Source organism: Pyruvatibacter mobilis (genome assembly GCF_012848855.1).
Taxonomy (GTDB): Bacteria; Pseudomonadota; Alphaproteobacteria; order CGMCC-115125; family CGMCC-115125; genus Pyruvatibacter; species Pyruvatibacter mobilis.
Genome location: NZ_CP051630.1, coordinates 1,937,250 through 1,992,963, shown reverse-complemented (window position 1 = coordinate 1,992,963; position 55,714 = coordinate 1,937,250). Strand labels below are relative to the sequence as shown.

Sequence of the window (55,714 nt, the reverse complement as noted above, 5' to 3'; positions counted from 1 at the left end):
GGCTCCGGCTGGATCGGCCAGGAGATGAGCCATCAGCACACGGAGAAAACAGAAGCACATCCCGAGCGCGTGATGCCCGGCCCCGCCTGGTCGCCTCTGGATGGCCTGCTGGTCGCTCGCGGCATTCCCCGCACCATCCCCGTCATGCGGTTTAATCCCGCCGAAATGAAAATGACCGTAAAGGGAGAGGAACGGGCCAACGAGAACCGTGTTTCCATCTGGCGCGACGGCGTGGCCTGCCCCTTCGAGCAGGCGGGCGCCTACCGGCTCAATGCCAATGGCGAAGCCGAAGACGTGAACGAGACCTTCTTCACCCGCAAGGACGGCAGGGAAGTCAGCCTTGAAGCCGATTACATGATGCCGTTCTTCTCCCGCGTGGCTGACGCCATCCGCGAGGTCAATCCGGACTGGATGGTCTTTGCCGAGCTCGACCCGCAGCGTGAATCAACCGAGGAAGGCTTCCCCGAAGGCGGGCCCGACAACACCGTCAATGCCAGCCACTGGTATGACGTGGTGACGCTCGTCACCAAGACCTTCCTCTACCCGACCTCGGTCAATCCCTTCACCGGCCGCACCATCGAAGGCCCGCAGGCCATCGAGGACCACTACACAAAACAGCTCGGCCGCACGAAGGACGCCGCCGAAACCCTCAATGGCGGCAAGGGCGCGCCGACCCTAATCGGCGAGTTCGGCATCCCCTATGATCTCGACAACGCCGCCGCCTACAAGGCCTGGGCTTCGGGCGACCGCAGCGAGAAACCGTGGGAGAAACACGTGATCGCGCTGGACCTGATGTACAACGCCCTCGACCGGCTGCTTCTCTCCTCCACCCACTGGAACTACACGGTCTCCAACAGCAACGATCAGATGATCGGCGATGCGTGGAACCAGGAGGATCTGTCGATCTTCTCCCGCGACCAGCAGGACAATCCGCACAGTAAGGATTCAGGCGGCCGCGCCCTCAAGGGCTTCTGCCGTCCTTACATACGGCGCGCCCAGGGCGAGATCGTCAGCCAGAAATTTGATCTGGCGCACCGCAAGTTCGTTGCCGAGATCAGCGTGGACAAGCAGTCCGGACCGACGGAGATCTACGTGCCGCGTCTGCATTACGGCTCCGGCTGCGACATCTCCCTCACCTCGGGCCGCGCTGAATTCGGCGGCGACGGCCAGGTGGTGATGATCAAGGACGTGGAGAGCAACCGGCTGGACATCGTCATCCAGCTCTCCGCCGGCGCCTGACCCCGCAAACCAACTACCGCTTTCCCTCCGACTCGACCGGAGGGCCCATGGGCATCTTGGACAGACCCTCCGGTCGAGTCGGAGGGAAAGCGGGTTGGGGTGGGAACACTGCCGAAGGAAAAGTCGGGTGCGCGCGGCTCAGGCCTTGCCTGTCACCAGCAGGCAGAAGGCGAACACTTCCGCCACCTCATGCAGCCCCTCGAAGCGGCCTGACTTGCCGCCATGGCCTGCTTCCATGTTGGTCTTGAGCAGCAGCAGATTGTCATCGGTCTTGAGCGCCCGCAGCTTGGCCACCCATTTCGCCGGCTCCCAATAGGTCACCCTCGGGTCCGCCAGCCCGCCCAGCGCGAAGATGGCCGGATAGTCCTTGGCCTCGACATTATCGTAGGGCGAATAGGCCGCGATCCAGTCATAAGCGTCCACATCGGCAATCGGGTTGCCCCACTCGTTCCACTCCGGCGGCGTCAGCGGCAGCGTGTCATCCAGCATCGTCGCCAGCACATCCACAAAGGGCACTTCGGCCACGATCCCGGCAAACAGGTCCGGCCGCATATTGGCAACGGCCCCCATCAGCATGCCGCCCGCGCTGCCGCCCTGCGCCACGATGCGGCCCTTGGCGGTGAAGCCCTCGGCGATCAGATGTTCCCCGGCCGCGATGAAGTCGGTGAAGGTGTTGGTCTTCTGCTTCAGCTTGCCCTGCCGGTACCACTGATAGCCCTTGTCCTTGCCGCCGCGGATATGCGCGATGGCATGGACAAAGCCGCGATCCACCAGCGATAGGCGCGCCACCGAAAACCCCGCCGGAATGGTGATGCCATAGGCACCATAGCCATAGAGCAGGCAGGGTGCTGACCCGTCCAGCGGCGTGTCCTTGTGATAGAGCAGGGAGACCGGCACCTGTTCGCCGTCCGGTGCCGTCGCCATCAGCCGCCGCGTCACATAGTCGGCGGGTTCGTGCCCGCTCGGCACCTCCTGCCGTTTCAGCAGAGTGCGGCCGCGCGTCGCCATGTCATAGTCATATTGCTCCGACGGCGTCGTCATCGACGAATAAGTGAAGCGGATCTGCGTCGTGTCATATTCATACCCGGCGGAGAGCCCCAGCGAATACGCCTCTTCATCAAACGCGATGGCGTGCTCCTCGCCTGACGCCATGTCGCGGATGATGGCGCGCGGCAGGCCCGCGTGACGCTCCAGCCGTGCCAGGTGCCCTTTGAGAGCGTAATGCGCCAGCAGCAGCGTGCCGGGGCGGTGCGGCACGAGGTCAGTCCAGCTGTCGAGCCCCGGCGTCTCAAGCGGTGCCTGCACCAGCTTGAAATCCTCGGCCCCGTCCCGGTTGGTGCGGATGATGAGATGGCCTTCCCATTCCTCCACGTCATATTCGTGGCCGTCCGTCCGCTCAGCGATCAGCACAGGCGCGCTCTCCGGCGTGTCCGACGGGATGAAGCGAATTTCAGAGGTCTGGTGATCGTGGCTGTCGATCAGGATCAGCCGCCCGCTCTGCGTCTGGCCGACACCGACGAAAAAGCCCGCATCCTTTTCCTCATAGACGCACACATCCTCAGCCACTTCCGTGCCGAGCCTGTGGCGCATCACCTTGCACGGCCGGTGATTGGCATCGAGCACCGTGTAGAACAGGGTGGTGTCGTCAGCCGACCACACCACACCGCCGGAGGTGTCGGGAATTTCATCCGTGAGCAGATCACCGGTCTCGAGATTCTTGATCCGGACCGTGAAATATTCCGACCCCGCCACATCAACGGAATAGGCCAGCAGTCGATGATCATGCGAGTGCGCAGCGTCGCCGATGCGGAAATAGCTCGTGCCTTCCGCAAGCTTCGGCCCGTCGAGAATGATCGCTTCCGCGCCGCCGTCGCGCGGGCGGCGGCAATAAAGCGGGTACTCCGCCCCCTGTTCCCAGCGCGAGTAATAGGCAAACGGCCCGTCCGGTGACGGCACCGAGCTGTCATCCTCTTTGATGCGGCCCTTGATCTCCGCAAACAGCGTGTCCTGCAACGCTTTCGTCGGCGCCAGCTGCGCTTCAGTGTAAGCGTTCTCCGCCTCCAGATAGGCGCGGATATCCGCATCCAGCGTTTCCGGCTCACGCATCACCTGCTGCCAGTTATGCGCCCTGAGCCAGGCATAGTCGTCATGGCGCGCCCTGCCGTGATGGGCATCGGAGTAGGGCTTGCGGGCGGCGGCGGGAACGCTGTCAGTCATGTGCGGGTCAGTCTTCCTTGCGGTCGAAATCCATGGCGAGGCCGTTCATGCAATAGCGCAGGCCGGTGGGAGCGGGGCCATCGGGAAACACATGGCCCAGATGCGCGTCGCAGTTGGAACACACCACTTCCGTCCGCGTCGAGAACAGCGACTTGTCCGCGTGATACTCCACGGCATCATCCTCGATGGGGGCGTAAAAGCTCGGCCAGCCGGTGCCGCTGTCATACTTCGTTTCAGCGGCAAACAGCTTCTGCCCGCAGCACACGCACTTATAGGTCCCGTCCGCCTTCTGGTCCCAGTTGGGGCCGGTAAAAGCGCGCTCGGTGCCGGCCTTGCGGGCCACGTGAAACTGTTCCGGCGTCAGCTGCGCCTTCCATTCGGCGTCGGTCTTCTCGACCTTGTTGGGACGCTTGTCCCTGGTCCAAAGCGCGCGGGTGGGATCGCTCATGGGGAGCCTCCTGTGCTGCTGTCCGGCGAAATTGCTCTCCCCGGATATAGGAAAACCGGCAGGCTCCTCAAGGAAACCTGCCGGTCAACTTGTTGTAAGGCCGTATGGGCTCAGGCCCCGGCGATACCTATTCGAACAGCAGCGACAGGGTTTCCGCCACCATGGCCGGACGGTCGCTGCCTTCCACTTCCATGGTCACTTCGTTGGTCACCTGCTGGCCGCCGGCCTTCGGTTCCATCTTCAGCAGCTTCACGCGGGCGCGGACCTTGCTGTTGACCGGCACCATGTTGGTGAAGCGCACCTTGTTGCTGCCGTAATTGATGCCGCGATTGACGCTCTTCACGCCGGACACCTTGCTCGACAGCATCGGCAGCAGGGACAGGGTGAGGTAGCCATGCGCGATGGTCGGCATGCCCAGTTCCTTCTGGGTGCGTTCGGCATCGAGGTGGATCCACTGGTGGTCGCCCGTCGCATCGGCGAACAGGTTGATCCGGTCCTGGTCAATCTCGACCCACTCGCTGACGCCGATCTCGTTGCCGACTTCCTTGGCCATCTCATCGAGGTTTTCAAAAACGCGCATGGGGTAGTCTCCCTGTTGTGACTGTCGCGGTTGCTGATGGCTGGCGGGCGCGGCACGAATGCTTGAGGCAGCAGCCCGCCCCCCAGCCGGAAAAAGTCTGGCGGGACTTTAGCCGCGCCACGGGGCCAAAGCCAATAGGCCCCGCTCATGGGACGCATTGCCGGCGGCAATGGCGCCTGCCGTCAGTTCAGCCTCCCATCATGCAGGCGCGTCAGTAGGAGAAGGTCACATCCACCCGGCGGTCTGCCGAGCTGTCGCTGGTGAACAGCCGCGTCATGAAACCCCAGCTTTCGCCGGAGGATTCGACCACGATCTGGTCGCGCCGCCAGCCGCGCTGGACGAAGGCCTTGGCCACCATCTCCGCCCGGTTATAGGCAAGGCTGGCATTGGCCTTTGAGTCACCCTGCTTGCTGGCCTGGCCGATGATGCAGATCTGTTCCACGTCGCGCGCCTTGCCCATGGACGACGCCCTGTCGATCCGCTCAATGGCTTCATCCGACAATTCATTGTCCGACGTGGTGAAATAGATGCGGAATTCATCGTCGATCTGCGCATCGACATTGTTGCGGCACTTGTCTGCCCAGGCATGGGCAGGGGCTGCATGCAGCGCCCCCAGCGACAAGACGGCAATGGTTGCGGCGGCAAAAAGCGGAAGACGGCTCATGAGGCTCACCCCGGGCTCGAGAGTTTGACAGTTACGCGAAAGTCGAAAGGGATCGGGCACACACAAGGCGATATATAACACGCAAGGCCGCAGCCGGGCGAGGCCTAGTCGCCCGCCAGCGTCTTCACCCGTGCGCAGAGCTGGTGCATGGGGCCGTCACCAATGCCCAGCGCATCCAGCCGTTCAACCGTGCGGTAGAGATAGGCCCGGTTGGTGCCCAGCTGGCCTTCGGCCCGCGCAATACGCTTTGCAATTGTCTCGGGCTTGAGCTTGCCCGCGTAGCGCTTGTGCGCCCGGTTGATGACGAAGGTGAAGGCAGGCTGGGCCACTTCTTCGCCTTCCACCTTGAGGGAAATCCAGGCCGGGCGGTAAGAGCCGGTGATCATCTCCCGCATCCACAGGATCTCGGTCTCGCTTTCCACGTGTTCGGCGGCAATGCGGTGCGCCATGCCGCGGCAGGAGCCGCCATGGTCCAGCGCCAGCATCAGGCCCGGCCGCTCCGGCGTGGCACGGCCCAGCACCAGCTTCATGCAGAAGGCGCGGTGCAGGCCGTGAACCTTGGCCGCCTGCGTCTCAGCCACGTGAATGGCCGGGTTCCACATCAGCGAGCCATAGCCGAACACCCAGATGTCCGAGCGCCCGTCCCACCGGCGCAGAAAAGCCTGCCGGCCGGCTTCCTGCTCCTCGCGCGACAGCAGGGTGGTGTCCCCGCGCTCGCGCAATTCGCGGCGCAGGGTCTCCATGCGGTCATGGGTGAAATTCTCCCGCAGGATCAACCCGTCGGGAGACAGCTTCATCAGCGTTGGTTCGGAAACGTCCCGGACGTCAGACGATTTTCGAGTCACGGTTACCCCAATACCTGTCACGGATAAGCCGCTTGTACAGCTTACCGGTCGGGTGGCGGGGCAGTTCCTGATCGAAATCGATCGACCGCGGGCATTTGATCTTGGCCAGGTGCGAGAGGCAGAACTCGATCAGTTCCGCTTCCAATTCCGGTCCGTGCTCATCCCAGTTCATGGGCTGCACCACGGCCTTCACTTCCTCGCCAAAATCTTCGTTCGGCACACCGATCACCGCCACATCCGCCACTTTCGGATGGGTGACGAGAATGTTCTCCGCTTCCTGCGGATAGATATTCACGCCACCGGAAATGATCATGTAGGCCTTCCGGTCGGTCAGATAAAGGTATCCGTCTTCATCAACCCGCCCGACGTCACCCAGGGTGGTCCAGCCCTTGGGGTGTTTGCTGTCGGCGGTCTTGTCCGGTGAGTTGTGATACTCGAACTCGCCGCCGCCGCCAAAATAGATGGTGCCCACTTCGCCGGGCGCCACTTCCTCGCCGTCCTCGCCGACGATATGCAGCTCGCCAAGCAGCGCCTTGCCGACCGAGCCTTTGTGCGCGAGCCATTCCTCGGAATTGAGCGCGCAGAAGCCGTTGCCCTCGGTGCCGGCATAATACTCGTTGATCACCGGTCCCCACCACTCGATCATCTTTTCCTTCACCGGAACCGGGCAGGGGGCGGCGGCGTGGATGGCGCAGTCGAGGCTTGAAACGTCGTATTTCTTCCGCACCTCTTCATCCAGCTTCAGCATGCGGACGAACATTGTCGGCACCCACTGGCTGATCGTCACCCGGTGCTGTTCGATCAGCTTCAGCGCCTCTTCCGCATCGAAATGCTCCATCACCACGCAGGTGGCACCGAAGCGGTGCATGGCCATGTTGTAGCGCAAGGGCGCTGCATGATAGAGCGGCGCTGGCGACAGGTAGATGGATTCCGGGTTCGCACCATAAAGCCCGCCCACAAGGGCAATCAGGCCCGGCGCTTCGTTGATCGGCCCTTCCGGCAGCGGGGCTTTCACGCCTTTGGGGCGGCCCGTCGTGCCGGAGGAATAAAGCATGTCAGCGCCCGCGCTCTCATCGGCGATCGGCTCCGCCGGCATGCTGTCACGCAGCTCTTCATAGGACTCGTAGCCCGGCCGCGTGCCGCCCACCATCAGCCGGTGCTTGGCGTTGGGCATCAGCGCCACGAGTTCATCCACCACAGGCCCCATGGCCGCGGAAGTGACAAACAGCTTCGCCCCGCAATCCCCGACGATGTAGTCCACTTCGCCCGCGGTCAGCCGGGACGAGATGCAGGTGAAATACAGGCCCGAGCGCTGGGCCGCCCAGCAGATCTCGAAGAAGCGGGCATTGTTCTCCATGAAGATCGCAATGGAATCGCCGCGCGTGAGACCGTATTTGCGGAACAGCTGCGCCACCTGGTTGGAGCGGTCATTCAGCTCCCCATAGGTCACGGTTTCGCCGGTGGACGCCATGATGTAGGCGGCCTTGTCCGGCATGGTCTCGGCGTGATCGCGCGGATGCATGCTTGGCGTCTCCCTGAATACGCAAAACCGGTTTGCGTCGCTTGTTGTGGCTGCCCTCGTGTCGGGGCTTTGCGTATGGATTATACGTGAACCATGCCCGGAACAAGGCCCGGCGCATGCCCGGCAGCGGGGGCAAGCTTGACGCTACGGCAACTGGCACCGCGCTCCAGACCGGGTAAACTCGCCGCCGACCGAAACCGTCATCACAACAATCAGGGAGCGCCCAGATGAGCGACAAGACCTACGAGACCATCCTCTATGATGTGGAGGACGGCATCCTCACCATCACCTTGAACCGCCCGGAAAAGATGAACGCCTTCACCGGCCAGATGATGTTCGACGTGATCGACGCCTTCGACCGCGCGGACGCGGATGATGATGTGCGCGCCATCATCATCACCGGCGCCGAAAAGGCCTTCTGCGCCGGTGCCGACCTGTCTGCCGGTGCCAAGACCTTCGACTACGAAGCCCGCGACGACCGCCCGGACAAGCAGGGCACAGCCGTGAAGGATGGCGGCATCGACTGGTCTGACCCCAGCGTGCGCGATGGCGGCGGCCGCATGACCTTGCGCATCTTTGAAAGCATCAAGCCGGTGATCGGCGCCATCAACGGCGCGGCGGTTGGCGTGGGTGTCACCATGCAGCTGCCGATGGATATCCGCATCGCTTCCACCAAGGCGCGGTTCGGTTTCGTCTTCGCCCGCCGCGGCATCGTGCCGGAAGCCTGCTCCAGCTATTTCCTGCCGCGCATCGTCGGCATCTCCAAGGCGCTTGAATGGTGCTATTCCGGCCGGGTGTTCGACGCCCAGGAAGCGCTGGATGGCGGTCTCGTCCGCTCGCTGCATGAGCCGGAAGACCTGCTGCCCGCGGCCCGCGCCATCGCGCGCGAAATCGCCGACAACACGGCGGCCGTCTCCATCTCGCTCACCCGCCAGATGATGTGGCGCATGCTGGGCGCCGATCACCCGATGGAAGCCCACAAGGTGGACAGCAAGGCGATCTTCTCCCGCGGCCGCACCGATGACGCCCGCGAAGGCGTCATGTCCTTCCTCGAAAAGCGCCAGCCGGACTATCCCTGCAAGCCCTCCAAGGACATGCCGGAATTCTACCCCTGGTGGGAAGAGCGCAAATACAGCTGAGGCGTGACCGCCTCCGGCTGAACAGGACGGGATGATCCGCCGGCTGACCAATGCGTCAGTCGGCGGTATCCATATCCGGCCCGATATGGGTGTGGATGCCCGCCTTCCACAGATTCGTCAGGAAGAAGACGCTGAGCCACAGCACGGTCATCAGCGCCGGCGGCACCAGGATCGCATCGAACAGCCCCAGTTCGCTGGCCACATAGCCCGCCAGCAGCGACCCCACCGGCCCGCCGCCCATCATCGCCAGCTGAAACGCTGCCAGCATCCGCCCGCGATGGCTGTCCGGCGCCCGCGCCTGCACCATGGCCCGCGCCGTGGACATGCTGACACCGGCTGACAGCCCCCAGATCAGGACGAACACCAGCACCGCCCAGAACGGGGGCTGGAAATGCACCAGTGTCATGGTGATGGACCCGGCACTCATGGCCACCATGATGGCGCGCCCCTGCCGCCTTATTTCCGGCAGCCGCGTCAGCAGGAAACTCGACGCGCCGATGCCGCCGAAGAAGGCCGCGGTGAACAGGCCGATCTCCAGTGACCCGCCGCCATAGGCGTCCCGCGCCAGCAGCGGAAAGATCACCATGAACACGCCGATATAGAGAACACCGCCGAGGCCCGTGAGGATCATGATCGCCCGCAAATCCGGGTCCGCCAGCGTCATCGACAGGCCTTCCATCATTTCGCGGCTGCGCGAATGCCCGCTGCTCTCCCGCGGCACGGCTGGGGCGGGCGCGAGACGGCTGGTGCTGTAGGCAGTGCTGAGCGCCAGCACCGAATGGGCGACGAGGAAGGGTATGGCACCCGCAAGCCCCGCCAGCGTGGCCAGCAGCATGCCCACAACCTGGGCTGCGAACTGCGCCGAGGTGGCCAGCGCCACGGCGCGTGGAATGGCACCGTCCATCGACCGCATGGCGATGCGGGTAAGGATCGAATCCCGCGCCGGCACGATCCAGGCCCCGATGCTCGACATGGCGAGCACGAAGGCCAGCACCACCCAGTAGCTGAGTTCGCCCATCAGGATCGCGATGGCCAATGCAAGCGAGGGCAGGGCTGCGAAAATCTGCAGGCGGATCAGATGTGCCCGCAGCTCCACCCGGTCCGCCGTCGCGCCGCCGGGCATGATGAGCACCAGCATGGGCAGCATCGACACCATCTGCGCGATGCCCACCCGCTCCGGCGTTTCCTTGAGCACGATGGCAACAAGCCACGGCACCAGCACGCCCTGGATGCCCATCGCCAGGAAATAGGCGATGTGCCCGCTGAGATACCAGCGGGTTTCAGGCGGTGGCGTGGCCTGATCGGCCGCATGCGGGGCGGGGGAGGAAGGCGGCATCAGGTTCACGCAACGCTGTAGGCCCCCGATGCGGGGCATGGGGGATCTGGAAACAGGGGGGAAGGCGGTACGCAAGACTCATCCGCTGACTGATAGTCAGCCAATTCGCCCACCACGTCCAGTTGCTTCAGGTTGCTGGTGCGGCGATGTCATCCGACGTGATCGACACGAGCCGGGTCAGCGTCGTCAGCACCAGCAGTACGCCCACCATGGTGGCGGACGGGATCCACGCCGCCACATGCACATCGGTGGCGGCGATGATGAAACCGGTGATGAAGGCCCCGATGGGCCCGCCGCCGGCAAAGCCCAGCTGGAAGATCGACAGAACCCGCGCCCGGTGGCTGGGTGGCGCCGCCAGCTGCACGATGGTGCGGCTCATGGTCATCGACGTGCCGGCCCCAAGCCCCCAGCAGAAGCACAAGAGGCACATCACCCAGAAGGGGGCGGGGATGCCGATAAGGAACAGCACCACCGCGCCGCTGGAGAGGCTGCAGGTCAGCACCAGCCCGCGCCGGTGAATATGCCCCAGCCGCAGAAGCGTGAAGGTGGAGACAATGGTGCCGCCCCAGAAACAGATATTGACCAGCGAGATGCCGCCTGCGTCGCCGCCGTAATAGTCACGCACCATCAGCGGCAGCAGCACCATAAAGGCCCCGACATAAAGCACCCCGACCGCGAACATGCCGAGCACCACCGGCATCAGGATGGGAGAGGCGAACACCGTGCGGATGCCGTCGCGCATGTCCTCCAGCGGATGTGCCGGCGGCCGGTCCATCGGCGGGGCAGCCGCAAGCTTACGCACCATCACCGCCCCGCCAAGCATGACGAGGGCCTGGAAGATCAGCAGGGCAGGCGCGCCGACGAGATTTTCCGTCCCCGCCAGAATGATGCCCGCCAGCTGGCCGACGAACTGGATACCGGACGCCAGAACCACCGCCCGCTGAATGTCCGGCCCGAAGCTCTTTTCAGCCACATGCGACAGAAGCGAGTCGCGCGCGGGGATGGCAAAGGCCGACATGGTGCCCATCGCCAGCCCGTAGAGGATGATCCAGCCGAAGGACAACTCGCCCGCCACCAGGATTGCCGCCATCAGGAACGGCGGCACCGAGGCGAGCATGTGAATACGGATCAGAAGGCTGCGCGTATCCCGCCGCTCGGCGAAAGCACCGCCGAAAATCATGAAAAGAATTGACGGTGCCATTAGCGCCGTCTGTGCCAATCCGACACGGAAAGCGCTCTCTTCCAGCACGATGGCCGCAAGAAACGGGAACAGAACCATCTGCAGACCGAGACTGCCGAACCACGTGCCCAGCCCGCCCAGATACCAGGCAAACGAACGCTCCGTACCCTGCGTTTCCAATGACTTAGTCTCCCTCACGCGCACTTTGTGCCGGTTGTTTGTATGCGGATAATGCGCATCCGGTGCGTCTCGATACTACCTGAAAAGCGGTGTGTGACGCTTGTGTGAAATTTCAGTGTCAGCCGCAATCCGGGGGTCTCACTTAAACCTATCGCAAATGGTTCTGCCTACTCTTTCGGCAGTATTGATAGTCCCCACGGCGTGGTCGACATGATGAGTTATATTGATCAACTGGTGGAATGCCGCACTCCGGTTTCTCCCGGCACCACCTGCCATGAAGTGCACGAGCTGTTCATGCTCGACCCTGATGCCCTCTGCGTGGCGGTGGTCGAGGATGACTATGTGGCCGGTCTCGTGAACCGTCAGGACTTTCTTCTACGCTACACCTATCAGCTTGGTCCCGACCTTTATGGCCGCCGATCCATCACCCATCTGATGGATGCCGCTCCCATGGTCGTTGATGCGGGCATCGCCTTCGAGGATCTGAGCGACAAGATCGGCGGGTCACGCGCCAGCGGCCTGCTGCGCGGCTTCGTGGTGACGGTCGCCGGGCGTTATTATGGCGTCGGCACGGCACTCACCCTCCTGCGCCTGATGCTGGATCTGAGTGAGAACCGGTCGGCGGCTTTGGAAGTAGAGCGCCTGCGCGTGGAGGAGGCCAACCGTTCGAAGACCGAGTTCCTGGCCAGCATGAGCCATGAGCTGCGCACACCGCTCAATGCCATCATCGGCTTCACCGATTTCATCGCGTCAGAGCCTTTCGGCCCCGTGGCGCCGACCAAATATGGTGAGTACATCACCGACGTGAATGCCAGTGCCCATCACCTGCTCGGCCTGATCAACGAGCTGCTCGACATGGCCAAGATCGAAGCAGGCAAGATGGAGCTGGCCGAGGATGAGTTCCCGGCCCGCGAGCCGGTGCTGCAGGCGGTCAACATGCTCAAGCAGCAGGTGGCCGATGCGGGCCTCACCCTGCACATGGACCTGCTGGACGAAACCGCCCTCATCTTTGCCGACAAGCAGATGACCCGTCAGGTCGTTATCAATCTCCTGTCCAACGCCATCAAGTTCACGCCCCGCGGCGGGCGCATCCTCATCCAGTCCGATCGGTTGCCGGACGGACTGCGGCTGACGGTGAGCGATACCGGAATCGGCATTCCCGCCGACCGCCTCGAGCGCGTGCTGGAGCCGTTCGAGCAGGTGGAAAACGCCATGAGCCGCACCCGGCCGGGCACAGGCCTTGGCCTGCCGCTCTCCAAGGCGATGGTGGAGGCTCATGGCGGCACCCTGTCCCTGTCGAGTACCCTTGGCGAAGGCACGCGGGTCGATATCGTGCTGCCGGCTGAACGCATCGTCATGGCCCGTCTCGGCACCATCAACGCAGCCTGAGCCACTGTCCTGCTAGCAGGGCGTCATCGCATCAAACGCCGTAAAGGCCAGGTCCACGGCTGACCCGTCCAGCAGGTGCGGTTGCCATTCCGCCTGCCGCACCACGCGTTCCGCCAATTGCTTGAAGGTTGCCGAGCGCGGCACGCGCAGGCACTGCACGTGATCGGTTTCATCCAGCCCGTGCTGTTTCGCCGTCAGGCGGTTGCGCGTCATGATCTGGTGGCTGCGGAACAGGCCAGCCAGGAAGCGGTTGCAATGATAGATGGCAAGCGATGTCTGCGGCGTCTTGCCGGCTTCGAAATCCCGCACGGCCTTCTCGCAGGCGACATAAAGATCACGCCCTGTCTCGACGCGCCCCTTGGCCCCGGCGCCTGTCGGCACGGCAAGCAGCGCCAGACACAGCACAACGGAAGCCGTCACCGTCAGCAGACGGATGCAGCGGACATGCGGGCCTGTGGTCAGCGCTAACCCCATCGTCAAAGCCTAGGGCCAACGCGTCTCACGCGCCATAACGTTTGAGATAGGGTGAGGCTGCCTAGAGGAGTGGTGCGGGGCCGATCTGCTGGTCCTCGAACATGGGATTGCGGCCCAGCCCTTCCGACGTGCCGCAATTCTGCGACCCGGCGCGCCAGCCGGCCCGATAGGCGGAATCCTGCGCGAACAGATCCTCGTTGCGGAACACCTTGGTGGCGAAGCCCCGTTCCCGGTTCTGCGCCGTTCGGCAGCCGTCGTTCCAGCCGGCCTGGTATTGCGGCAGGCGCTCCACGTCCCGGTCGGGAGAGGAGGCACAGGCAGCAGCCGCAAGGCACAGAATGCCCATGGCCGTGGCCTGAATGGTTTTTTTCAGCATGCGTGTTCGCGTGATCTTGCCCATATGGCCCACCCGATGTCCCTCATTTGCGCAGCACCACTTCTCCGGCGTTGGCGCCCCGGTGCCGCTCCCCGTTTCGGCCAGCCTAGCAAACCCGCCCGCGCGCAGGAATGCACCGCGGGTGCCTGCGGTAAATGGCCCGTCACAGCCGTTGCGCCTCAAACACAGCTAAAAAGCTGCCGAAATCCAAGCGAAATCCAAGTGAAATCCAACCCGAATTTGGAGGAAATGCCCGCAAAAGACGTGGTTTCTTCAAGTTTAATGCGGCCGCCATTCTTTGCGGTCCGGCAAGGTGACATGCCCCAGCCTGCCTGTTCGCTCAGGAAGAGCGGCCGTTGCAAGAAGGCAAACGACCATGACCGATCACACGGTTATCACCGAGGCAGACGACGCGCTGGGCAAGAAGCTCAGCCGGGAAGCGCGCGAAATGCTGGGGCTCGTGGCCCTGGCGCAGGACAAGGCCGGCAAGGCGCGGGCATTGATCGTCCGTCGGCTGACGGATATCGCCCTGCTGCCTGAAAGCCAGCTGATGCCCCAGGAGCGCCAGCTCGTGGACCAGATGCTGGCCCAGCTCATCGGCCATATCGAGGTTGATCTGCGCGCCCGGCTCGCCGCACGTCTGGCAGACCGCGCTGACGCACCGCAGGAAGTGATCGTGACGCTGGCCAATGACGTGATCGCGGTGGCCCAGCCGCTGCTCGAACGCTCGCGCGCCCTGGCCGACAGCGACCTCGTCACCATCATCGCCGCCAATGGGCACGACCACTGGGTTGCCGCCGCCCGCCGTGCCGAGCTGTCGTCGTCCGTGACCGACGCGCTGATCGCAACCTGCGATCCCGAAGCGCTGATGCAGATCGCCGGCAATGAAAAGGCGCTGTTCTCATCGAAGGGCTACGAGAAGATCGTGGCGTTGAGCGAAAGCCAGCCGGAGCTGTGCGCACCGCTGCTTGGCCGTCGTGACCTCACCCCGTCACTGGCGCACACCATGTTCTGGTGGGCCAGTTCGCGCCTGCGGCTTGAGATCGTCAACCGCTTCACCACCGACCGCCGCCTGCTGCGCGAAGCGCTGACCGATGCGCTGGATGATGGCCTTGAGGCCTTTTCCGGTGACCCAGACCTCCTGCGCACGCTCAAGCTCATGGTGCCGCAGCGCCGCTACGGCCCAAGTATCGGCGAGGACCTGATCAGCGCCGCCCGCGCCACCGACCTGCGCAAGGTGGTGGTGCTGATCTCGCAGCTGGCGCAAATCGCCCCGCTGACCGCCGCCCATATCGTCATGGATCAGGGGGGCGAAGCGCTGGCAGTTGCCTCCAAGGCACTGGGGCTCACCCGCAAGGAATATCTCCAGTTCGCGCTGCTGGTTGCCAGCCACCGCTCCGGCCCCTCGCGCAACGCCGCTGAAGTCAACCGGCTCACCGGCCTGTTCGACAGCGTGGCCACTGACCGGGCCGATGTCGTGCTGCGCTATTGGGATGATGCCGTGGATGCGCGCCGCAAGATCCGCGACGAAGTCCAGGTGGCCACGTCACAGGACGTTGCGGCCTAAGGCCTACTCGCCCGCAACCTGGCGCGAGGGCAGGGGCGTTGCCGCCCCGTCCGCATCCCGCGGGGCGGCGGCGCTCCGCCGGTGCGCGCCGGGCGAAAAGACCTTGAAGGACATGATCTCCTCAAGCCGCTCCTGCGCCGAGCGGGCCGTTTCCACGATGTCGCTTTCCGCCTGATCCACAAGCTGCACGATCTGCTCAAGGGCGGATGCAAGGTCCCGCGCCCAGATGGGTTCGGCCCCGTCCGCCACCAGCGCATCCATGTCCGCTTTCAGCCGCTTCACTGCCCCGCGCACCGCGCCGCTGTCGAACGCGCCGCTGGCGATGGTTGCGCGGATACCGGCGATCTCCGCCTTCAGCGCCGCTTCCCGGCCGGCGCGGCGCACGCTTACCGCGTCCTGGTCATCGGCAAGCGGTGCCAGGTCGTCCAGGCTGATCTCCAGATGCCGCGCCAGCGCCGCCATGGTGCGGAAGGTGCCTTCCTTCTTGCCGGTCTCGATTTCCGACAGATAGGCCGGGCTGATGCCCGCCTTGCGCGCCAGCGCCACGGCCTTGAGGCCGCGGTGGTCCCGCCACACACGGACCGGGTTCTCCCCGTCGGCAATGCGGTGGGCCACATCGGCGGGAATACCGGCAATCCCGTCATCAAAGGCCTGCAATTCGCGCATCCCCGTCTTGAGATCGCGATAGGCGTCAAGGTCGCGCACCATGCTGCGATAAGTCTCGATCGGCACCGCGGCGAAGCTGGGTGTGCCATCGGCACCGGTAATGATCTGGATCGCATTATCCTTGGTCATGCAGGGTCCTTGCTCATGCAGGCGCACTCCCGTTGGTATGGGCCCGGCCGGGCGCTGTCTGCGGCGACAGAAAGGCCGGGCGGTCCGCTGTGGCCTGCGGCGGTAGCGCATGGTCCTGGCGGATGATCGCCAGCACGTCGATCCGGTCAGGCTGAATACGGCAGACAAGCCGCCCCATGCCTTCAACGGCTACCTGCGCCAGGTCACGCGCCAGCCCCCCGGGCAGCGCCCGCATAGAGGCAACGCTCGCCCCCGGCAGCCGCAGCGTGTCTGCAGCCTTGCGCACGGCCGCCTGCTCCTGCGGCGGCAGGGCAGCCAGTGCCTTGAAGGCAGTGCGGCTATAGGCAAGCGGCGTCACGGCGGCGATGGCTCCGGGGCTCCGGCGGGGTGAAACGGGGGCAAGGACAGGGGGCACCATCTGCGAAGCCCGCGAGACCGGCACCCATTCGTGCAACACTCATTGCCCGTAACGAGAGGATATACGATTCGGGCCGGTGTCGCGTTGGCGGCCCGTATCCGCACCCCCGCCGCGACACACCGGAGACGCACCCATGCCGGTCACAAGTTCAGACCCCGCTGCCAGCCCGCTGCTGACCGCCGACATCGTCGCGGACTACATGCGGGCCCGCGCAGCCGCCCGAGCCAGCGCCACGCTTGAGGAAATGCGGGCCTTCGCTGACTCCAATGCCGGGGAATTCCCCGTGCCCGAAGGCACCCATGTGGAACCGACCGAAGCAGGCGGCGTGCCCGCTGAATGGCACGTGCCCGCTGATGTGCTTCAGGCAGGCGGCGGGCCGGATGAGGGCATCCTGCTCTACCTGCATGGCGGCGCCTTCCTGTTCGGCTCCCCGGCGTCCCACCGGCACCTGACGGCGTTTCTGGCACGGCAATGCGGCCTGCGCTGCTTGAGCGTTGATTACCGTCTGATCCCCGAGCATCCCTTTCCGGCGGCCCTCGATGACGCGCACGCCGCCTATCACTGGGCGCTGGAGCAGGCGGGGGATGCCTCCCGCATCGTACTGGCAGGCGACAGCGCCGGCGGCGGTCTTGCGGCCGCCCTGATGGTGCGCCTGCGCGACGAGGCAACGCCGCTGCCCGCCGCCGCCTACCTCATGTCACCCTGGACCGACATGGCCTGCGACCGGCCGACGAGCCGCACCAGACGTGATGATGACCCGTCCATCGACCCCGACAGCCTGCGTGAGGCAGGCCGTGTCTATCTCGGCGGTGAGCCTGCGGAGACACCGCTGGCGTCACCCGTCCATGCGGATGTGGCTGGCCTGCCGCCAACGCTCATTCAGGTGGGGGAACGCGAAGTGCTGCTGGATGATGCCCGCGACCTGGCGTCCGCCATGCGCCGCGCCGGTGTGGCCGTGCGCCTCGACGTGTGGGACCGAATGGTCCATGTGTGGCAGGCGCTTTATCCGATTTTTCCGGAAGGGGAGCGGGCGCTGGTGCAGGGCGGCGCATTCCTGCGCCGCCATCTTGAGGCGGCCCGCCAGGGCTGATCAGCTGCGCCAGCGCAGCACGGTCTTTTCAGGCACGGGATTGCGGAAGTCCCGGCCCTCGGCGCGGGACCGCTCCCACTCCGCTTTCATGCTGAAATACCATTTGCCCTGCACGTCCGCCTCGTTGATGAGCATCAGCCGCGGATCAAATTTCAGACCCTCCTGCATGATGTTCACGATGTCCGCGTCCTGCTTGAGGAAGTGGTACATGAAGGGCTTGAACAAGGGCGCAAGCAGGTTCAGCACCGGGTTGGTGGTGAAGAAGCTCTGGGTGATCTCGGTCTTCTCCGGGCCTTCCGGCGTCACCGTGGTCATGCCGACCAGGTGATGCTTGCCCGCCGTGATGTGCTCGATACGCACGCCGGGGATCAGGAAGCTGATCTCCGTCTTCACGTCACCGCCCAGCAGCGTATAGATCTTCGAATTCGCCGACGGCTTGTGCGCCACCATGCAGAAGCCGTTCTTCACCGGGGCAAACTCCTTGGCCTTCTCCTTCATGCCGGTCTCGTCGCGCCAGAACCAGTTCTTGTGCACGAAGGGGCCATGCGCCGGGTCGATCAGGCCGATCACCGCATTGTCCACGTGGCAGTTGAGCTGGAACTTCTGATAGATGCGGGCGGGCCTGTCGCCGACGCCCGGCATCAGTGGCGGCTCCTCCGCCGGTTCCGCCGGGCGGCGCAGGTCCGACGGCACGAACACCCACAGCGCGCCCTGCTGTTCACGCAGCGGATAGGAGGTAACGGAGATGCGCGACGCATCCATGTCCTGGCCTTCATAGAGGGAGGGGATATGCTTGCACACGCCGTCCGTCCCGAAGCGCCAGCCGTGATAGGGGCATTGCACCGTGGGCTGATTGTCCGTGTCCACGAACCGGCCCGCCGACAGCGGCACACCGCGATGCGGGCAGATGTCGCGGATGGCAAACGCCTTGCCCGCCTTTGTGCGCCCGATCAGCACCGGCTGGCCCGCCAGCGTCCGGTGCTGCAGCGCGCCAGGCTTCAGCTCCCGCCCGTGCATGGCGAAATACCAGATATCCTTGAGGAACCCGTCGCTTTCCGCTGCGGCTCTGGCAGCGCTGCTGGCGCTGGCGGTATGATCTGTCGTGCCGGTCATCTGGTCCGTAGCCTGAACTGCCAAATCGGGCGAATACCCACATGAATTTTGCAGGCGTCCTTCCGTCCTGCACCTGTTATGAACGGCAATTGGCCCCAGTCAAAGGGGCCAAGTCAATTCGGAGCCATTTCCGGCCCCGCCATACCCAATCTGATGTGCCGGTGCGTTGTGCCGGCACCCGGACGGAGTTAACCGCCCATGGCAGACACGCTGTCGATCGCTTTCACCAACCTGGCATCCCCCATGGTGCTTTTCTTCGCCCTGGGGTTCCTCGCAGCGCTGGCGCGCTCGGAACTGTCGGTGCCGGAAGCGGTGGGCAAGGGGCTGGCGCTCTATCTCATGCTGGCGATCGGCTTCAAGGGCGGCGTGTCGGTGGCGGAAGCGGGGCTGAGCACCCAGTTGCTGGTCACATCCCTTGCAGGCATTGCCCTGGGCTTTGCCATTCCCGTCCTTGCCCACACCCTGCTGCGCCTGACCACGGACCTCGACCACGCAACCCGCGCCGCCGTCGCCGCTCATTACGGCTCGATCAGCGTCGTGACCTTCGTGGCCGCAACCGAAGTGGTGAAGGCGATGGGCCTCGTCTTTGACGGCTACATGGTGGCCGTCATGGCGCTGATGGAAACGCCGGCGATCATCGCGGGCCTGCTGCTGGCGCGGGTAAGCACCCCGGCCGGAGAGGGTGATGCCGCCGCGCGCCATGAAACAGCCCATGAAACACCCTGGGGCACATTGGCCCGGGAAGTTTTCCTCAATGGCAGCGTGGTACTCCTGCTCGGCGCGTTCTTCATCGGCATCATTACCGGGCCCAAGGGCATGGTGGCGATCGGCCCCTTCGTCGACGCGCCCTTCAAGGGCATTCTCTGCCTGTTTTTGCTGGATATGGGTCTGCTCGCGGCCCGGCGCCTGCGGGAGAGCGCGGGCCTGACCCTGCCGCTTGCCGCCTTCGGCATTTACATGCCGCTCATCGCCGCCAGCCTCGGTGTCGTCACCGGCACCCTCATCGGGCTCGATGTGGGCAGCGTGGCCCTGCTGACTGTGCTCAGCGCCAGCGCGTCTTACATTGCCGTGCCCGCCGCCATGCGCATGGCGCTGCCGGAAGCCAATGCCGCCATCTATCTCACCCTGTCGATGGCGATTACATTTCCGTTCAACCTGGTCATCGGCATCCCGCTTTATGCAGCGGTGGCGCAGATGCTGGCAGGCTAGGGCGTTAGAGGGAGGATTTCCGCATGGCTGTTTCGACCACCCTGTGCAAGCGCCTGGAGCTGATCATCGCCCGGCCGCATTTGCAGATCTTCGCCAAGCTATTCGAGACAGCAGGGGTCACCGGCTGGACTGCGATGAAAACAGCGGGCGGCACCGGCACCTCCGGCATTTGGCGCGAGGATCAGCTCACCGGCGCCGACGAGCACGTGGTGGTTCTGGCCATCATGGATGCTGCTGCCGCTGAAGCCGTGCTGGAAGAGATCAGCACCCTGTTCGCGCGCTATCCCGGCGTGGTGTCGGTAACGGATGCACAGGTCCTGCGGCCGGAGCGGTTCTCCGGCCAGCCCAAGAAGGCAGATCAGTAAAGCGGGAAAGACGCCCGCGCCCGCCTCAGGCGGCGTGGGTGCCGTTGGCCAGCGCACCGATCACCGGTACACGGCCCATCACCGTACGGCCCAGTGCCAGCCCTTCGGACACTGCTTCCCGCGTCATCGTGGCCGCCGTCGGGCGCGACAGGTCGAACTGGGCTTCCACGGTCTCGTCGCGGAACTTGTCCACCACGCCGCCATACTTCTCGGCGATCTTGTACATGCGCTCGTTCTTGACGAGGCACAGCATGTAAACCCGGCTCATGAAGCGGTTGCGGCCGATGGTCAGCAGGCGCTTGGTAAGCTCCGAGCCGAGGCCGTAGCCCTGCATTTCGCTTTCAACTGCCACGGCGGCGGAGCCTTCGAGCGGCAGGCGCCAGCCGATGGGCGTGAGAATGCCGCTGGCCTTGATGTTCCCGTCCACCACGGCCCCGATGACGATGTCCCGGAACCAGTCGATGCGGTCCACATAGGACTGGATGTAGCGGTTGGTGACCGGACGGCCGAACCGCAGGATGCGGTCTTCACGGCTCAGGCGGCACAGATGGCGGCGGAAAGAATCCGCTTCCAGCGGCCAGATGCGGCGGATGACCGGCTGCGCCACGGCACGCGGCTTGGAGCGTGCGGCACCATCGCCCGTTGTCTTCTTGCCCGCCCCCGTCTTGCCCGGTGTCGTCTTGCCTGCCTGAGTCTTGAGGGACGGCTTGGCAGCGGCCTTGCGCGTCGCTGACTTGCGGGCCGTGGTCTTGCGAGCCGCAGGTTTTTTGGCGGTGGTCTTCTTTGCTGCCGTTTTTTTGGTGGCCGTCTTCTTGGTGGCGGCCTTCTTGGCAGGCGCCTTCTTCGAAACGGCCTTCTTTGCGGCGGTCTTTTTTGCAGCACTCTTGCGGGCGGTGGTCTTGCCCGATGCCGCGCCCGCAGCGCGTGTGGTGTCGTTTGCCGTTTCGGTAGCCATGGAACGCCCTTTCAAGTCCTGGCGCGGGGCCAGTCACGGATGTGCATTCGACCATACACATCCGCCATGTTGCTCTGCAATATAGGCCCGATGCGCCTGATCCCAAACCTGATTCGACGAGCCGCTTCCGCCTTCCGCCCTCTTGTGGCAGGCGGGATTATCTGCGTGGCGGTGGGCATTGCGGGCCCAAGCACGGGGCTCGCCCAGACTGAGGGGCAGGCCCAGGTTCAGTCCCAGCTTCAATCAGAGACATCAAAAGAGCCTTGCGAGGCCTGCGGTCTCATCTCCGGGCTGGCGGAACGGCTGGACCGGAAGGCGGAGCGTTATGCCAGCGCTGCACGCAATGCGGCCGCGACAACCAGCGAAGCCCGCGCCCGCCTTGTCGTGGTCGCCGACGGTATCCGGCTGCTGGCAGATGCCGCCCGGGACGCCGCCGCCCAGTGTAGCGAGGAAGGCGTGTGCCGCATGCCCCATCCCGCCACCCCGGTCAGCACCGGCGGGGCAGGTGCGGCGGAGAGGTCCGCCGGGGGCTGCGATGGCACGGTGCCGGAGCAGCGATGGACAGAGCTGCTGGCTCCGGTAAATGCATTGGCGGCGGCCATGGGGCAGGACGCCCAGACCTGCGCCCTGCTGGCCTGCCCGGATGCCGAGTGCGGGGCGCGGGCGCATATGCTTGAGCAGGCCGCCTTCACCGACACGCTCCTGTCGGCCCTGCTCGGCGGCAACACGGCACCTACAGGTGATCCGAATACGGAAGAAACGTCACCCATTGCCGATATGCCGGAGGATGGTCAGGCGCAACCGGAGGCACCCGTGGCTGCTGAGGTGCTGGCCGCGCTCTCGGAGCTTCCCGGCAGCCTTACCTCATCCGGCCTCGACGCGGAAAAAACCCAGGCACTGGCCGCGCGGCTGGCGGCGCTCGAGGCACGGCTGACCCGTGATCCGGCCGATGGCGGCCTGGTCAGCGGCGAGGCACCGGGCACCGGCTGGCGGCATCTGGCCGCGCGGCTGGCGCTGGCGGGCATGCGCGACGCGCTTACCACCATGCGGCTCGGCACCAATGCCCATATTCCCGCCCGCTGGTCGCAGGCCGCCGGCAAGCTGCGGGCGGCCCTGACGGCAGCCATGCGCCTTGATCGCAGCGCCAAGACACAGGCACAGGCACATGCACAAGGTCCGGCCGCACGGGCCTGTCACCTGCCGTCATTGGATGTGCAGCGTGTGCGGGTGCGCCTGCAGGCGGCGATGAACCGGGCCGCTTCGTGCTCGGTGCGGGCGGGCTGTCCGGTGGATGCAGCCTTTGACCGGGGCGTGAGCCGCGCGCGTCTGCTGCTCGATCAGCCAACCGGCTCGCGCGCACTGGAAATCGCCCGTGCCCTTGGAGAAGAAGCGCCCGTGACCGCCGAACAGGCAGAAGCCGCCCGCGCCGCCGAAGCGCCGGAACCGGGCATCGCCCTGTCCCGCGACAGCTTCCGCACCGGGGAGATCATCGCCATCAGCGTCACCGCCAATGGCAACAGGTGTCTCGCCGGGGGCGGCCATGTGGCGTTGCTGCCTTACGCGGATGTGCGCGGCCGCTCTCCCTTCGCGGTTGCCGGGAAGCTGGGTACCGGGCGCGCGGAGGCATTGACCCACCGCCGCCACGATGGGCGCAGCGAAGACAGTCAGGATTTTGCTGCACCGGCACCGGGCGCCTATCGCGCCATGGTGGTGGCGGGCGAAGGGGCAGGGGGGCGGCGGCTTGCGTCCTATCCGGTGCAGGTATCCGACGGTGAGCCCGCGCGTTGCGAGGGGTGGACGGGCGTGTGGCAAACGGAGTTCGGCCGCCTGGTAACCGTCGCCCGCGAGGATGGCAGCGTCACAGGCACCTATCGGCGGCGACCGGATGTGTGGCCCGGTTTCCTGCGCGGCCGCATTCGCAACGGCCAGTTGGTGGGGGCCTGGCACAGTGAGATCAGCGGGGGCGGCACGCGGCTCACCCTGCGCGGTGACGGGGTATTCCGGGGAAGCTGGGGCCTGTCTCCGGCCAGTGAACGCGATGGCGGCACATGGTCGGGCATCTGCATTGCACCGGATACGGACGAAGAGGCCCGCTAGCGCGCGTCCCGGAAATACGACACGCGCATGACGATGCGCGCTGCCCAGTCGAGCGCCACGCCGAAGCGGATATCCCCGCCCGAGTCCAGCGGCATCAGCGTGAAGGTTCCGTCGGTCTCCCGCGCCAGCCGCCTGAGATACAGCGTGTGTCCTTCGCCGGGCACCAGGCAGTCCTGCCCGTGGGTGCCGGCAAGGTCCGCGCCTTCCAGCCGGTTGCCGATCAGGATGTCCCCGGCCTCGTAGCGGCCGACCCGCGCAGCCAGCCGCACCGCTACGGGGCGGTCCGCCGGCACATCGAGGGTGATGGAGGTGCCGTCCGCGTCGCCGTTCGACAGCACCGCGCCGTCCCCGGCCAGCGTGCCCAAAAGGTCGATCTCCCGCCCGCGCCCGCCTTCGATGAGGTCGGCGACATGCAGCTCGAAAATGTCGGCGAACCGCTGCAGCCAGTCCATGGAGACGGTCATGTTGCCGGTCTCCAGCCGTGACACGGTCTGCGCGGTGGTGCCCACGCGTTCCGCCAATTGCTGCAATGTCAGCCCGCGCAGTTTCCGGTAATGCCGGATCCGTGTCTGCATGGCGGTTTCCCCCGTTGCCTGCCCCATGGGGCCAACAGCCGCCCCTTTGGGCGGGCGATCCAAGACCGCCCGGAAGGGGCGGACAATCGTGAAAGCCGCCCGCGGATGTCACCGGTCCGGGAGCGGGGCGGTCGAATACTTATCCCCGGTATTTACGTAATACGTAAAAATATCGCAATCAGAGCCTCAGGTTCGTATTATGTTCCTATCGGATGTCGGGGATAATCTCAATGCCGAACGTAATTGACCTCATTGATACAGCGGTCGCACGCCGCCGCGCGGCCAAGGCCAGCCCGAAAAATAGGCTATTCGCACAACTTTCGCGAGTGTTTGTCGCCCATGAACTGGGGGTGCCGGTGGAGGACCTGCGCCGGGCCAGCCGCGGCGTGGCGGATATCTGCGAGGCCCGGCAGGCCGCCATGTATCTCGCCCATGTGGTCTTCGGCATGTCCTTCACCGCCGTCGGCCGCGAATTCGGTCGCGATCGGTCCACGGTCGCCCATGCCTGCGAACAGGTGGAATGGCGGCGCGAGGACGTGTCCTTCGACGCCCTTCTGACCCGCCTCGAATGGCAGCTGCGCGCCGCCACCCAGATGACGCGCACCAACGCCCCGCGGCAGGAGGGCAGCGCCCATGGCGGATGACAACGCCTGGGTCACCCCCGTCTCGGCCACACGACGGGCCACAGGTGCGGCCACAGCCCGGCCGCCGCATGTCAGCAGGCAGCATTGGGAGCGGGAAGCGGCACGGCTGCTGCCCCGGCTGGCCCGCACCCCAGATGCCCGTCTGATCCCGGTGCCCGACGGCAGCTGGTTCGCCGTGACCACGACCCCAGCCCGAGCCCCGCGCGCCCGCCACAAGGCCGCAGCTCCGGTCGTGGCGGCCTGGGCGGCGGAGGGGCTGGTAACCGGGACGGTGGACGGGGCCTATGCCCTGTCGGAAACCGGCCATGCCTGGCTGCGCCGCCGCCAGGCCGCCGCTGACCCGTTTCGCGGTCAGCACCAGATCGACGGAACGCGGATGATCGACGGGCGCGGCCATGGGACGGCAACCGACCTGGCCCCCATGCGCGTCAATCTGGCGGAAACACCGCTCGGCTGGCTGCGCCGCCGCAAGGGCAGCCACGGCCGCCCGCTGATCTCCCAGCCGCAGTTCGACGCCGGTGAAAAGCTGCGGGCCGATTTCACCCTCGCCCAGATGACCCCGCGCCTCACGGCCAGTCTCGACGCCCAGCATGGCGGGAGCCGCAGCGCCCGGGGCAGCGGCCCGGCGGGCATCGAGATCACCGACCGCGCCATGGCCGCCCGCCAGCGTTTCTACCGGGCGCTTGATGCGGTCGGCCCCGGCCTGTCCGAGCCGCTGGTGGATGTCTGCTGCTATCTCAATGGCCTGGAAGACGCCGAACGCCGCATGGGCTGGCCCCAGCGCGCAGGCAAGGTGGTGCTGGCCATCGCGCTGGAGCGCCTGGCAGACCATTACGGCCTGCTGGGCAGCGCAGGCCCCGCATCCCGCCGCCGCCATCTTTGGCGGGCGGATGACGCGAATGGAACCGAGGAAGGAGAGCCGGCGGACGAGGCCGCGGCCCCGGGCAGGACCTAGGCCGGAGCGAGGCCCGCGTCACTGAGGGCGGAGGCCGCGTCATTCTGGATCCGCTGCACCATGGCATGCAGGCCGTTGGACCGCTGCGGGCTCAGATGCTCGTCGAGGCCGATCTTTGAAAAGGTGTCGTCAGGACCTGTCGCCACGATCTCGCGTGCCGGGCGGTCCGAATAGAGCGTCAGCACGATGGCGATCAGGCCACGGACGATATGGGCGTCGCTGTCGCCGGTAAAATGCAGCACCGGCGTGCCGTCATCGCCCTTGCTCACATCCGTGCGCAGCCACACCTGGCTGACGCAGCCCTTCACCTTGTTGGCGTCGGAATGGTCCTCATCCGCCAGCGGCTCGAGATCCTTCCCGAGCTCGATCACATAGCGGTACCGGTCTTCCCAGTCCTCCAGATAGGCGAAATCGTCGATCAGCTCGTCAATGGTCACGGGGCGGGCCGCTGCCTTTCTCTCTTGTACTCGCGCCAACAGATAGGCTGATCCCCGCCGCGAGACAACCGGCCATGAAAAAAGCCGCTGACCCGGCAAAAGGGGAGCGGCATGGGGTGTCGTGCGGCAGCCTGAAAGAAAATGGCGCGTATTGCATCTTGGTGGGGGGTGCGGCCCTGGGGGGGGGGAGAAGGCCGCTTGGGCAATGCAATACGCGCCGTTGGTCCAGGGTCGAGGAGAAATGCGGCGGAGTTGTCCGCTCATTGTTCCGGTCGAGGGAGGACCGGGTTGCTTAGATTCCCTGGGCAGGCGGCGGTGCGAGCACCGAGACGGGTGCCGAATTGGCAGCGCCGTTCACAGGCTGGCGGGCGCTCAACAGCTTCTCGGCAGCCCAGCTCACAGCCTCGCCGGAATAGTAGATAACCTGCGCCAGCACATGTTCGCCGGCATCCCCGGCAGCGTCGCAGACAGAGCGGTTGCGGTCGCAGAAGCCCAGCACGTCGGAGCTGGTGGTCATGGCGAGCGTTACCGCTTCCGCCGGATCGAAATTCGCCTCCTCGGCCAGCGGCGTTCCATCCGGACCCACCACAGCGGTGGACGGTGCGCTGGGCAGAAGCATCGCCACGACGGCGACCCAGAAAGCAATTCGCAAAATGAGCATGTAACCGACCCCTCGGTTGCGCCGCTTGCGGTATGTGACCGCCCTGGCGGCTGTGCCTATCAACATGCCACCACCCTAGGCGCGGGGAGCTTGTGACCCGGCAAACCATTCCGCTCAAATTTGAAGCAAATTCCCGTACATCCGCCCTTTTGCGCAGGCGTGCCTAATGCCGTGCCTCCGGACCGGGCGGCATTTACAGGGAAACTGATTAAAATCCGAAAGACCGGGACAGGGCCGCAGGCATATGGTCGGCGGACCCCCGCAGCGTCAGTCCTTTTTGCCCGCGCTGTCTGTGCCGGCCACGGCCGCATCGTCGGCCGCAGCATCCTTCGCCTTGGCCATCAGCCCGTCGGGAATGGCACCCAGCGCCGCATGGGCCTCGTCAAGAAAGGCGGGGCTTGGCAGCGGGGGTTCGAGCGACACCCCGGCTCCCAGCGTTTCAATGATGGTGTGCAGGGCGGCCAGCCGGGCGAATTTCTTGCTGTGCGACGGGATCACGTGCCACGGGGCGTCCGGTGCCGATGTCCGCCGCACCATTTCCTCGATGGCATCTTCATAGGCGCCCCACTTGTCGCGGTTGCGCAGATCATCCGGCGTCAGCTTCCAGCGCTTGAGCGGGTTGTCGAGCCGTTCCAGGAAGCGCTTCGCCTGCACCTCCGGCGAGATGTGCAGGAAGATCTTCACCAGCCGGAAGCCATCGGCCGCCAGCGCGCGCTCGAAACTGTTGATCTCGTCATAGGCGCGCGACCAGGCCTCGCGGTCGGCAAATCCCTCGACCCGCTCCACTAGCACCCGGCCATACCAGGAGCGGTCGAACACGCCGAGTTCGCCATTGGCGGGCAGGCGGCGCCAGAAACGCTGCAGGTAATGTTCCTCGCGCTCACGCGCGTCCGGCGCCGAGATCGGCCAGACACGCACCGCCCGCGGGTCCATCACGCTCGACAGACGGCGGATGATGCCGCCCTTGCCGGCAGCATCCCAGCCTTCAAAGATGATCACGCCCTTGAGGCGGTTATAGAGAAAGGCAAGCTGCAGCTCGCGAATGCGGTCCTGCAGGGCGATCAGGTGCTCTTCATAGGCTTCCCCGTCGATATCCGCGTCGGCCGGTATATCGGCCAGGGCAAAGCCGTTCGTCTGCCAGACCGCAAACAGGTCCCGCCAGTTGGGAGCGTCTTTCCCGGTATCGGTATCGGAGCCGGACTTTCCGGATGCCATGGTCGGTCTGCCGTGTAGGAGGGGCGGTCACAAGGTGCCGGTAGCCGGGGCACAGGTGAGTCGCTGCAGGAAACAAAGTGTCGCACAGGCGGGCAGGGATCGATAATCCCCGAAGACGGTCGTGTGCCGCGCCATTACCCCTTGGGCGACGCGATCAGGCCGAAGGGCCGCTGGCCCACCATCCCCGCTTCGGGGACGTCGCAGGCCTCGATGGGCAGCCAGATGGTCACCGTGGTGCCCTTGCCCAGGGTGCTCGCCAGGTTGAGCTGGCCGCCATGCAACTGCACGAGCGACTTGACGATCGGCAGGCCGAGGCCGGTCCCCTGCGCGCCGACGGACATGGAGGATTCCACCTGCTCGAAGGGAATGAGCACGCGCTTGATGTCGTTGGGCGCAATGCCGATGCCCGTATCCGCCACCGTGATGCGCGCCATCTCGTCTTCCTGCTCCAGCCGCACCGTCACGGAGCCGCCTTCGGTGGTGAACTTGATGGCGTTGGACATGAGATTGAGAACAGACTGGCGGATCGCCGTGTGATCGGCCTCGATCTCCAGTTCCTCGTCGGGGAGGGAAAGGTCGATGGAGATGTTCCCGGCGCGTGCCTGGGTGGAAAGGATGTCCGTGCAGTCCTCGATCACCTCCCGCAGATCAAAGTGGCGATGCACCAGCTCGTAGCGCCCGGCCTCGATCTTAGACAGGTCAAGGATCTGGTTGATCAGCGTCAGCAGGTGATCCCCGGACGTGTGGATCATCTTCGCGTAATCGAGATAGCGCTCATTGCCCAGCCGGCCGAACAGCTCCTGCTCCAGCACCTCTGAAAAGCCGATGATGGAATTGAGCGGCGTGCGCAGCTCATGGCTCATATTGCGCAGGAACGAGGTCTTGCTCTCATTCGCCCGCTCGGCGGCTTCTTTTTCGTAATCCAGCTTCTCGGCCACATCCACGAGGCTCGATGCCTGGTTTTCCAGCATGGCGCGGTTCATCTCCAGCTCGTGAACGGTGGATTGCAGCGTCCGCCCGCGCTCGATGAGCTGGCGTTCGCGCTCCTTCAATTCGGTGATGTCGGTATAGACGGTGACGCGGCCGCCCTCGCGCGTATGCCGGTCGCGCATCAGGAACCAGCGGCCATCCACATGGCGCAGCGTGCTCTGGCCCACCGGCAGGGCATGCTTTTCCATCCGCCGGTCCAGCCACTGGGCGGCGTCGCCGCCGGTATGGAACACGTCCGACTCCGATGTGCGGGTCATGAAGTCACGGAAAGTGATGCCCGGCTCGAGCTGGTCACCGGCCGCCCGGTGCAGCCGGGCAAAGACACGGTTGTGCAGCACCAGCCGGTCAGCCTGATCCCATACGGCAAAGCCGTCGGCGGTGCTTTCGATGGCGGCTTCAAAGCGCATCTGAACCCGCATCAGCGAGGTCACGTCATTCCAGTGAACGATGGCGCCGCCATCATCCAGGGGCCGCGACTTCACTTCCATCCAACGGCCATCCGACAGCCGCTCGATACGCGGCGTCCAGTCGCGGGATCGATGAAAGGCCAGCGTGTCGGCGATCCAGCCCTCGGGGTCGTTGATGGCGCGCGTGCCGGCGATTTCGCCTTCACTCAGAAGGCGCCGCAGAATGTCCTCGAAGGTGAGGCCCACAATGGCGTCAAGGTCATCGAAGGTGCGGAAAATATAGCGGAAATGGGCATTGCTGTAGGTAAGCCGGTCATCGCCATTGAAGACGATGATGCCGACCCGAAGACTGTCCAGTCCTGCAATGAGCGCGTCAGTTCCCTCGCGCGTCCCCACTGGCATCTTCTGCCTCACCTGACCCCGGACCACATGCCCCAATACACATGGGCCCCAAAGCTGACAGGATAGGGTTATGAAATCGTTGTTGTTTCGGGGTTTGCCCGTGCCAACCGTCCCGTCCCGGTGCAGGTAAGCCGACGCATCATGGATGATCGGCAGGTATCCACGAAAAAGGCGGTGTCAGAACCTGACACCGCCTCATTCGGGCCGGGACGTGAAATCCCGGCAATTTGTCTGACCGTCCGGCCTTAGCGGGCGGCGTCCGGCAGATATTCTGCCCAGCAATAGGCGATCTCGTTCACCGCGTGCTTGCCGGTGCAATAGGCTTCCTCGGAGGGGAAGTGCGCGGCGGCGAGGCACTGGTTGAGGTTGAGGCGCGAGAAACGCGTGCAGCGCGTCAGGTCACGGTTCGAGGTGAGCTTGGCTGCAGAGGTGCGCTCGTCTTCCTCGATTGCGATGTGACCGGCGATCGACAGGATGCGCTGCATCACCGGCACGGCCGCATGGGCCTCGGTCACGCCGGCCAGCTCGGCCAGCACGTTACCGAACCCGGAACCCGCCACATCATTGGCGGCGTATTGCGGCGCGACGGAGAACGGAGCCGGGGCTTCATATTTGCCCCAGCGCGTGCGCTGGAATTCCACGGCGGTCGTGAGGAAGCGCTGGCCCAGATTGGTGAGCTTCTTGTAGGTGACCGATGCCTCGGCGACCACGGCGGAGCGCGCCTTCTGGGAGCCGGAGAACATCCATACGCCGGAGCCGGACTTGAGCTTGCTCAGCACCGCGTCCTTGCCCTCGCGCTCGACGGCGGACTTCACGGCGGCAGCGAATTCCGGCTGCGCGGCAGCAAGATAGGCGCTGTTGGCGATCCAGCCTTCGGCCAGGAACTCGGTATTGTGGGGACGCAGCGTATCAAGGGCGGCGCGCACATCGCGCGGCGACTTGAACTTGCGGTTGGCCAGATCGTCGATCGCGGCGTCAAAGGCGCGGTAGGCCGCGGCCTTGCCTGCGAGATCGGCATTGGCGGAGGTGATCTTCGGCTGCGCCTTGGCACCGGCCTGCGGGGCAATGAACGGCTTGGCGCGCGGCACCGGCACAATCATGCCGTCCGACTGCACCACCGGCGCATTGGCCACTTGGTAGGGCGCGATGGAGGCTGCCGGTGCAACCGGCGCCTGCGGCTGGATAGAGGCGGTGGTGGTGGGCGTGCTGCCCGTGGTCATGCAGCCGGCAAGGGCCAGACCGGCCAGAACCAGGCCGGATGCAGCCGCAACCCGCTTCAGGCCAAAGCAGGAAGAAGTGCCGGAAGAAATGAAGGTGTCGGCCATGCGTGTCGCCCCCCGAATAAGCCCGGCTGCCTCTCTCCCGGCAGGCAGGCTTAGGAAATCATTTACCAAGGGAACCCTACTTTCAGCGCCTGCGCGTCCCGCGCTGTCAGTGTGGGCCCAATTCAGGGGAGCCGAAGCCTTCCGGTTCCCCGATCGTCATGTCTCTGCTCGTCAGGTCCAGCTCCGCCAGAGCTGCAGGCAAATGGCCCTAAGCAGCGATTCTGACGAAAATGTGCCAAATCGAGGCGCCCGCGAAGGGCACGTCGTCGGCGCTGCAACCAGCATGCCCAACACTAGGCCGATGCCGCCTTTCATGCAATGCGGCAGCGCATTGCGCGTGCCGGTTTTTGCGCGTCGCGGTTTGCACGAAATGCCGATTCCACAGGGGCTTTTGCTTCAAATGCCCGTCACATTTCAGCTTCCTTAACCCTGATCCGCCAGAGTGGCCGCGGATGGGCCACCTTCATGCCCGGCCGGCGGGGATCTGCCGGGCGTGGACGTGACCTTTTGAGAGACAATCGCGCCTGCCCGCTTGGGGCAGGCCGGCATCCGGGGGATGTGCCGCCTTGTGCCAAGGCACCGGCCCTCCCGGACGCGGGGTGGATGAGGTAAATCCGGTGCACGAGGCTGATTGGCAGGTTCATCCGGGCGCACGCGCCCGGCCGCGCGTGAAGGCACGGCATCTGGCGTTCATCCGGCAGCACGCGGTGGGTGGCATCATCGGCGCCCTGGGCGGCATCGCCTTTGTCGCCTTCACCGGCCAGACCGACCTGTTCGCGCTGGGGGCGTTCGCGCTTCTGGCCGCCACCGGCCTGCCGGCCCTGTGGCTGCGCGTCACCGGGCACCTCACCAGTGCCTACAGCCTGTCATCCTTCTTTCTGGCCTTCCTCGTCACCTGGCTGTGCGCCTGGACGGGCGGGGTGGATTCACCGGCCATCTTCTGGCTGGCGCTGGTACCGCTCGAAGCGGCGCTGTCGGCCAGCCGCCGCAGTGCGGTCATTGCCGCCTCCTATGCCGCCATCGCCTTTGCGCTGCTGATCTGGATGTCGCTGGCCTCGGCCCTGCCGCCGGCGCATCTGCCGGGGCTCGACCCCTTCCTCGTCCGCATGGTCGCGATCCTGAGCGCCATCATCTATGCCTGCGCCCTGGCGCTGCGCACCCAGGAAGCCTATCAGCGTGCCGAGGATGCCGCCGACGCCGAAGAGGCGCGCTACCGCATGGTCGCCGACAATGCCAGCGACCTCATCACCCGCCATTCGATTGACGGCACGGTGCTGTTCGCCACCCCCGCCAGCCGCCGCCTGCTGGGCGTCGCCGCGCACAAGCTCATCGGCATGCGCGTGACGGAGCTTCTGGGCAGCGACACGCAGGAGGCCCGCGACTTGTCGGAGGCCTTCGCTGTCGCCCTGCGCAAGGGCGGCGAACACAGCGCCGAATTTTCTCTGCCGGCCCATGACGGCAGCACGCGCCATCTGGAAATGCGTATCCGCGCGGTGGGCGATGCGCGGGATGTGAGCCTTGTGGCCGTCACCCGCGACATCACCGAGCGCCAGGCCGCCCAGGAGGTGCTGGCCGATGCCCGCGACATGGCCGAGAGCGCCAGCCGCACCAAATCGGCCTTCCTGCGCTCCATGAGCCATGAGCTGCGCACGCCGCTTAACTCCATCATCGGGTTCTCGCAGGTGATCCGCGACCAGTCCTTCGGCCCCATCGGCAACGGGCGCTACTCGGACTACGCCGACATGATCGGCGAAAGCGGCAAGTCGCTGCTGCGCATCGTCACCGACGTGCTGCGCATGTCGGAGATCGAGGCCGGCAACGTGGAAATGGAGATCGAGGAAACCCGTCTCCACCCGGTCGCAGCGCTTGCGATCCGCACCCTTGAACCGCAGGCACGCCACGCCCGCGTGCTGGTGGAAAACCACGTCGCCGAGGACCTGCCGATGATGATGGCGGACGCCCGTGGTGTGGACCAGGCGATGCAGTGCATCCTCGCCAACGCCATCCAGCACTCGCAGCCGGGTGACGCCGTGCAGGTGACCGGCGGGGCGGATGATATCAGCGCCTGGATCGAGATCAGCGATCAGGGCCCGGGCATTCCCGAGCATGAGATCAGCCGCCTGATGCGGCCCTTCGAGCGCACCGGCGGCAGCCTTGAAGGCCGCCCGTCCGGCGCCGGCGTGGGGCTGGCCATCGCCAAGGCACTGACCGAGCTGCAGCGCGGCGGCTTCACCATCCATTCGCGCGAAGGCGAGGGGACGACCGTGCGCCTGACCTATCCGCGCGCGCAGATGAGCGGCCGCCGGACGGCCTGACCCTCACCTGAACTGGTGCAAGGCCATGCGTCCCGCTAGGCTCGCGCGATGATGCAGCCCCGCCTCAAATCCGAAATCCGTGTCCACGCCATGCTGCGCGGAGCGGCTGCCGCGGGCATCTTCGGCGCGGTTCTCCGCCGTGGTGATGACACGGCCGGGGCCATCATCGTGCGGCTGGCGCCCGACGCGCAGACCGCGATGCTTTATTGCGCAGCCCCCGGCCCCGGCACCGATGATGACGGCCGCCCGCGCTGGATCTGCGCCACGGGTCCGGACCCCGTCCCGAATGACGAGGCCAACGCCTGGCTCTCCCGCCGCATCGACACGGACCCGGACATGTGGGTGGTGGAGTTTGAAACGGCAAAGAGCGGGCCCTGCCTGGACGGCACCGTGGTGGACACGGCCCCGCCGCAGGAAGACCCGCTCATCGCTCAGATATTCAGAAAATAGGGAAAGGGCCCTTCGCCCTCACGGACGCATGAAGGCAATCCCGTCATCCGCGTCCATGTTCTCGGCAGCGGCAGTCAGCTCGCTGGCGATGTCTTCCGGGCTGCGGTCCATCTTGTAGAGCTTCAGCACTTCGTCGAACAGCACGCGCGCCACCGCGTCACGCGGATAGCTGCTGGCGGCGGCCTCCTCGAGCGCTGCCTTGACGTGCTTCTCGACGATTTCACGGGCATTTGCCATGGTCGTATTCCTTCTCAGGACGTTGCGTAAATAAGAGGTTCGCGCGCAATCTACACCAGCGCCCAGCCGGGCGGCGATGATCAAAATCAATCCGCAAGGCTGCCATGACGGGACCTGCTTCGGGGGCCTTCTCCGGGCACCCGCCCGGTGCCGCGCGGGTTGAGAGTGGCCCGCCTTCCCGCTATCAGAGGCCCGGATACCGGCCGCACCGGCCACCCAGCCCCGCCTGCGCTTCCCCGCGTACTCTCAAGGAACACGATCCGCCATGACAGACCTCCAGACCCTGCCCATGGAATTCTGGGAGCTGCTCGTCAGCGTCTGGCAGGACGGCATCCAGGGCGTCGATTTCGGCCGCGTGCTGGTGGCGCTCGGCATCCTCATCTTCTTCTACATCCTGCGCGGCCTGTTCGCCCGCATCGTGGTAGCCGCCGCCGGCAAGTGGGCCGCGCGCACCCAGACGCAGGTGGATGACCTGCTGGTGGAAGCGCTGGCCCCGGCCCTGAAGCTGATGGTCTTCACCATCGGTGTCTTCGTCGCGGGCCGCTACCTCGCCTTTGACGGGCTGGCGGAGGAGCTGCATCTGCGGCTCGTCCGCTCCATGGTGGCCGTGGCCTTCTTCTGGGCAGCCTACAATTTCACCAAGCCGCTGACCCTTGCCTTCAAGCGCCTTGAAGTGGTGCTGACCCGCGAAATGGTGGACTGGCTCGTCACCGCCACGCGGATCGCGGTGATCCTGCTGGGCGTCGCCACCGTGCTGCAGATCTGGGGCATCCAGGTTGCCCCGCTGATCGCAGGTCTCGGCCTGTTCGGCGTCGCGGTGGCGCTCGGCGCGCAGGATCTGTTCAAGAACCTGCTGGCCGGTCTTTCCATCCTCATCGAAAAACGCTTCGGCGTCGGTGACTGGGTGAAGGTGGATGGCGTGGTCGAGGGGACAGTGGAGCATATCGGCTTCCGCTCCACCCGCGTGCGCCGTTTCGACAAGGCACCCGTCTATGTTCCGAACACGGAGTTCGCCGACGGCGCGGTGACGAATTTCTCCGCCATGACCCATCGCCGCATCTACTGGAAGATCGGCGTCGAGTACCGCACCACCCGCGACCAGCTTGCCGAGATCCGCAACCGCATCGAAGCCTTCCTGCTGGACTCCGACGAATTCGCCAAGCCGCCTGAGGTGCCGCTCTTCGTGCGTATTGATTCCTTCAACGACAGCTCGATCGACATCATGCTCTATTGCTTCACCCGCACCACCGTGTGGGGCGAGTGGCTGGAAGCGAAGGAACGCCTGGCCTATGCGGTGAAGGACATCGTTGAAGGCGCGGGCACGGGCTTTGCCTTCCCCTCAACCTCCCTTTACGTGGAAAGCCTGCCCGGCGGCACGCCGGAAGCCTTCTCCCCGCCGGAGGGGTCGTCACCTGAGGGCTCATCCGGCGGCAGCGGCGCGCAGGCGAAACTGCCCGCAGGCAACCCCGCGGACGGCCAGACCGCAGGCGAGGCGGAAACCGGCGCTGACACCTGATCTGTACCCGGGGGGTGCGTAGAGCGCGCGCCTACATGGCGGCGCGGTGCGGTGCTTCGGTGCTGTGGTCATCTTCCAGCGGCTCACTGGCGAACAGCGCCCGCCAATAGCCCACCAGCCGGTCTGCCGTCGCAGGGTCCAGGGTCTCGAAACATGACATCAGGCGGAAGACTTCCTCCGTACCGCGACGGCTGCCCATCTCGCCAAGCCTGACGAGGGTCGAACAGGTGGAGCGCGCAAACCCGGCCGCCCGGCAGGCCGTCATCAACCCATAGCCGCCGGGTTCATCCAGCAATGCTTCCGATGTCGCCCGGTCGATGCCCGTCAGCCTGTCAAAACAGGCATGGAAGGCATCAAGCTGGCCGTCGCGCAGCAGGCGCACCACCAGAGGTTCCTTCAGTTCATTGCGCGTCTGCTTGTCGACGGCAAAGGCCAGCGCGTGTGGCGGATGGGGCTGCGCGTCGCCCGTGGCGATGCCGCGCGCAGCCGCTGTCTGCAAGGCAAGCTGCAGGGCGTCCGGCTGGATTGCCATGGCCCGCTCGAAAGCCTTGCCGCCAAGCTGCGGTGCCACGTGCCAGCCAAGCTGGACTGCCACATCCGCCGGCAGGTCCGGCCGGGTGATGAGGGCCAGTTGCAGGGCGGGCAGGGCAGACGCTGCCTTGAGCAATATCTCGAAATCCGCCCGTTGCAGAGGCGCATCCGCGTTTTCGGCCAGGCAGGTGAGGGAATGCGGATCCTCGAGGGCAACGATGTGCCTCACCAGCGTGGCCGACAGGCCCTGCCGCTGGGCGATCACCGCCGCGTGGCCCGCCCCGTGCCGGTCGATCAGGTCGATGAGATCGTTTTCCGTCAGTTGCGGGCTGTGCACCAGCAGGGGCGCCGCCACAAAGGCCGTGTCGTTGAGAAGCGCGTCCACCAGCACCATCGGCGGCGTCTCAACGTCCAACAGGGTGGACGCCAGGGCGGCACGGCCATCCTCGTCGGCTACCGCCCCGAGATCCTTCAGCAGCATGCCGAAGCCCTCGCGCACCGTCTCCGAACAGCTGTCAGCGTCGGAGAGATAGAGCGCCGTGATGCAGTCGAGCAGCGCCCTGCGCCCCTCGGCGGACCTGTCCCGCAGAAGGGTCGGCAGCGCAGCAAGCTGGACCAGGACAGAGGGCATGGGGACGGACATTCTCCGGGTGAACGGCAGGGTGATCGGGCGGTCGTCTCAGGCAGTCTGATCCGCTGTGAACTGCGGCATTCGTGCCCTAGCCCGGGGGCATGGGGGCGACTAGATTGCGAGCCTTCATTGAAGAGGAGATTTGCGAAGGCAGGGTAAATTTTCCGTACCTTTCGCAGCCTTCCCTCCATAAATCGTGACCCCGGGAGAGCCCGCATGGCTGAGGTGTTTTTCGTGTTCCTGCGGCTGGGTCTCACCGCCTTCGGCGGTCCGGTGGCCCATATCGGCTATTTCCGGGACGAGTTCGTCACCCGCCGCCGCTGGATCAGCGATGAGGGCTATGCGGATCTCGTGGCCCTGTGCCAGTTCCTGCCCGGACCCGCCTCCAGCCAGGTTGGGCTGGGTCTCGGCCTGTTGAGGGCCGGGCCCGCCGGGGCGCTGGCCGCGTGGCTGGGCTTCACCCTGCCGTCCGCCCTCCTGATGGCCGGGGCGGCGTTCTCCCTGCTCGAGCTGGGAGAGGCCATTCCGGCGGGATTGCTGGCGGGCCTCAAGGCGGTGGTGGTGGGCGTCGTCGCCCATGCGCTTCTGGGCATGGGCCGCAGCCTGACGCCGGACCTGCCGCGTCTTGCTCTTGCCGGTGCAGCGCTGGCACTGACGCTGGTTGTGGGCGGGGTCACCGGCCAGCTTGCGGCCATCGTGCTGGGCATCATCGCCGGACTTGCTTTCCTGCGCGGCCTTGCGCCCACCAGCGATCGCGGCTCAGGCCTGCATGCACCGTTCCCGCGGCGGCTCGCCACCTTGTTCCTAGTGGTGTTTGCCCTCCTGCTGGTCGGCCTGCCGCTGCTGGCGGCGAAGGATACCTCCCTCGGCATGGCCATCGCTGATGGCTTCTACCGCTCCGGCGCGCTGGTGTTCGGCGGCGGCCATGTGGTGCTGCCCCTGTTGCAGGCCGAAACCGTGGCACCGGGCCTTGTGGGGGCAACGGAATTCACCGCGGGCTACGGGCTGGCGCAGGCGATGCCGGGGCCGCTTTTCACCTTCGCGGCCTTCCTCGGCGGGGCAGCCGGTCTTGATCAGGGCGTGGCGGCGGCAAGCCTCTATGCGGCGCTGGCCCTTGTCATGGTGTTCCTGCCCGGCGCGTTGCTGCTGGCCGCAGCACTGCCTTTCTGGGCCGGGCTGCGTGCCAACCACACAGCGCGGGCAGCGCTTACCGGGGTCAATGCGGCGGTGGTCGGCATTCTGGCGGCCGCGCTCTACACGCCCGTTGCGACGACCGCCATCCATGACTGGACCGACATCGCGATTGCGCTCATGGCCTTCCTGGCGCTGCAGGTGCTGCGCTGGCCGGCATGGGTGGTGGTGCCCATCGGCGCGGGCTTCGGCCTCGCCTTCGCGGCATTCGTCTGAGGCGATTTATCCACAAGCACGGCCCGCCGTTAACGGTTGGTTCACCATGTCAGGCTCACGCTTTTGGTCATGAACCAGGAGTGAGGAGCAGGACCATGGCCACCAAGCCAGCCGAACCCGGCACGACTGACGCAGCACCCGAGCCCGGTGCCATCGCCGAGAAGGTGATTGCCTTCGCGCCGCCGGAGCGCCCCATGCGTGATTTTCCAAAGGGCCATGAAGCCGATGTGCTGCCGCTGCGCGCGCCGCGCAAGAAGCGCCGCAAGACCGTGGCCGAGATCGCCAAGTCCTGACCCTGCCGGGCTGTTAAGGCGGGGAGGGGATCAGGCCGCCGCTGCCTTCTGCGTGGCAGCGTCGATCGCGCCCGCCAGCCGCTCCACCAGCATTTCCAGCTCGTCATCCGAAATGGTGAAAGCCGGGCCGAGGCAGATGATGTCGCGGATGTCGCCCGTGCCGCCGGGATAGAAGAACGCGCCGCGCGCCAGCCCCTGACCAACCACCGCATTGGTGATGCCCGCCTCGGCCGGATAGAGCGCCAGCGTCTCCCGGTCAGCGACAAGCTCGATCCCCCAGAGAAGACCGCGCCCGCGTATCTCCGCCACATGCGGGTGCTGGCCCAGCCGGTCCCGCAGCAGCGCTTCCAGCTTGCGGCCCTGGGTGGCGGCGCGGGCCACCAGGTCTTCCCGCTCCATGATCTCCAGCGCCTTGTCGGCAGCCGCGCAGGCCCCCGGATGGCCGCCATAGGTATAGAACATCAGGCTGTCGCCGCGTTCAGCCAGCGGTGCCAGCACCTCGTCGCTGGCATAGATGCCTGCGAGCGGTGCATAGCCCGCCGTCAGTCCCTTGCCCGCATACATGATGTCCGGCCGCACATCGAAATGCTCGATCCCGAACCGCGCGCCGGTGCGCCCGAAGCCCGTCATCACTTCATCGATGATCAGCAAGACCCCATATTGCTGGCAGATGCGCTGCACTTCCGGCCAGTAGCGCGGGCCCGGCTCCTGCGCCCCGCCGGAGGAGCCGGTGATGCTCTCTGCCAGAAACGCCGCCACCGTTTCCGGTCCCTCGGACAGGATCGTGTCTTCAAGGGCTTTCGCGCAGCGAATGTCCTCATCCGGATGATTGCGCCCAAGCGGGCTGCGCAGGGCATAGGGCGCGGGCACCTTGGGGAAGTGCGGGGCGTAGGGCTCAAAGCCCTTCTGCCGCGCGGTGTGGCCGCCGGCGGCCAGGGTCAGCGCCGTGGCACCATGATAGGAGGGCACGCGGCCGATGATCTTCCAGCGCGTGTCCTGCCCGATCGCTATCTGATACATGCGCGCAAGACGGATGGCGGCATCCGCTGCCTCCGACCCGCCGCTCGACAGATGCACGCGGGTGAGATGATCCGGCAGCCATGACGCCTTGAGCCGTGCCACCAGCCGCTCGCGCTGCGGGGTGAGGAAGGTGGGCACGATATAGCCCGTATCACCCACCGCTTCGGCCATGGCCGCGGCCACCTCCTTGCGCCCATGGCCAATGCTGGCGGCGATGGCACCGCCCGCCGCGTCAAGAATGCGTGTTCCGTTGGCCATCTCCAGCCACACACCTTCCGCCTTCACCACGTCGATGATGCGCGGTGAGGGAATGAACGGCCAAACGTCTGATTTTGGATGCGGGGCAGGGGACATGGCACGGGGCTCCGGGCAGGCAGATATCATCAAGGATGGGTGATGCATGGCCTGTCTGCGCCAGCGCTGCTTGTCGCGGGCTGCAAACCGCCATATCACCCGGGTATGGGACGCCGTTCGGCGTTCGCATGAATGCCAGGAAGGGTAGACGGACAGTCAGGCCATGAAAATAGTCGTTCTCGGTGCCGGTGTGGTGGGCGTCACCACGGCCTATTACCTTGCCGAGCGGGGCCATGAGGTAACCGTCATCGACAGGGCCGAGGGCCCGGCCCTTGAAACCAGTTTCGCCAATGGAGGCCAGGTGTCTGCCTCCGGCAGCGCGCCCTGGGCAGCGCCGGGTGTGCCCTGGCAGGGGCTCAAATGGCTGGGCCGGGCGGATGCGCCTTTGCGCTGGAAGCCGCGGCTTGATCCGGCGCAATGGTCCTGGCTCATGGCCTTCCTGCGCCGTTGCACGGCCGAAGCCTATGATGCGGGTGTGACGCGCAACCTGACCCTGGGCCGACTCAGCATCACCGAGCTGCGCCTGCTCAGGGCCCGCCTCGGGCTTGACTATCACCAGCAGACAAAAGGCATCCTGAAGATTGCCAAGTCCGACGCGGACCTGGCCGACCTCAGGGACAAGGCTGCCAAGCTCACGGCCAAGGGCGCCCAGGTGCGCTTTGTCGATGCGGCGGAATGCGCCGCGATCGAACCGGCGCTCGAGCCCGCTGTTACAGCCGGCGAAGTGCGCGGCGGCATCCACTTCCTTGATGATGAAAGCGGCGACGCGCATCTGTTCACCGAGCAGGTGGCGGCAGCCGCTGAAGAGGCAGGCGTCACCTTCCGCTACGGCACGGCGGTGGAGGCGCTTGAGACAGCAGGCAAGGCCGTCACCGGCATCCGCACATCGTCCGGACCCGTCGCATGTGACCATGTGGTGGTCTGCCTCGGTGTCGGCAGCCGCGCCCTGCTCCGGCCGCTGGGCATCCGCCTGCCGGTCTATCCGGTAAAGGGCTATTCGGTGACGGTCGATCTCGACGGCAGCAACATCGCCCCGGCGGTCAGCCTCACCGATGAGGAACGCCGGGTGGTGGTCAGCCGCTTCGGGACGCAGCTGCGCGTCGCCGGCATGGCGGAGCTGGCAGGCAACGACCTGACCATCGACCCGGCCCGCGCCCGCGCCGTGCGCCAGGCCCTCGATGACCTGTTTCCCGGCCTTGCACGCCTGCCGGACGCCAGGGTGTGGACCGGCCTGCGCCCGATGACACCCGATGGCGGCGCCATCATCGGTGCAGCCCCGCCCTGGGCCAACCTCACCCTCAATACCGGCCACGGCACCTATGGCTGGACCATGGCCTGCGGCAGCGCCCGGCTGGTGGCCGATCTCGTGAGCGGCGAAACGCCGCCGCTGGATATGGGCCTGGTGAGTCTCGCCCGCTTCCGCTGACCGGTTTTCCCCGCCGCCGAAACACGGGTTTTCCCCGGGTTTCTGCCGTTTGAGCAGATTTTTGTGCGCTGCACAAATTATCGCTTGTCAATGTTGCGCTGCGTATATATATGTTGCGTCGCACAAGGGGAAAACGGCCCCCGCCGCCCGGCACCGCGCGTTCCGCGTCCGTGGCGCCCGGAGGCCACCCCGACGACAGAGTTTGTCCCCCGCGTATCTGGGGTTGTTCCAGTTCCTCATCATGGGAAGACCCCGCGGCGCCCCCATCCCAAGCCGCCGCGCACAGGAGTGACCGATATGGCTGCTGCCAAGAAGACCACCACCAAGAAGACCACCACCCGTCGCCGCCCGTCTGCCAAGAAGGCCGCGCCGAAGAGCCCGATCCGCACCGCCGCCCACACCGTGATCGACACGGTCGAGGCCAATGTGGTTGACGGCTTCAAGGCCGTCCGCGCGACGGTTGACGCCAAGGACCTGCAGGCCGCGCTCGACATTCAGCGCAAATATGCCGAAACCGCCCTCAAGCGCACCCGTCAGGGCGCCGAGAAGGTCTCCGGCATTGCCTCCAAGGCCGTCAAGGAAGCCAGCGAGCCGCTGGTGAAGCGTGTGCAGGACGTGCGCACCCGCGTCGAGACCAATGTGAACGAAGCTCTGGGCCGCGCCGCGTAACCTGCGGCAACCGACCCGAAGACAGCAACGCCCGGCCGCCCCTCCCGCGCAGCCGGGCGTTTGCTATTTGGCGCGCTCGATGAGCCCAAGCCCCAGCGCCGAGGCAATGACGCCGAGCGCGAACAGGGCGATGCCGGAATGCACGTCCGCCGTGGTCAGAAGCTGGCCGTTGAGCAGGATGACCAGGAGCGCCAGCACGAGCACATCCGCCATCGACCAACGCGACAGCGCCGCCAGCCACCACAGGGTCCGGGGCAGGGTCCGGTGCAGCCGCGCGCCCGGTGCCCGCATCTGCCTGACGGCCGCAAGCCCCAGCACAATCTTGCCGACCGGAAACAGCACCGACACGGTGAACACGAACACCGCCAGCGCCGTCTGGCCGCTCTCCGCCATGCTGACAATGCCGCCGAGAATGGAATAGCTGCGCTCGAACACCCAGAACGAGCTCACCGAAAGGGCCGGCAGCGTCACCCCGCCGAGGATCAGTCCCAGCGCCGCCCACAGCAGCGCCGCCGCCGCATGCACCCGCAGGCGTGATGCAGCCTGCCTGCCGGCTGCACGTGGCACAGCCTGCTCGCCGGCAGAAATCGCCGCGCGTGGCGTGTCATCGGAAACAGGTGAGGGGAGGGGCGACGCGCACATGACCGCATCCTAGCGCGGTCGCGCGCTGTCGTCTTGAATGGGAGATGAAACTCCGCAAGAGGCGCGGCGCGGGGCGCAGGCCCGCCTAGCCCGCGTGCCGCTTCTGCATCACCGTCTTCCGCCCGTCGCCGGTCGGCTGATAAACCTCGCGGAAGCGGCTGTTGGCCTCCGCCCACGCACTTTCGGTAATGCGCGCATCACCATCCACCGCGTCATAGCCGCAGCGGGCAAGGTAATGCAGCTGGTCCACCAAGACCCCGCCGGTCGCCCGCAGCTCACCCTGATAGCCGCCGCGATGACGGATCAGCCGCCCATAGGAAAACCCGCGCCCGTCCTTGAACTGCGGAAAGTCCACCGCGATCAGGCTGAACCGGTCAAGATCGTCCATGATCTCGTCCGGATTGTCGCTGCTTTCCAGCGCCACGCCGATCGGCTTGTTGCGCGTCAGCAGCGTCTCACGGTCCTTCAGCCAGCGGCCCATGCTCACCAGCGCGTGGCAGTCCTCCGGCAGGTCCGCGTCATCTTCCACGCGCACCCACTTGTCCTCGGTCACTTCCTTCCCGTTCTTAAGCAGCGGCATAAAGGGTCTCCTTGAACGGGTCGATGCCGATCCGGCGATAGCAGGCAAGGAAGCTCTCGCCCTCTTTCCGGTTGGCCACATAGGTTTCAACGATGGTCTCGACCGCATCCACGATGCGGTCCTCGGTGAAGGCCGGGCCCACGATGTCGCCGACAGCGGCGTTCTCGTTGGCCGAGCCGCCGAGGGTCACCTGGTAGTTCTCCACGCCCTTCTTGTCGACGCCGAGAATACCGATATGGCCCACATGGTGATGGCCGCAGGCATTGATGCAGCCCGAAATCTTGATCTTCAGCTCACCGATATCGTATTCGCGGTCGAGATCGGCAAACCGCTCCGAGATCGCCTGGCCGATGGAGATTGACCGCGCATTGGCGAGGTCGCAGTAATCAAGCCCCGGGCACACGATCATGTCGGAGATCAGGCCGATATTCGGCGTTGCCAGCCCCGCCGCATCAAGCCGCTTCCACACCTCATAGAGGTCGCGCTTCTTGACGTCGGGCAGCACGAGATTCTGCTCATGGGTCACGCGGATCTCGCCGAGGCTGAAGGTCTCCGCGATGTCGGCCACAGCGTCCATCTGGTCCGCCGTAGCGTCCCCCGCAATGCCGCCAATGGGCTTCAGCGAGATGTTGACGATGGCATAGCCCGGCACCTTGTGGTCCGCGAGGTTCGTCCGCGCCCACTGGGCAAAGGCCTTGTCGTCCGCCAGCGCCTTGTCGAACACTTCAACGGCATCCGGCAGGCTTTCATAGGCCGGCGGGGCGAAATAGGCGCGGATGCGTTCGATCTCGCCGTCCGGCAGCTTCAAATCTTCGCCCGCGCCGCCTTTCGCGAATTCGTCCTTCACTTGGCGCGCGAATTCCTCCGCACCCAGAGCATGCACCAGGATCTTGATGCGCGCCTTGTAGAGATTGTCGCGCCGCCCATGCATGTTGTAGACGCGCATGATCGCATCCATGAAGTGCAGCAGGTCGCGGGCCGGGATCTTTTCACCCACCAGGTGACCCACCATCGGCGTGCGGCCAAGCCCGCCACCGGCATAGATGTCGAAGGCCGGCTCGCCGTTCTCGCCTTCCACGATGATGATGCCCACATCATGCACGCGGATCGCCGCGCGGTCGCTCGAATGGCCGGTGATGGCGATTTTGAACTTGCGCGGCAGGAAGGTGTATTCCGGGTGGAAGGTCGACCACTGGCGCAGGATCTCCGCCCAGATGCGCGGGTCGTCGATCTCGCCCGCCGCCACGCCCGCATACTGGTCGGACGTGACGTTGCGGATGCAGTTGCCCGACGTCTGGATCGCATGCATCTCGACGGTCGCAAGGTCTTCCAGGATCGCCGGCACATCCTTCAGCTTCGGCCAGTTGAACTGGATGTTCTGCCGCGTCGTGAAGTGGCCGTAGCCCTTGTCGTAGGTGCGCGCCACATGCGCCAGCATCCGCATCTGGCGGCTCGCCAGCGTGCCATAGGGAATGGCGATGCGCAGCATGTAGGCGTGCAGCTGCAGGTAAAGCCCGTTCATCAGCCGCAGCGGCTTGAACTCGTCTTCCGTCAGCTCGCCCGCAAGGCGCCGCTTAACCTGACCGGTGAATTCCTTCACCCGGTCCTGAACAATGCTGTGGTCGAATTCGTCGTAGCGATACATCTTGCGTCTCTGTTGGTCTGGCCATGGCCCGGGACATCACCGGCCGGCCGAATTCTCTTGGCCCGGACGTCCTCCTGCCGGAGGGCGTGTCCGGACGGTCAGGAGGCCTGCTTGCCCAAATCGAGGCGGACGGTCGGCCCGGCGGCGCGGATCTGTTCGCGCACGCTCAGCGGCTTGGCTTCGCCGTCTTCGCCATCCACGTCGAAGAGGTACGGGTTGACCACGATTTGGTCCACGACACCGGCCTGGGCCTGCTCCAGCAGCTTGGCGCCTTCTTCCTTGCCGTCGGCAATGGCAGCGTCCGTGATCACGTCCGACCATACATTGGCGGCGGTCAGGTACACCGGTTCACCGTCCAGCAGACGGTTCGCCGTCACCGAGTGAAACCGCGCCTTTTTGTTGATGTGCTGGGCCATGCCTGTCCAAACCGCTCCAAACTCGCTCTGCGGGAATACGCGCGCCCGTCGCACCGGGTGTCGCCGCGCAACATCTACCGGGAACATGGGGAACAAGCAATTATCCGTCAATCCCGGTGTGAAAATATATGGATAACACAAAAACCGTGTGGAATTAGCTGGTCTGACCGCTCTCCGATGCCCCGTCGCGGCTGTCATGCCAGTGGCGCAGCAACAGGTGCTCCAGCGCCGAAAGCGCCCAGAAAAGGGCAATTCCGAGCCCGGAGAGCAGCACCAGCGCGGCGAACATCCGGGCAATCTCCAGCCGGTTGCCGGCCTCGATGATCCGCCACGCCAGCCCCGTCGACGTGCCCGACCCTGCGACAAATTCCGCCACCACCGTGCCGATCAGAGCCAGTCCCGCCGACACTTTCATGGCCGACAGCAGATAGGGCAGGGCGCTGGGCAGCCGCACCCCGGTCACGATCTGCCAGCGGCTGGCGCCATAGAGGCGGAACAGGTCGATGAGATTGCGGTCAGCCGTCTTCAGCCCCGCCGTCATATTGGCCAGCACCGGAAAGAACGCAGCAATGACCGCAAGGATCGTCACGGCTGCTTCCGCATTGTCGAGCCCGACCCAGATCAGGATCAGCGGCGCAATCGCCACGATGGGCGTCACCTGCAAGGCGACCGCATAAGGATAGAGCGCCCGCTCGGCAAGCCGGCTTTCGCTGAACAGCACCGCAAACCCCGTGCCCAGCACCAGCGCCAGCACAAAGGCAATGAGGGTGATGCGCAGGGTCACCCACAGTGACGCCATCAGCGGCCCGAAGCCCTGAACCAGCGCGGTCCCGATCGCCAGCGGCCCCGGCAGCACGTAAGCGGGGGTCTCCGTCACCGCCACCAGCCATTCCCAGGCCCCCAGGAAGACGAGACCGAACAGCAGCGGCAGCCCCCAGCGGGCCGCCCAGCCGTCCGGCCCTGTGCCGTTGCTGCGGCTCATGATGCCCCTCCGTCCCCGGAAGCTGTGCGCAGATGCGCCGTGATCGAGGCCGACAGCGCCGCGAACCGTCCGTCCGCCCGCCATGCATCGCCCCGGTCTTCGGGCCCCGGCACCTCCATGTCCGCCAGCAGCGGCCCCGGCCGCCCCGGCAGCACCAGCACCCGCGTGGACAGGAACACCGCCTCATAGACGCTGTGGGTCACATAAAGCACGGTCCACCCATGCTCCGCCCACAGATCATTAAGCTCCTCGTTCAGCCGCTCCCGCGTGATCTCATCCAGCGCAGCGAACGGTTCGTCCATCAGCAGCACGTCGGGCTTCAGCGACAGGGCGCGGGCGATCGACACGCGCATCCGCATGCCGCCGGACAATTGGCGCGGATAGGCATCCCGCCGGTCAGCAAGCCCCACGCGCTCAAGCGCGTCCTCCACCCGTGCGCGGGCATCCTCGCGGGAGACGCCGTTCAGCCGGTGCGGCAGCCACACATTGTCGAACACGGTCGCCCACGGCATCAGGGTCGCATCCTGAAACACAAAGCCGATCTTGCCGGGCCGCCCAAGGGGCCAGCTCAGCCGCCCGGCCTCCGGCGCATCCAGCCCCGCCACCAGCCGCAGCAGCGTGCTCTTGCCGCAGCCCGACGGGCCGACGATGGACACGAAGCTGCCGCGCGCGATGTCCAGCGACAGGGCACCCAGCCCGTGCCGCCCGCCGTCAAACCGGCGGCTGACGTGCTCCAGCGACAGCAGGGGGTGCGTCATCGCGGCTTCAGCCCCGCGCCCTCCGGCACCACCGGCCCGTGATTGACGAAATCGGTGGTAAACGCCGCCCGCCAATCAAGATCGTCCGTATAGACACCAGCCTCCGCCATCGTGTCATAGAACATGCCCCAGCGCTGCTCGGTCATCGCGCCAATTCCCAGCCGCCGTGCGTCACCGCTCGTGGCAAGGCCAAAGGCAATCATCTTGTCGCGCGCCTGCGTCAGCACGTCCTGGCTGATCTCCGGATTGTCCTGCAGGATGAGCGCGTCCGCCGGGGCGGGGTCACCGTGCAGATAGTCATACCAGCCCTCGATGGTGCCATCGACGAAGGCCTGCACGATGTCCGGGCTTTCCTCGATCCACGAGTTGGGCGCCAGCACCATGGTCGCGTAGCCGGGATAGCCGTTATCCGCCAGCAGGAACACCTGCGGCTCGGTGCCAAGCTGCTTGGCGATGGCATAGGGCTCGCTCGTCACATAGCCCTGCTGCACCGCCGTCTCGTCCACCAGGAACGGGGCGAGGTTGTAAGTGTATTTGCGGATCTGATCGTCCGTATACCCATATTTTGCCCGCAGCCACGGCCAGAATGCGCTGATGGTGGCATCCGAAATCATGATCGGCTTGCCCTTCAGGTCTTCCAGCGATGTCACGTCATCCCGCGGATGGGTGATCAGCACCTGCGGGTCCTTCTGGAACACCGCCATCACCGCCTTTACCGGCAGCTCCGCTTCCACGATGCGCAGCGGAATGAAGCTGTTGGACCCCATGCCGAAATCCACCGCCCCGCCGGCAATAAGCTGCGGCACGTTCACCCCCGGGCCGCCGGGCAGGATCTGCACCTCCAGCCCGCGCTTGGCGTAATAGCCCTTGGCCAGCGCCTGGTAGAAGCCGCCATGCTCGGCCTGCGCCTTCCAGTCGGTGGCGAAGGTGATGCGCTGCAGATTGTCTTCGTCGCTCTGGGCGTCCGGCACCGGCCCGGCATTCCACATGCCCACCGCCAGCAGCACCAGCGCCGCCAGCCCCGCGACCACAATTCCAAGGCGGCCCATGCACAGCCCCTCCCACTGTCTTCATTCGCGGCAAAAAATAGCATGTTGCAGCCCCCCTGCCAGCAAAAGCGGACCGGGCTGGGTCATGTTGTGACGGATGAAAGAAAAGAGAGGGGAGGGTGTCACCCCTGGGGAATGGTCTCGCAGCTTGCCGAGCGGCGCACCGTGTCGTTCTTCAAATAGCTGTCGCGGTCGGTCACCAGCATCCGCATCAGCACCACGCCCTTGTCGGTCGGCGCGAAGGAGACGGGCACGCCGTCAAAGCCCGAAATCTCGTCTTCCTCGCGCTTGATCAGCAGCTCAAGCGTATCGCCCGGCAATTGCTGGTCATTGACCACGAAGAAATTGTCCGTGTTGTGCGCAAAGGCAGACACCGACCAATAGGTGTCCGGCACCGTGGCCTTCACCAGCAGCGGTCCCTTGGTGAGGTCGAACAGGCAGATGGAATAGGCAAGGTCCGGGCTCGGCCGCACCACCGTCCGCGCCCGCGCGTCCGGCGGCGGCGCATGCACAACGCCCGCATCCGCCCCCGCATCCGCCATCCGTATCATCGCCATCGACATGATGGCCGGCGGCAGCAGCAGCACCGTCAGGATATGGACGATGATTGCCGCCACGAAGGCGGCGGCGATCCACAGCGGCCAGGTCCTCATGACGCGGCCTCCGGTTCAGTTGTCCAGTCAGCCGTGCCCTCAGCCTCAGGCGTGCACGCGACCTTGCGGATCGACGGCAGCCGTACCGCGCCGGGGTCGGCCACGATGTCGGGCGATGGATTGTAGAGCCGTAAGGTCAGCGAAAAGAAAGAATCGGTGTCCACCGGCAGCCAGTTCATCTCCCGCGGCTCGGCGGAAACGGTCAGCTGCCATTTGGCCAGCGGCGCAAAGCGCAGGCCCAGCGATGCCACATTGTAGGAATAGCGGTCCGCCGGATTGTCGATCAGGTAATGGTCGTCGCCATAAGCCGTCAGGCTCCACCACCGCGCGGCGAAGCTGCGGCCCGTCACCTCATAGGTGCAGTTGCCCGACAGCGCGTTGCCGTCATCATCTTCCGTCGCGGTGAAGTAGATGGCCTCGGCCTTGGTCAGCGCCAGCAGGCCCGTCAGCGCGATCTGCGCCCGCATATAGGGGTCGGATGCCTGTGAGCCGATGGCCGTCGAGGTGTACCACGCACCGTTCTGGATGCCGGTCGCCGACATGGCGCCAAGGATCGACCACCAGGCCGAGCCGATGCCCGCCACCAGCGCGAACACCACGACGCCTGCAATCTTCAAAAGCTTGGGAAATCCCGACATGGCCCCCGACCGCACCCCGCATACCCGGAACAGCCGCATCTTATGCCCTGCTGCGCCTTTCGGGGCCAGTCTCCTTCGTTTCGACGGTTAACGGGCGAGGCTGGTGCGGGCGTGGACCGGCCGGCCTGGCTCAGTCGTCGCGGCTGCGGAACACGCTGCGGTCCATCCGCCGCACCCGTCCGCTCGAGGCAGGCTCTTCCGCCCGCGCCTCCAGCCGCGGGGCGGCGCGCAGCGCCGATGACAGATCCATCAGCGTGCGCTTCAGCGCCTTGTCCCGGCTCGACAGGGTCAGCGCCGGCACCTGCTCTTCTTCGGTCTCTTCCTCCGCCTCGTCTTCGGCCAGTTGCGAGGGATGCGGCATCACCCAGTAACGCCGGTAGATCGGCCGCTTCTTCAATCCCTCATGGGCCTCGGTCATGAAAGTCGCCCAGATCGTTGCCGGCACCGTGCCGCCATAGACCCGGCCCATCTCCGAATTGTCGTCATTGCCGACCCACACCCCGGCCACGAGGTCAGCCGTATAGCCGACAAACAGCGCGTCCCTGTTGTCATTGGTCGTGCCCGTCTTGCCCGCCGCCTGGCGGCTGCCGAGCCCGGCCTTCTTGCCGGTGCCCATGGAGATCACCCGCGTCAGCATGCCGGTCATCGTCCGCGCCGTCCGCGTCGCCGTCACCTTCTCGAACAGGGGCACCGGGTCCGCCGTCTTCGGTGTGATCTCCCGGCCCGATGATGTCTCGCGATAGGGCTGCGGCATCACCCCGATGATCCGCCGCGCCCGCTCATAAAGCACGTCCCCGTCCACATTGAGGATGCGCCTGATGCCGAACGCCGGCGCCGCGTAGCCGCCATTGGCGATCGGTACATAGGCCCCCGTCAGCTCGTGCAGCTGCGTGCCCACCGCCCCCAGCGTCATCGACGGATGTTCCGGCAGCTCCGTGGTGATGCCCGAGCGGCGGGCATATTCGGCCACCTTGTCGAGCCCCACCTTGTTGCCCACCCGCGCCGCCACCGTGTTGACCGACCACGCCACCGCGTTGCGCAGCTGCATCCACCCCGCATAGCGCTTGTTGGCGTTCTGCGGCTTCCACCCGCGGATGCGCACCGGCCGGTCCACCACCCCGCTATAGGGCGTGTAGCCGTTCTCCAGCGCCGCCATGTAGACGATCGGCTTGAACGCCGAGCCCGGCTGGCGCACCGCCTGGGTCGCGCGGTTGAACTGGCTCGCCAGATAGTCGCGCCCGCCCACCATCGCCTTCACCGCACCCTGGTGGTCCAGCACCACCATCGCCCCCTGGTCGATTGCCACCCCGCGCGGCAGATCATCCAGCACCTGGTTCAGCGCCAGCTCGGCCATCTCCTGCAGCCGCGTGTCGATGGTCGTCTCCACCACCAGCTCCCGCGGCGGCCCGTCGATCCACAGCCCCAGCCGCTGAGTGACCCAGTCAAGGAAATAGGCCGCCTTGAGGTCGTCGCCGCGCTCTTCAAGGTCCACCAGCGCCGGGGCCTGCCGTGCCGCCTCGATCTCGGCGGCCGGCAGCAGCCCGGTCGTCTCCAGCCGGTCCAGCACCAGCGCCGCGCGCTCATGAGCCAGCTGCAGATCGCGCGCCGGCGACAGCTGCGCCGGAGCCTTGGGCAGCCCGGCGATCAGCGCCGCCTCGCTCAGGGTCAGCTCGCGCACGCTCTTGCGGAAATAGACCTGCGACGCCGCTTCCACCCCATAGGCGCCGGCGCCCAGATAGATGCGGTTGAGATAAAGCTCGAGGATCTCGTCCTTGCTCAGCTGCTGCTCCAGCCAGAAGGCCAGCGCCGCCTCCTGCGCCTTGCGCCCGAACTCCCGCGACGCATCGAGATAAAGGTTGCGCGCCAGCTGCTGGGTGATCGTGCTGCCGCCCTCGACAATCCGGTTGGCCACGAAATTGGCCCGCGCCGCGCGCAGCACGCCCAGAATGTCCACCCCCCAGTGGCGGTAGAAGCGCTTGTCCTCCATCGCCAGCACCGCATGCACCAGATAGGGCGGCATCTCGTGCAGCGGCACATTCTCTTCCTGCCGGTAGCCCCGGTGCGCCAGCACCGCGCCCCCGGCATCAAGGAACGTCACATTCACATTGCCATTGGCGATGCTGGTGATGCTGCGCGGGTCCACCTTGTCCGGCAGTCCCAGCGCCAGCGGCAGCAGGAACACCGCCAGCAGCGTCACCAGAGACGACACCAGCATCAACCGGAACCCGCCGCCCAGCCGCCCGGTTTCGAGCCGCCACCGGCTGAACCAGCTCATGCCGCCCGCGCTTCCCGCGCCGATCCGGTCGTCTGCCGTCGGTGTTACCCTGCGGGCCGCCTGCGCACGCGAGGCCACAGCGTCCGGAACCGGCGCGCCTTCGATCCTCTGATCCCCGTTCTGCGTCACGACCTGCCCATGATCCCCAATCATGATCCCCAATCCGGATGCCCCCGATCCGGCCGCCGCATGTCTTGCGGCCACCCCCACCCTGTGCGAGATGTCGCCGTCGGATGATGCCGTTTAAGGCCGCGCGAAACTAGGGTTTCCCGGCCCGAACGCAAAGACCATCCCAAAATCGAGGTAAATCCCCGGATCGCGGTAAGACCGCGGTCAGGGTGCCCCCCAGATCGAGGTACATCATGGGCGCCGTCCCGCCCGGGTCCCGGCCCGGCCAGCCGCCGCAATCCGGTCAAGACACGAGCCCCTTCTGGGAGCGCAAGCCCCTGTCCGCCATGACGGCGGAAGAATGGGAAAGCCTGTGTGACGGCTGCGCCCGCTGCTGCCTCATCAAGCTTGAGGACGAGGACACCGGCGAGATCGAGACCACGAACATCGTCTGCCACCTGCTCGACCAGCAGGCCTGTGCCTGCACGGATTACGCAAACCGTACAAAACGCGTCCCGACCTGTATCAAGCTCACCCCCGGCAATGTCGCCGCCATCAAGTGGATGCCCACCTCCTGCGCCTATCGCCGCCTCGCCGAGGGCCGTGGCCTCGCCAGCTGGCATCCGCTCATATCCGGCGATCCGGAAAGCATCCACGCGGTCGGCATGTCCGTTCGCGGCAAGGTCGTCAGCGAGGAAGGCATCGCCGAAGACGAACTCGAAGACTTCCTGGCCATCTGGGAAGATCTCGACGACTGAGCAGCCCCCAACCACGGCTTAGCAGAAAAAATTACGAAATATGTAATTTTCTCATTGACGACCGCACCGCTCCTCCGGTATGGTTCACCCATGCTCGAGAATTGGGTCTGACGGCACCCCGCCACCAGCAGACCCCACCGGGCCCGACACCCACCTCACATAAACGGCTTCCATGACCCCAGACTGGCCCGGCGTCGAGCAGGCCTACAGGGACAGCGCGCTCACGGTCGTCGAGATCATGGCGCTGTTCGGCATAACCCAGACCCAGCTCTATCACCGGGTCAGGACCGAGAAGTGGCCACAGCGCCGCCCCCGTCTCCCGGTCATCTGCCGCGCGCCGGAGACGGACGCACCGGCCGGAGAGACTCTGCTGCCACCGGATCCGACACCGGACCCGTCACTGGCTATGCTCAGCCGCCTCATCGGCGCCCTGCAGACCAATATCGACGATCTCGAACACTGCGCGAAGGACCCTGGCCGCACTGACGCCGAGCGCGAGCGGGAAGCAAAGCTCCTCGTCACGCTCGCCCAGGTGCTCGACAAGCTGATGGCCCTGTCCGAGCGCATCAGCCAGGCAACCCCACCGGACAGGGACACCGCCGCCGACCATGACCGTATCGTCGCTGCGATCGCTGAGCGGGTGGCTCGCCTCACTGCCGCCCGATCACAGGGCAGCCTTCCTCCGCAGCCTGACGGTGCGGGAAGCTGAAGCGCTCTATTACACCTGGTCCGTCTGGGCGCGCGACGATCAGTTGCCGCCGCCCGGCACCGACTGTTGGACCACATGGCTGCTGCTCGGTGGCCGCGGTGCCGGCAAGACGCGCGCCGGGGCCGAATGGATCCGCGCCTGTGCCCGTAAGCCCGTCCGCATCGCCCTTGTCGGCGAAACCCTAGCCGATGTGCGCGACGTGATGATCGAAGGCCCCTCCGGCCTCATCGCCATCGCGCCGCCCGCCGCGCGCCCCCGCTGGGTCGCCTCCAAGCGCCTGCTTGAATGGCCCTCCGGCGCCCGCGCCTTCGCCTTTTCGTCGGAGGACCCAGATGCCCTGCGCGGCCATCAGGTCCACGCCGCCTGGGCGGATGAGTTCGCCAAATGGCGCCATGTGCAGGAGACATGGGACATGCTGCAATTCGGCCTGCGGCTGGGAGACCGGCCCCGCCAGGTTGTCACCACCACACCGCGTCCGCTCCCGGCCCTGAAGCGCCTGATGACCGACGACATGACTCGTATCAGCCGCGCCGGTACCAGCGCCAACGCGGCCAATCTGGCACCGGGTTTCCTGAGCGCCGTCATGCGCCGCTATCACGGCACCCGCCTGGGGCGGCAGGAACTCGAAGCGGAGATATTGGAGGATAACCCCCGCGCCCTCTGGCAGCGCGCCATGCTCGATGGTGCGCGCGTCACGGCAGTGCCGCCGCTGCAGCGGATCGTCGTCGCGGTGGACCCGCCGGCCTCGTCTTCTCCGTCTGCGGATGAATGCGGCATTGTCGTCGCCGGGGCAGGGGAGGACGGCCACGGCTATGTCCTGGCTGACCGGTCCATGGGCGGCCTCAGCCCCGCCCGCTGGGCCCGGCGGGTGGCCGATGCCTATCACAGCCACGAGGCCGACCGTGTCGTGGCCGAGGCCAATCAGGGCGGCGAGATGGTTGCGGCCGTGCTGCGCCAGGTGGACCCGGCCCTGCCGGTCCGCCTCGTGCGCGCCACCCGCGGCAAGGCCGTGCGGGCCGAACCCGTCGCCGCGCTTTACGAACAGGCGCGGGTGCATCACCTCGGCACCCACCGCCGACTGGAGGATCAGCTCTGCGAGTTCGACCCCTCGGCGCCCGCACAATCCGGCTCGCCGGACAGGCTGGATGCGCTTGTCTGGGCACTGACGGATCTCATGCTCGATGCCCGCCAGGGCAACCCCCGGTTGCGGCCCCTATAGGCTCCCTGTGCGTCATGCCGCACAGGCGATTGAAGAATAACCCGAACGGAATTATGTGTTTGCCCGCACCAGACCTGACCGCAACCCCGGCGGAGGATCAACACGCCATGGCAAACCCGGCTGACGAGCCTGTCCTGCTCGCCATCGCCGAAGGCGTGGCCGCCCATGTGGGGGAGGAGTTTCTCTTTGCCCTGGTGCGCTCCCTGCAATCCGCGATGGACGTCACCGTCGCCTTCCTGACCGAAGCGGTGGGCGCGCCGCCCGAGCGTGCCCATGCCCGCTTCGTCGTCCGCGAAAACCAGACCGCCCAGGGTTTTGAATATGATCTGGCGGGCACCCCCTGCCAGCGCGTCTATGAAGGCCGCACCGTCGTCATCCCCTGCGACGTCGCCCGCCTGTTTCCGGTCGAGCAGGGCTATGAAGGCTATGCGGGGGTGCCCCTGTGGTCCGCCGACGGAGAAGTGAAGGGCCATCTGGCCGTGCTGTCCGAAACCCCCATCGAGTCTCCCGATCAGGTGGAGCGCATCCTGCGCATCTATGGCGTCCGCGCCCAGGCGGAAATCGAGCGCATGCGGCTGGAGCGGGAGCGGGAGCAGCTCATCCAGTCCCTGCGCCGCACCAATCAGCGGCTGGACAGGCGCGCCGCCGCCGCCCGCGCCGCCAACGCCACCAAGAGCCAGCTTCTGGCGCTCGCCGCCCACGACATGCGCGGCGCCCTGCAAACCATCTCCCTGCGCAGCGACGCGATCCTCGCCGCACTCGCAGCCGATGCTCCGGCCACTGACGATCACATCCGCAAGGCCGCTGAAAAATCACTCGAAGCCGTGGACCGCATGTCCACCCTCATCGCAGGCATGATGGACCGGGCCCGCAAGGAGACCGAAACCCTGCCGCTGCACCGCGCCGAGGTGGGTGTGGCTGATGTCCTCTCCCGCGCCATAGGCTTCAATCAGGATCATGCCGCCGGCAAGCAGATGGCCATCACCGTCGCCGTGCCTGACGGTCTCACCCTGTCCGCCGATGAGGATCTTCTCATCGAAGCGCTGGATAATCTTGTCTCCAACGCAGTCAAGTACGCCCCGCCCGGCAGCGCCATCCGCGTGGCCGCCTCGCCGGGTGACGCGCGCCTGCGCTTCACCGTCGAGGATGAAGGCCCCGGCCTTACCGACGACGACATGGCCCGTGTTTTCGGCCGCTTCCAGACGCTCTCCGCAGCCCCCACCGGCGGTGAAGTCGCCACTGGCCTCGGCCTGTCCCTGGTCAAGGCCATCGCCGAAGCCCATGGCGGGACGGCCTGGGTTGAAAACCGCGAAACCAGCGGCGCGCGCTTCGGCATTGACCTGCCGCGCTAGCTAACCGGCTCGCCCACACAGCCGGCCTGCGCCTTACAGCAGGCCCGCGCCTCTCGGACGTGCAGGTCATGTCCTCCAGCGAAGGTGCGCCCATTCCCCGCGCCTTCGGGCGGGCGCGTCTGTCCGGCCAGCTCATCTGGGCCACCGATTTCGATGAGGACATCGTCGAGACGGTCACTGAATCCACCGCCACGGCGTCTTCTTCAGGAGGCGGCAAGGGCGGCAGCGGCAGCGGCGCCACCACCACCCAGACCCAGCGCATTACCACGATC

55 protein-coding genes (2 of these 55 only partly in view) are annotated in these 55,714 nt (G+C 65.8%); 22 read left to right on the top strand and 33 right to left on the bottom strand.

Features of this window, described 5'->3' with window-relative positions; all coding sequences use genetic code 11:
- Positions 1-1,239: the 3' portion of a glycoside hydrolase family 5 protein gene (locus tag HG718_RS09295; RefSeq protein WP_160587325.1), read on the top strand. It extends 750 nt beyond the left edge of the window; the window shows 1,239 of its 1,989 coding nt (coding positions 751-1,989); its start codon lies off the left edge, out of view; its stop codon occupies positions 1,237-1,239.
- Positions 1,240-1,377: 138 nt separating this feature from the next.
- On the opposite strand, the gene HG718_RS09290 is transcribed toward HG718_RS09295, so the two are convergent.
- From HG718_RS09290 to HG718_RS09265, 6 genes are all read right to left on the bottom strand, one after another.
- Complete coding sequence (locus HG718_RS09290) at positions 1,378-3,456, bottom strand: S9 family peptidase (RefSeq protein ID WP_160587326.1); 2,079 nt, start codon at positions 3,454-3,456, stop codon at positions 1,378-1,380.
- A 7-nt stretch (positions 3,457-3,463) separates the two neighbouring features.
- Entirely contained in the window at positions 3,464-3,904 is a 441-nt protein-coding gene (msrB, locus tag HG718_RS09285) for a peptide-methionine (R)-S-oxide reductase MsrB (RefSeq protein WP_160587327.1), read from the bottom strand.
- Positions 3,905-4,031: 127 nt separating this feature from the next.
- Positions 4,032-4,484, bottom strand: a complete 453-nt coding sequence (locus HG718_RS09280; protein ID WP_160587328.1) for a MaoC family dehydratase — start codon at positions 4,482-4,484, stop codon at positions 4,032-4,034.
- 211 nt (positions 4,485-4,695) lie between these two features.
- Positions 4,696-5,148: an OmpA family protein gene (locus HG718_RS09275; RefSeq protein WP_027840492.1), complete on the bottom strand. Its 453-nt coding sequence runs from the start codon at positions 5,146-5,148 to the stop codon at positions 4,696-4,698.
- Between the two features lie 104 nt (positions 5,149-5,252).
- Positions 5,253-5,945, bottom strand: a complete 693-nt coding sequence (locus HG718_RS09270) for a gamma-glutamylcyclotransferase (protein WP_160587329.1) — start codon at positions 5,943-5,945, stop codon at positions 5,253-5,255.
- Between the two features lie 28 nt (positions 5,946-5,973).
- On the bottom strand, positions 5,974-7,515 hold the full coding sequence (locus HG718_RS09265; protein WP_160587330.1) for an acyl-CoA synthetase: 1,542 nt from the start codon (positions 7,513-7,515) through the stop codon (positions 5,974-5,976).
- Between the two features lie 227 nt (positions 7,516-7,742).
- Between HG718_RS09265 and HG718_RS09260 the strand changes: the two genes are divergently transcribed.
- On the top strand, positions 7,743-8,654 hold the full coding sequence (locus HG718_RS09260) for a crotonase/enoyl-CoA hydratase family protein (protein ID WP_160587331.1): 912 nt from the start codon (positions 7,743-7,745) through the stop codon (positions 8,652-8,654).
- Between the two features lie 55 nt (positions 8,655-8,709).
- Here the strand turns inward: HG718_RS09260 and HG718_RS09255 are convergent, their stop codons facing one another.
- A complete protein-coding gene (locus tag HG718_RS09255; RefSeq protein WP_160587332.1) occupies positions 8,710-9,990 on the bottom strand; it encodes an MFS transporter in 1,281 nt (426 codons plus the stop codon).
- Between the two features lie 127 nt (positions 9,991-10,117).
- Positions 10,118-11,350 carry an MFS transporter gene (locus HG718_RS09250; RefSeq protein ID WP_160587333.1) on the bottom strand — a complete coding sequence of 411 codons (1,233 nt, stop codon included), beginning with the start codon at positions 11,348-11,350 and terminating at the stop codon, positions 10,118-10,120.
- A gap of 210 nt (positions 11,351-11,560) precedes the next feature.
- On the opposite strand from HG718_RS09250, the gene HG718_RS09245 reads away from it, so the two are divergent.
- Positions 11,561-12,739 (top strand): sensor histidine kinase, encoded by a 1,179-nt coding sequence (locus HG718_RS09245; protein WP_160587334.1) that lies wholly within the window; start codon positions 11,561-11,563, stop codon positions 12,737-12,739.
- Between the two features lie 12 nt (positions 12,740-12,751).
- Here HG718_RS09245 and HG718_RS09240 read toward each other — a convergent pair whose 3' ends face one another.
- Positions 12,752-13,213: a Rap1a/Tai family immunity protein gene (locus tag HG718_RS09240; RefSeq protein WP_160587335.1), complete on the bottom strand. Its 462-nt coding sequence runs from the start codon at positions 13,211-13,213 to the stop codon at positions 12,752-12,754.
- 61 nt (positions 13,214-13,274) lie between these two features.
- Positions 13,275-13,589, bottom strand: a complete 315-nt coding sequence (locus tag HG718_RS09235; protein WP_170080198.1) for a hypothetical protein — start codon at positions 13,587-13,589, stop codon at positions 13,275-13,277.
- A 376-nt stretch (positions 13,590-13,965) separates the two neighbouring features.
- On the opposite strand from HG718_RS09235, the gene HG718_RS09230 reads away from it, so the two are divergent.
- On the top strand, positions 13,966-15,156 hold the full coding sequence (locus HG718_RS09230; RefSeq protein WP_160587337.1) for a DUF2336 domain-containing protein: 1,191 nt from the start codon (positions 13,966-13,968) through the stop codon (positions 15,154-15,156).
- Positions 15,157-15,159: 3 nt separating this feature from the next.
- Here the strand turns inward: HG718_RS09230 and HG718_RS09225 are convergent, their stop codons facing one another.
- Complete coding sequence (locus HG718_RS09225) at positions 15,160-15,951, bottom strand: helix-turn-helix domain-containing protein (RefSeq protein WP_244617669.1); 792 nt, start codon at positions 15,949-15,951, stop codon at positions 15,160-15,162.
- A gap of 13 nt (positions 15,952-15,964) precedes the next feature.
- Entirely contained in the window at positions 15,965-16,309 is a 345-nt protein-coding gene (locus HG718_RS09220; protein ID WP_160587338.1) for a hypothetical protein, read from the bottom strand.
- A 193-nt stretch (positions 16,310-16,502) separates the two neighbouring features.
- On the opposite strand from HG718_RS09220, the gene HG718_RS09215 reads away from it, so the two are divergent.
- Positions 16,503-17,459, top strand: coding sequence for an alpha/beta hydrolase (locus HG718_RS09215; protein WP_160587339.1), 957 nt, complete (start codon positions 16,503-16,505; stop codon positions 17,457-17,459).
- Here the strand turns inward: HG718_RS09215 and HG718_RS09210 are convergent, their stop codons facing one another.
- Entirely contained in the window at positions 17,460-18,572 is a 1,113-nt protein-coding gene (locus HG718_RS09210; RefSeq protein WP_027840481.1) for an aromatic ring-hydroxylating oxygenase subunit alpha, read from the bottom strand.
- A 198-nt stretch (positions 18,573-18,770) separates the two neighbouring features.
- Here HG718_RS09210 and HG718_RS09205 point away from each other — a divergent pair, with 198 nt between their 5' ends.
- Together HG718_RS09205 and HG718_RS09200 are read left to right on the top strand one after the other, a co-directional pair.
- On the top strand, positions 18,771-19,781 hold the full coding sequence (locus HG718_RS09205; protein ID WP_160587340.1) for a sodium-dependent bicarbonate transport family permease: 1,011 nt from the start codon (positions 18,771-18,773) through the stop codon (positions 19,779-19,781).
- Positions 19,782-19,804: 23 nt separating this feature from the next.
- On the top strand, positions 19,805-20,146 hold the full coding sequence (locus tag HG718_RS09200; RefSeq protein WP_160587341.1) for a P-II family nitrogen regulator: 342 nt from the start codon (positions 19,805-19,807) through the stop codon (positions 20,144-20,146).
- A 25-nt stretch (positions 20,147-20,171) separates the two neighbouring features.
- On the opposite strand, the gene HG718_RS09195 is transcribed toward HG718_RS09200, so the two are convergent.
- On the bottom strand, positions 20,172-21,101 hold the full coding sequence (locus HG718_RS09195; protein ID WP_160587342.1) for a GNAT family N-acetyltransferase: 930 nt from the start codon (positions 21,099-21,101) through the stop codon (positions 20,172-20,174).
- Between the two features lie 165 nt (positions 21,102-21,266).
- Here HG718_RS09195 and HG718_RS09190 point away from each other — a divergent pair, with 165 nt between their 5' ends.
- Positions 21,267-23,198, top strand: a complete 1,932-nt coding sequence (locus HG718_RS09190) for a hypothetical protein (RefSeq protein ID WP_160587343.1) — start codon at positions 21,267-21,269, stop codon at positions 23,196-23,198.
- Here HG718_RS09190 and HG718_RS09185 read toward each other — a convergent pair.
- Entirely contained in the window at positions 23,195-23,773 is a 579-nt protein-coding gene (locus HG718_RS09185) for a helix-turn-helix domain-containing protein (RefSeq protein ID WP_160587344.1), read from the bottom strand. The genes HG718_RS09190 and HG718_RS09185 overlap by 4 nt on opposite strands.
- 230 nt (positions 23,774-24,003) lie before the next feature.
- On the opposite strand from HG718_RS09185, the gene HG718_RS09180 reads away from it, so the two are divergent.
- Positions 24,004-24,417, top strand: coding sequence for a helix-turn-helix domain-containing protein (locus HG718_RS09180; protein WP_160587345.1), 414 nt, complete (start codon positions 24,004-24,006; stop codon positions 24,415-24,417).
- The gene (locus HG718_RS09175) at positions 24,407-25,372 is read left to right on the top strand and encodes a DUF6456 domain-containing protein (protein WP_160587346.1); all 966 of its coding nucleotides are present in this window, start codon (positions 24,407-24,409) and stop codon (positions 25,370-25,372) included. Before HG718_RS09180 ends, HG718_RS09175 begins: the two co-directional genes overlap by 11 nt.
- Here HG718_RS09175 and HG718_RS15655 read toward each other — a convergent pair.
- The 5 genes from HG718_RS15655 to HG718_RS09150 form a co-directional block, all read right to left on the bottom strand.
- A complete protein-coding gene (locus HG718_RS15655; protein ID WP_036263994.1) occupies positions 25,369-25,809 on the bottom strand; it encodes a SufE family protein in 441 nt (146 codons plus the stop codon). The two genes, HG718_RS09175 and HG718_RS15655, sit on opposite strands and share 4 nt — an antisense overlap.
- A gap of 292 nt (positions 25,810-26,101) precedes the next feature.
- On the bottom strand, positions 26,102-26,470 hold the full coding sequence (locus tag HG718_RS09165; protein WP_160587347.1) for a DUF5330 domain-containing protein: 369 nt from the start codon (positions 26,468-26,470) through the stop codon (positions 26,102-26,104).
- Between the two features lie 267 nt (positions 26,471-26,737).
- Complete coding sequence (locus tag HG718_RS09160; RefSeq protein WP_160587348.1) at positions 26,738-27,685, bottom strand: polyphosphate kinase 2 family protein; 948 nt, start codon at positions 27,683-27,685, stop codon at positions 26,738-26,740.
- Positions 27,686-27,819: 134 nt separating this feature from the next.
- Positions 27,820-29,484, bottom strand: a complete 1,665-nt coding sequence (locus tag HG718_RS09155; RefSeq protein ID WP_160587349.1) for a sensor histidine kinase — start codon at positions 29,482-29,484, stop codon at positions 27,820-27,822.
- 245 nt (positions 29,485-29,729) lie between these two features.
- On the bottom strand, positions 29,730-30,809 hold the full coding sequence (locus HG718_RS09150) for a hypothetical protein (RefSeq protein ID WP_160587350.1): 1,080 nt from the start codon (positions 30,807-30,809) through the stop codon (positions 29,730-29,732).
- Positions 30,810-31,408: 599 nt separating this feature from the next.
- On the opposite strand from HG718_RS09150, the gene HG718_RS09145 reads away from it, so the two are divergent.
- Both HG718_RS09145 and HG718_RS09140 read left to right on the top strand, forming a co-directional pair.
- The gene (locus tag HG718_RS09145; RefSeq protein WP_160587351.1) at positions 31,409-33,124 is read left to right on the top strand and encodes a PAS domain-containing sensor histidine kinase; all 1,716 of its coding nucleotides are present in this window, start codon (positions 31,409-31,411) and stop codon (positions 33,122-33,124) included.
- A 48-nt stretch (positions 33,125-33,172) separates the two neighbouring features.
- A complete protein-coding gene (locus tag HG718_RS09140) occupies positions 33,173-33,574 on the top strand; it encodes a DUF1491 family protein (protein ID WP_160587352.1) in 402 nt (133 codons plus the stop codon).
- Between the two features lie 18 nt (positions 33,575-33,592).
- Here HG718_RS09140 and HG718_RS09135 read toward each other — a convergent pair whose 3' ends face one another.
- On the bottom strand, positions 33,593-33,811 hold the full coding sequence (locus HG718_RS09135) for a hypothetical protein (protein WP_036263942.1): 219 nt from the start codon (positions 33,809-33,811) through the stop codon (positions 33,593-33,595).
- Positions 33,812-34,076: 265 nt separating this feature from the next.
- Here HG718_RS09135 and HG718_RS09130 point away from each other — a divergent pair, with 265 nt between their 5' ends.
- Positions 34,077-35,327, top strand: a complete 1,251-nt coding sequence (locus tag HG718_RS09130; RefSeq protein WP_160587353.1) for a mechanosensitive ion channel family protein — start codon at positions 34,077-34,079, stop codon at positions 35,325-35,327.
- Between the two features lie 31 nt (positions 35,328-35,358).
- Here the strand turns inward: HG718_RS09130 and HG718_RS09125 are convergent, their stop codons facing one another.
- Positions 35,359-36,489, bottom strand: coding sequence for a DUF2336 domain-containing protein (locus HG718_RS09125; RefSeq protein WP_160587354.1), 1,131 nt, complete (start codon positions 36,487-36,489; stop codon positions 35,359-35,361).
- A 216-nt stretch (positions 36,490-36,705) separates the two neighbouring features.
- On the opposite strand from HG718_RS09125, the gene chrA reads away from it, so the two are divergent.
- Positions 36,706-37,896 carry a chromate efflux transporter gene (chrA, locus tag HG718_RS09120; RefSeq protein WP_160587355.1) on the top strand — a complete coding sequence of 397 codons (1,191 nt, stop codon included), beginning with the start codon at positions 36,706-36,708 and terminating at the stop codon, positions 37,894-37,896.
- Positions 37,897-37,991: 95 nt separating this feature from the next.
- Positions 37,992-38,189, top strand: coding sequence for a hypothetical protein (locus tag HG718_RS09115; RefSeq protein WP_027840467.1), 198 nt, complete (start codon positions 37,992-37,994; stop codon positions 38,187-38,189).
- Positions 38,190-38,219: 30 nt separating this feature from the next.
- Here the strand turns inward: HG718_RS09115 and HG718_RS09110 are convergent, their stop codons facing one another.
- The gene (locus tag HG718_RS09110) at positions 38,220-39,563 is read right to left on the bottom strand and encodes an aminotransferase family protein (RefSeq protein WP_160587356.1); all 1,344 of its coding nucleotides are present in this window, start codon (positions 39,561-39,563) and stop codon (positions 38,220-38,222) included.
- A gap of 163 nt (positions 39,564-39,726) precedes the next feature.
- Between HG718_RS09110 and HG718_RS09105 the strand changes: the two genes are divergently transcribed.
- Positions 39,727-40,989, top strand: coding sequence for a D-amino acid dehydrogenase (locus HG718_RS09105; protein ID WP_160587357.1), 1,263 nt, complete (start codon positions 39,727-39,729; stop codon positions 40,987-40,989).
- 297 nt (positions 40,990-41,286) lie between these two features.
- The gene (locus tag HG718_RS09100; RefSeq protein ID WP_027840464.1) at positions 41,287-41,658 is read left to right on the top strand and encodes a phasin family protein; all 372 of its coding nucleotides are present in this window, start codon (positions 41,287-41,289) and stop codon (positions 41,656-41,658) included.
- A gap of 63 nt (positions 41,659-41,721) precedes the next feature.
- Here HG718_RS09100 and HG718_RS09095 read toward each other — a convergent pair whose 3' ends face one another.
- The 10 genes from HG718_RS09095 to HG718_RS09050 all read right to left on the bottom strand — a co-directional run bounded on the left by HG718_RS09095 (position 41,722) and on the right by HG718_RS09050 (position 51,449).
- A complete protein-coding gene (locus tag HG718_RS09095) occupies positions 41,722-42,225 on the bottom strand; it encodes a paraquat-inducible protein A (RefSeq protein ID WP_160587358.1) in 504 nt (167 codons plus the stop codon).
- A 160-nt stretch (positions 42,226-42,385) separates the two neighbouring features.
- Positions 42,386-42,880 carry a DUF934 domain-containing protein gene (locus HG718_RS09090; RefSeq protein WP_027840463.1) on the bottom strand — a complete coding sequence of 165 codons (495 nt, stop codon included), beginning with the start codon at positions 42,878-42,880 and terminating at the stop codon, positions 42,386-42,388.
- Positions 42,867-44,525 (bottom strand): nitrite/sulfite reductase, encoded by a 1,659-nt coding sequence (locus tag HG718_RS09085; RefSeq protein WP_160587359.1) that lies wholly within the window; start codon positions 44,523-44,525, stop codon positions 42,867-42,869. The genes HG718_RS09090 and HG718_RS09085 overlap by 14 nt, the downstream gene beginning before the upstream one ends.
- Positions 44,526-44,623: 98 nt before the next feature.
- A complete protein-coding gene (locus HG718_RS09080; RefSeq protein ID WP_160587360.1) occupies positions 44,624-44,941 on the bottom strand; it encodes a DUF2849 domain-containing protein in 318 nt (105 codons plus the stop codon).
- Positions 44,942-45,095: 154 nt separating this feature from the next.
- The gene (locus tag HG718_RS09075) at positions 45,096-45,923 is read right to left on the bottom strand and encodes an ABC transporter permease (protein ID WP_160587361.1); all 828 of its coding nucleotides are present in this window, start codon (positions 45,921-45,923) and stop codon (positions 45,096-45,098) included.
- Positions 45,920-46,681: an ABC transporter ATP-binding protein gene (locus HG718_RS09070; RefSeq protein WP_160587362.1), complete on the bottom strand. Its 762-nt coding sequence runs from the start codon at positions 46,679-46,681 to the stop codon at positions 45,920-45,922. The genes HG718_RS09075 and HG718_RS09070 overlap by 4 nt, the downstream gene beginning before the upstream one ends.
- Positions 46,678-47,730: an ABC transporter substrate-binding protein gene (locus HG718_RS09065; protein ID WP_170080197.1), complete on the bottom strand. Its 1,053-nt coding sequence runs from the start codon at positions 47,728-47,730 to the stop codon at positions 46,678-46,680. The genes HG718_RS09070 and HG718_RS09065 overlap by 4 nt, the downstream gene beginning before the upstream one ends.
- A gap of 122 nt (positions 47,731-47,852) precedes the next feature.
- Positions 47,853-48,383: a DUF1254 domain-containing protein gene (locus tag HG718_RS09060; protein ID WP_027840459.1), complete on the bottom strand. Its 531-nt coding sequence runs from the start codon at positions 48,381-48,383 to the stop codon at positions 47,853-47,855.
- Positions 48,380-49,021 (bottom strand): DUF1214 domain-containing protein, encoded by a 642-nt coding sequence (locus HG718_RS09055; RefSeq protein ID WP_160587363.1) that lies wholly within the window; start codon positions 49,019-49,021, stop codon positions 48,380-48,382. The genes HG718_RS09060 and HG718_RS09055 overlap by 4 nt, the downstream gene beginning before the upstream one ends.
- A 130-nt stretch (positions 49,022-49,151) precedes the next feature.
- Complete coding sequence (locus tag HG718_RS09050; RefSeq protein WP_160587364.1) at positions 49,152-51,449, bottom strand: transglycosylase domain-containing protein; 2,298 nt, start codon at positions 51,447-51,449, stop codon at positions 49,152-49,154.
- Between the two features lie 209 nt (positions 51,450-51,658).
- Here HG718_RS09050 and HG718_RS09045 point away from each other — a divergent pair, with 209 nt between their 5' ends.
- The 5 genes from HG718_RS09045 to HG718_RS09025 all read left to right on the top strand — a co-directional run.
- A complete protein-coding gene (locus HG718_RS09045) occupies positions 51,659-52,162 on the top strand; it encodes a YcgN family cysteine cluster protein (protein WP_160587365.1) in 504 nt (167 codons plus the stop codon).
- Positions 52,163-52,334: 172 nt separating this feature from the next.
- A complete protein-coding gene (locus HG718_RS09040; protein ID WP_160587366.1) occupies positions 52,335-52,871 on the top strand; it encodes a hypothetical protein in 537 nt (178 codons plus the stop codon).
- On the top strand, positions 52,771-54,090 hold the full coding sequence (locus tag HG718_RS09035; protein ID WP_160587367.1) for a DNA-packaging protein: 1,320 nt from the start codon (positions 52,771-52,773) through the stop codon (positions 54,088-54,090). The genes HG718_RS09040 and HG718_RS09035 overlap by 101 nt, the downstream gene beginning before the upstream one ends.
- Positions 54,091-54,197: 107 nt before the next feature.
- Positions 54,198-55,442 (top strand): sensor histidine kinase, encoded by a 1,245-nt coding sequence (locus tag HG718_RS15650; RefSeq protein WP_160587368.1) that lies wholly within the window; start codon positions 54,198-54,200, stop codon positions 55,440-55,442.
- 26 nt (positions 55,443-55,468) lie between these two features.
- A protein-coding gene (locus HG718_RS09025) for a baseplate multidomain protein megatron (RefSeq protein WP_425300170.1) crosses the window boundary here: on the top strand, positions 55,469-55,714 show its 5' portion. 3,591 nt of this gene lie beyond the right edge of the window; 246 of the gene's 3,837 nt are visible here — the first part of the coding sequence; its start codon is at positions 55,469-55,471; the stop codon falls past the right edge of the window.

What these genes read in the sequence shown, in the direction of transcription:
- HG718_RS09265 (WP_160587330.1), bottom strand. Translation starts at nt 7,515, where the DNA reads ATGCATCCGCGCGATCACGCCGAGACCATGCCGGACAAGGCCGCCTAC.
- HG718_RS09090 (WP_027840463.1), bottom strand. Translation starts at nt 42,880, where the DNA reads ATGCCGCTGCTTAAGAACGGGAAGGAAGTGACCGAGGACAAGTGGGTG.
- HG718_RS09155 (WP_160587349.1), bottom strand. Translation starts at nt 29,484, where the DNA reads ATGCCAGTGGGGACGCGCGAGGGAACTGACGCGCTCATTGCAGGACTG.
- msrB (WP_160587327.1), bottom strand. Translation starts at nt 3,904, where the DNA reads ATGAGCGATCCCACCCGCGCGCTTTGGACCAGGGACAAGCGTCCCAAC.
- HG718_RS09230 (WP_160587337.1), top strand. Translation starts at nt 13,966, where the DNA reads ATGACCGATCACACGGTTATCACCGAGGCAGACGACGCGCTGGGCAAG.
- HG718_RS09270 (WP_160587329.1), bottom strand. Translation starts at nt 5,945, where the DNA reads ATGAAGCTGTCTCCCGACGGGTTGATCCTGCGGGAGAATTTCACCCAT.
- HG718_RS09275 (WP_027840492.1), bottom strand. Translation starts at nt 5,148, where the DNA reads ATGAGCCGTCTTCCGCTTTTTGCCGCCGCAACCATTGCCGTCTTGTCG.
- HG718_RS09235 (WP_170080198.1), bottom strand. Translation starts at nt 13,589, where the DNA reads ATGCTGAAAAAAACCATTCAGGCCACGGCCATGGGCATTCTGTGCCTT.
- HG718_RS09075 (WP_160587361.1), bottom strand. Translation starts at nt 45,923, where the DNA reads ATGAGCCGCAGCAACGGCACAGGGCCGGACGGCTGGGCGGCCCGCTGG.
- HG718_RS09150 (WP_160587350.1), bottom strand. Translation starts at nt 30,809, where the DNA reads ATGGCCGACACCTTCATTTCTTCCGGCACTTCTTCCTGCTTTGGCCTG.
- HG718_RS15650 (WP_160587368.1), top strand. Translation starts at nt 54,198, where the DNA reads ATGGCAAACCCGGCTGACGAGCCTGTCCTGCTCGCCATCGCCGAAGGC.
- HG718_RS09175 (WP_160587346.1), top strand. Translation starts at nt 24,407, where the DNA reads ATGGCGGATGACAACGCCTGGGTCACCCCCGTCTCGGCCACACGACGG.
- HG718_RS09045 (WP_160587365.1), top strand. Translation starts at nt 51,659, where the DNA reads ATGGGCGCCGTCCCGCCCGGGTCCCGGCCCGGCCAGCCGCCGCAATCC.
- HG718_RS09260 (WP_160587331.1), top strand. Translation starts at nt 7,743, where the DNA reads ATGAGCGACAAGACCTACGAGACCATCCTCTATGATGTGGAGGACGGC.
- HG718_RS09215 (WP_160587339.1), top strand. Translation starts at nt 16,503, where the DNA reads ATGCCGGTCACAAGTTCAGACCCCGCTGCCAGCCCGCTGCTGACCGCC.
- HG718_RS09205 (WP_160587340.1), top strand. Translation starts at nt 18,771, where the DNA reads ATGGCAGACACGCTGTCGATCGCTTTCACCAACCTGGCATCCCCCATG.
- HG718_RS09225 (WP_244617669.1), bottom strand. Translation starts at nt 15,951, where the DNA reads ATGACCAAGGATAATGCGATCCAGATCATTACCGGTGCCGATGGCACA.
- HG718_RS09195 (WP_160587342.1), bottom strand. Translation starts at nt 21,101, where the DNA reads ATGGCTACCGAAACGGCAAACGACACCACACGCGCTGCGGGCGCGGCA.
- HG718_RS09065 (WP_170080197.1), bottom strand. Translation starts at nt 47,730, where the DNA reads ATGGGCCGCCTTGGAATTGTGGTCGCGGGGCTGGCGGCGCTGGTGCTG.
- HG718_RS09055 (WP_160587363.1), bottom strand. Translation starts at nt 49,021, where the DNA reads ATGTCGGGATTTCCCAAGCTTTTGAAGATTGCAGGCGTCGTGGTGTTC.
- HG718_RS09240 (WP_160587335.1), bottom strand. Translation starts at nt 13,213, where the DNA reads ATGGGGTTAGCGCTGACCACAGGCCCGCATGTCCGCTGCATCCGTCTG.
- HG718_RS09105 (WP_160587357.1), top strand. Translation starts at nt 39,727, where the DNA reads ATGAAAATAGTCGTTCTCGGTGCCGGTGTGGTGGGCGTCACCACGGCC.
- HG718_RS09135 (WP_036263942.1), bottom strand. Translation starts at nt 33,811, where the DNA reads ATGGCAAATGCCCGTGAAATCGTCGAGAAGCACGTCAAGGCAGCGCTC.
- HG718_RS09180 (WP_160587345.1), top strand. Translation starts at nt 24,004, where the DNA reads ATGCCGAACGTAATTGACCTCATTGATACAGCGGTCGCACGCCGCCGC.
- HG718_RS09245 (WP_160587334.1), top strand. Translation starts at nt 11,561, where the DNA reads ATGATGAGTTATATTGATCAACTGGTGGAATGCCGCACTCCGGTTTCT.
- HG718_RS09040 (WP_160587366.1), top strand. Translation starts at nt 52,335, where the DNA reads ATGACCCCAGACTGGCCCGGCGTCGAGCAGGCCTACAGGGACAGCGCG.
- HG718_RS09100 (WP_027840464.1), top strand. Translation starts at nt 41,287, where the DNA reads ATGGCTGCTGCCAAGAAGACCACCACCAAGAAGACCACCACCCGTCGC.
- HG718_RS09185 (WP_160587344.1), bottom strand. Translation starts at nt 23,773, where the DNA reads ATGCAGACACGGATCCGGCATTACCGGAAACTGCGCGGGCTGACATTG.
- chrA (WP_160587355.1), top strand. Translation starts at nt 36,706, where the DNA reads ATGGCTGAGGTGTTTTTCGTGTTCCTGCGGCTGGGTCTCACCGCCTTC.
- HG718_RS09070 (WP_160587362.1), bottom strand. Translation starts at nt 46,681, where the DNA reads ATGACGCACCCCCTGCTGTCGCTGGAGCACGTCAGCCGCCGGTTTGAC.
- HG718_RS09255 (WP_160587332.1), bottom strand. Translation starts at nt 9,990, where the DNA reads ATGCCGCCTTCCTCCCCCGCCCCGCATGCGGCCGATCAGGCCACGCCA.
- HG718_RS09115 (WP_027840467.1), top strand. Translation starts at nt 37,992, where the DNA reads ATGGCCACCAAGCCAGCCGAACCCGGCACGACTGACGCAGCACCCGAG.
- HG718_RS09140 (WP_160587352.1), top strand. Translation starts at nt 33,173, where the DNA reads ATGATGCAGCCCCGCCTCAAATCCGAAATCCGTGTCCACGCCATGCTG.
- HG718_RS09280 (WP_160587328.1), bottom strand. Translation starts at nt 4,484, where the DNA reads ATGCGCGTTTTTGAAAACCTCGATGAGATGGCCAAGGAAGTCGGCAAC.
- HG718_RS09210 (WP_027840481.1), bottom strand. Translation starts at nt 18,572, where the DNA reads ATGACCGGCACGACAGATCATACCGCCAGCGCCAGCAGCGCTGCCAGA.
- HG718_RS09080 (WP_160587360.1), bottom strand. Translation starts at nt 44,941, where the DNA reads ATGGCCCAGCACATCAACAAAAAGGCGCGGTTTCACTCGGTGACGGCG.
- HG718_RS09110 (WP_160587356.1), bottom strand. Translation starts at nt 39,563, where the DNA reads ATGTCCCCTGCCCCGCATCCAAAATCAGACGTTTGGCCGTTCATTCCC.
- HG718_RS09160 (WP_160587348.1), bottom strand. Translation starts at nt 27,685, where the DNA reads ATGGCATCCGGAAAGTCCGGCTCCGATACCGATACCGGGAAAGACGCT.
- HG718_RS09085 (WP_160587359.1), bottom strand. Translation starts at nt 44,525, where the DNA reads ATGTATCGCTACGACGAATTCGACCACAGCATTGTTCAGGACCGGGTG.
- HG718_RS09165 (WP_160587347.1), bottom strand. Translation starts at nt 26,470, where the DNA reads ATGCTCATTTTGCGAATTGCTTTCTGGGTCGCCGTCGTGGCGATGCTT.
- HG718_RS09050 (WP_160587364.1), bottom strand. Translation starts at nt 51,449, where the DNA reads ATGATTGGGGATCATGGGCAGGTCGTGACGCAGAACGGGGATCAGAGG.
- HG718_RS09035 (WP_160587367.1), top strand. Translation starts at nt 52,771, where the DNA reads ATGACCGTATCGTCGCTGCGATCGCTGAGCGGGTGGCTCGCCTCACTG.
- HG718_RS09290 (WP_160587326.1), bottom strand. Translation starts at nt 3,456, where the DNA reads ATGACTGACAGCGTTCCCGCCGCCGCCCGCAAGCCCTACTCCGATGCC.
- HG718_RS09125 (WP_160587354.1), bottom strand. Translation starts at nt 36,489, where the DNA reads ATGCCCTCTGTCCTGGTCCAGCTTGCTGCGCTGCCGACCCTTCTGCGG.
- HG718_RS09060 (WP_027840459.1), bottom strand. Translation starts at nt 48,383, where the DNA reads ATGAGGACCTGGCCGCTGTGGATCGCCGCCGCCTTCGTGGCGGCAATC.
- HG718_RS09200 (WP_160587341.1), top strand. Translation starts at nt 19,805, where the DNA reads ATGGCTGTTTCGACCACCCTGTGCAAGCGCCTGGAGCTGATCATCGCC.
- HG718_RS09130 (WP_160587353.1), top strand. Translation starts at nt 34,077, where the DNA reads ATGACAGACCTCCAGACCCTGCCCATGGAATTCTGGGAGCTGCTCGTC.